A 54,310-nucleotide genomic window follows, 5' to 3' on the forward strand; every position below is an offset into this window, starting at 1 on the left:
CCATGCCAGGCGCGGGTCCGGGAGCCGGGGCGCCGCGCGGGGGGGGCCCCCCGCGGCCGCCCCGCCGGGGGCGGGCCGGGCCGCCCCGCCCCCGCCCGGCGCGGCTCTCCGGCCGGTCAGGCCACCGCCGATTTCAGCGGGACCGCAGGGTCGGCGACCTTGGCCGGATCCACGGACGCGCCCGACTCGATCAGGCGCCGCCCCTGGGCCAGGTCGCGCGGGCGGCCCACCGCGAGGACCGCGACCAGGCGGCCCTCCCGCAGCCAGCACACCGACCAGGTCGCGGCCGCCGGGTCGCCGCGCCACAGCATCGCGTCGGAGTCGCCGTGGTGGCCCGCGTACTGCACGAAGCGGCCGAACTGCTCCGACCAGAAGTACGGGACCGGGTCGTAGGGCTGGTCCCCGGAGCCCGCGGCCAGGATGTCGGCGGCCACCGCCCGAGGCCCCTGGAGGGCGTTGTCCCAGTGGTGCACCAGCAGCCGTGCGCCGTAGCGCCCGGACGGGAACGAAGCGCAGTCCCCCACCGCGTACACCCCGGGCAGGGAGGTGCGCAGGTGCTCGTCCGCGACGACCGCGCCGTCGGGGCCCAGCTCGACCCCCGACCCGGCCAGCCAGCCCGTCGCCGGGCGGGCCCCGATGCCGACGACCACCGCACCCGCCTCCAGTGAGCGCCCGTCCGCCAGCAGCACCCGGCCCGCCTCGACCGAAGCCACCCGCGCGCCGGTCAGCAGCTCGGCGCCCGCCTCCGCGTACCAGCGCCCCATCGGCTCGGCGACCTCGGCCGGCAGCGCGCCCGCCAGGACCCGGTCCGCCGCCTCGACCACCGTCACCGCGCAGCCCGCCTCGCGCGCCGCCGTGGCGAACTCCGCGCCGATCCAGCCCGCGCCGACGACCACCACCGCCGACCCGGCAGCCAGCACGGGGCGGAGCCGGGCCGCGTCGTCCAGGGTGCGCAGCAGGTGCACGCCCGGGACCCCCTCCGCGCCGGGCAGGGTCAGCGGCCGCGCTCCCGTGGCCAGCACGAGGACCCCGTACGGGACCGGGCCCGCCTCGGTGTCGATCTCGTGGTCGGCGGGCCGCAGTCCGGTGACCTCGACCCCGAGCCGGAGCTCGATGCCGAGCCCCTCGAAGTCGACGTCGAAGGCCGAGTCCTCGGCTTTGCCGAGGAGCACCGCCTTGGACAGCGGGGGCCGGTCGTAGGGCTGGTGGGGTTCGGCGCCCAGGAGGGTGACGGGGCCGGTCCAGCCCTGTTCCCGGAGGGCCACCGCGGTCTGGACCCCGGCCATTCCGGCGCCGACGATGACGACGCCGGGCCCGGCGTGTTCGCCGTGTTCGCTGTGTTCCGTCTGCTCGCTCACGCGGCCCACCCTAATCATCTGACGGTCCGTCAGGAATAGGGGGCCGGGATCGCCTCGGGGAGGCAGCCTTACCCCGCCGTCGGGCTCGGCGCTACTCTGGCCACCGAACCTATCGCGGGAGTCCGGGCGCACCGGGCTGAGAGGGAGGCTGGCCGGCCTCCGACCGTCCGAACCTGATCCGGGTCATGCCGGCGAAGGGAGGGGCTGGACGCCCATGCACTCAACCGTGCGCTCATCCACTAAAAGCCGGAGTTCCGGCTACGACGTCCTCGTCATCGGGGGCGGCATCATCGGCCTGGTCACCGCCTGGCGGGCGGCCCGCCTCGGGCTGCGCACCGCCATCGCCGACCCGGCACCCGGCGGCGGAGCCGCCCGGGTCGCGGCCGGCATGCTCGCCGCCGTCACCGAGCTGCACTACGGCGAGGAGACCCTGCTCGGGCTGAACCTCGCCTCCGCCGCCCGCTACCCGGAATTCGCCGCCGAGCTCGCCGAAGCCAGCGGCGGCCTGGACATCGGCTACCGCGCCTGCGGCACCCTCGCCGTCGCCCTCGATGCCGACGACCGCCTCCACCTGCGGGAACTGCACGCCCTCCAGCGCCGCTGCGGCCTGGAGTCGCAGTGGCTGACCGGCCGCGAGTGCCGACGCCTGGAGCCGCTGCTGGCCCCGGGCGTACGCGGCGGCCTGCGCGTGGACGGCGACCACCAGGTGGACCCCCGCCGGCTCGCGGCGGCGCTGCTCGCCGCCTGCGAACGCGCCGGGGTCGACTTCCACCGGGCGGCCGCGTCCCGGCTGCTGACCACCGCCGACCGGGCCACCGGCGCGGTGCTCGACGACGCCGACGCCACGGAGCTGCGCGCCGGCCAGGTGGTGCTGGCGGCGGGCTCGCTCAGCGGCCGGCTGGGCGGCGTACCGCCCGAGGTCGTGGCCCCCGTACGGCCGGTGAAGGGTCAGGTGCTGCGGCTCGCGGTGCCGCCCTCGTACGCGCCGTTCCTGTCGCGGACCGTACGGGCCGTCGTGCGCGGCAGCCACGTCTACCTGGTGCCGCGAGAGAACGGCGAGCTGGTCATCGGCGCCACCAGCGAGGAACTCGGCTGGGACACCACCGTCACCGCGGGCGGGGTCTACGAGCTGCTGCGCGACGCCCACGAGCTGGTCCCCGGCATCACCGAGCTCCCGCTCGTGGAGACCCTGGCCGGACTGCGGCCCGGCTCGCCGGACAACGCCCCGCTGCTCGGCCCGACCGACCTGCCGGGCCTGCACCTGGCCACCGGGCACTACCGCAACGGGGTCCTGCTGACCCCGCTGACCGGGGACGTCATGGCGGAGCTGCTGACCACCGGCGAACTGCCGGAGATCGCCCGCCCCTTCACCCCGCGCCGTTTCGCCCTCACGCGACAGGAGTCGTACGCATGACCATCTCCGTCAACGGCGAACCGCGCGAGATCGCGGCCGGCACCGTGCTCGCCACGGTGGTCGCCACCCTCACCCAGGCCACCAAGGGGGTCGCGGCGGCCCTCAACGAGACGGTGGTCCCGCGCGGCCAGTGGCCGTACACCCGCGTGGAAGACGGCGACCGCGTGGAGATCCTCACCGCGGTCCAGGGAGGCTGAACCAGATGACCGACGACGCTTTCACCCTGGGCGGTAGGACCTTCTCCTCCCGCCTGATCATGGGCACGGGCGGGGCCCCGAGCCTGGACATCCTGGAACGGGCGCTGGTCGCGTCCGGTACGGAACTCACCACGGTCGCGATGCGGCGACTGGACCCCACGGTCCAGGGCTCGGTCCTGTCCGTCCTGAACAAGCTCGGCATCGCGGTCCTACCGAACACGGCGGGCTGCTTCACCGCCGGCGAGGCCGTACTGACGGCCCGGCTGGCGCGCGAGGCGCTCGGCACGGACTGGATCAAGCTGGAGGTCGTAGCGGACGAGCGGACGCTCCTCCCGGACGGGGTGGAACTCCTCGACGCCGCCGAGATCCTGGTGGACGAGGGCTTCACCGTCCTCCCCTACACCAACGACGACCCGGTCCTCGCCCGCAAACTGGAGGACGTGGGCTGCGCGGCGATCATGCCGCTGGGCTCTCCGATCGGCTCCGGGATGGGCATCCGCAACCCGCACAACTTCGAGCTGATGGTGGAGCGGGCGGGCGTCCCGGTCATCCTGGACGCGGGGGCCGGCACGGCCTCGGACGCCGCCCTGGCCATGGAACTGGGCTGCTCGGCGGTCATGCTCGCCTCCGCGGTGACCCGCGCGCAGCTCCCGGTCCTGATGGCCGCGGCCATGCGCGACGCGGTCTCGGCGGGCCGCCTGGCCCACCGCGCCGGCCGAATCCCCCAACGCCGCTTCGCAGAACCCTCCTCCCCGACGGAGGGCCGCGCAGCCCTGGACCCGGAACGCCCGGCGTTCTGAGGGGGCTGTACGGGTTCACACGCGCGCGGGGCCTTCACCCCCTCGACCCCCACCCCGCCCCGGTGGCTGCCCACCCGCCCCCCTCGGGGCCTGAGCGGGACCGCATTGCGCTGCGCGGCGGGGTCGGGGGGATGGCGGGGTCCGGCCCCGCCGGAATCAGAGAAGGACTCTGGGTTTCCCGTCAGTCTCATCGTCCTTCCGCGCCGGGTCGGCCTGTCAAGGGCGCTCCTACGTCGCGTCGCTCCGCGATGGCCTCCGGCCACCCTTGACAGACCGACCCACCACGGAAAAACGAAGACTGGCGGCAAACCCCAAAAGAACGGGCCGGGGGACGAGTTCCAGACCGAGCCAGATCAGAGACACGCGGGCAGGCACCCAGAAAAGACGACCAGACCCACACCCGCCAGCGACGAACAGCCCAGCGGCAGCGTGCGCGCGACAGATCGCTACACGCTCCTCAACGCTCAGCGTCCGACGGCCGTCTGGAGCCGAGGTCTAAAGCCCAGCCCTCAGGAGATCGCGTCCGTCGTGACTTCGTACGTGCGGTCCGTCGGTGTCTAGGGCGTCCAGCAGGCGGATCGCATAGGCCTCCGACATCCGCTCGGTCACCTCCTCGGGCGTGAGCCACTGGACTGCGGTGGCTTCGTCGGTGAGGCGTTCCGTTCCTCCTGAGGGCTTGCAGCGGAAGACCAGGGCCACGACGCCCGCCACGACGTTCTTGTAGACGCCGGTGAGCCGGTCCACCTCGACGTGGATACCGGTTTCCTCCAGGACCTCCCGGCGCACCCCGTCCTCCGGAGTCTCCGCCAGCTCCAGCACTCCGCCCGGCAGCTCCCACGCCCCGTTGTCCGCCCGCCGGATCGCCAACAGCCGACCGTCATCCCGCGCCACTACTCCCGCTACGGACACGGAGTGGCGTGGCGTTGACCGGTTCGGCTGGGCTCTGTTGGTCACAGCAGCTACTTCCGTCGCGTCGTGACGCTCATGTGAGGCTGTCCGTACGCTCTGCCAGTGCGCGGAGTTCGTCTGACGCGGACCGGCCCGCTGCGAGTACGAGGTCTCGCACAACTGCCTGGGCTGCCGCGTGGGTCTGGATCACCTCGGGTGCCAGCTCCTCGGCGCGCAGAAGGCAGTCCAGCGCGTCGGCATACTGGCGGCGTTGCGCGTGGGCTCGGCCCAGATCCATCAGCAGACGCGCCTGCCGCTCGGAGGACAGGCCGTCCATGCGGAGTCCATTGGCGATGTCGAGCGCCTCGCCGGCATCGCCGAGCTCGACTGCGGTCGAGACGGCCTGGATCTCCACGTTCGTGGGACCGAATTCAAGATTGAAGTCGTTACGGTTCTCGCCCAGCAGACTGGCTACCCTTCGGGCGGCGTCGATCTGCTGCCGCGCCGACGCCCGCTCGCCCGAGCGGGCGTGCACGAGTGCCAGCATCAGGTGCAGCGATCCCAGCACCGAGAGGTGCTGAGGCGTGGGCGCGTTGCGTTCGACATGTTGCAGGAGGGCGCTGACCGCCGTGGCGGCAGTGTGCTCGGCCTGGTCGAGCCGCTTCAAACGGACGAAGGCATGGCAGAGGCGGTAGATCCCGGCGAAGACGCCGAGGGTGCTGCCGGAATGCTCCGCCTCGCGGATCGCCCGATCCGCCGCAACCCATGCGGCATCCGCCTCGTTCTGGCGAACGAAAGCCGCAGACAGGGCTTGGTAGACCCTGGCCAGCAGATCGTGCAGTTCAGGTAGGTACTCAGTCGGCGCCGTTCGTACGGCCCGCTCCAGCAGCGGAACCGACGAGCTTATGGCCGCGCTCAATTCGGCGAAATGACCGCCGTGGGTGAGCTCCCAGATCCTGTCTACCGATGCTCGAAAGTCGATAAGGCAATCCGGACTGAAGTCCTGGCGGGGGTTGAGGAGGACATCGAGCGCAGAGTGCCCGGAGAGCACCAGACGAGCCTGATCGAGATCGTTCGTGACCGGTTCGGACGCCGTCTCGACCTCCGCCGGGGCGGGGGCATCCGGCTGCAGCACCTGGAGCGGCACGCCGAGGCCGTCAGCGAGCAGCCGCAGCACATCCAGGCGGTTCACCGGCTGGATGCCCCGTTCGACCTGGGACAGCCAGCTCGCCGTACGGCCGATGGCCGTGGCGAGTTCCCCCTGCGTCATGCTCCTCTGCTTGCGCAGATCAGCCACTCGCGTGCCAAAGGCGCGCCGCTCCTCGGAACTCACTGCTGCGCTGCCACCTTCCCGACGGTCATGTCGAGGAACGTGACCTCGACACCGGCAAGGTACTGCCCCCGTTCAGCGAGGAAGTACTTCGTGTGCGGCTGCGCCTCGTGGACGTCGAACGCGGCGCGGTCCGCGTACAGCTCGTAGAACACCCGCACCAAAGGCTCGCCTTGTGGTACGTGCACCACGTAGGCCAGCGTGCCCGGCTCTGCGCTCTTGATGCCCTCCAGGGTGGTCGCACACAGCTCGTCGAATGCCGTCGCGGCGTCCTGGTCGCGCAGCGAGAAGCGCACGACCAGGCCGAATCCCTCGCTCATACGTGCTCCTTTCGAGTCGCGGCCAGTCTCGCAGATACGCAGTGTTTCTGCGAGTAACAGATTTTCTTGACTCGCAGAATTTCTGCGAGTAGCTTCGTGGTCGAGCTGCTACCCAGTGCAATGTGAGAGCGGCCGCTCCACCTGCTACGCAAAGGAGACGCGCACGTGCGTCAGATCCCCGTAGACACCTCGGCCTCCGAGACAGCGAGCACCTCAGACACACCCTCGGCAGGGGTGACTGCAGCGGTTGAACCCAGCGCTGACCTACTCGACCGGGCATTGGTCGGCTGGGAGCTCTTCCTCAGCACCTTCGAGCAAGCGCCCGATGAGTGAGCGCTACGAGTACGTCCCCCATCAGCTTCTGCGCCGTCGCGTCCGCGACATCGCATCCGGCGCCGAGGGGGAGTTGATGGCCGTGATCAACGAGAACGTCTCGGACTCCGCCGCCCACGAGCGCTGGATGAAGCTGGCCTACATCCGCGACACTTCCGGCCGCGAGTTCACCACCGCGATCCAGAACGTCGAAACGGTCAGCTGGACGACGTGATCGTCGCTCTGGTCGCTGTTTGGTGCGGGCAGCAGCCCATGACGGCCGTCGGACGCTGAGGGATGAGGAGCGTGTAGCGATCTGTCGCGCGCCCGCTGCCGCCGGGCTGCTCACCGCTGCCGAGTGTGGGTCTGGCCGTCTTTCCCGGGCGCCCTGCCCGCGCTTCTCTGATTGGGCTCGGTATGGAACGCATCCCCCGGCCCGTCCTTTTGGGGTTTTCCGGCTGCCTTCGTTTTTCCGTGGCGGGTCGGTCTGTCAAGGGTGGCCGAAGGCCATCGCGAAGCGACGCGAACGTAGTGAGCGCCCTTGACGGGCCGGCCCGACGCGGAAGGACGATGAGGCTGACGGAGAGCCCCAAACCCTCAACGCTTCCGGTCGGCCCGGACCCCGCCGTCCCCCGACCCCGCCGCGCTCGCGGTCGGGTCCCGCCCCGGTTCCGAGGGGGGTGGGTGGGCAGCCACCGGCCAGGGGTGGGGGCTGAGGGGGTGAAGGCCCCGCACGCGCGAGGCCCCGTACGCCCCCACCGTCACAGCTGCGCTGCAACCGCCCCCGGCCCGGGACGGCCCGCCGCCCCGCCCTCGTAGAATCGGCGGGTGGACACGACCCTGGATGATCCCCTTGTCGGGCAGACGCTCGATGGCCGCTACCGCGTGGACGCCCGTATCGCGGCCGGCGGCATGGCCACGGTCTACCGGGCCGTCGACACCCGGCTCGACCGGATCCTCGCGCTGAAGGTGATGCATCCGGCGCTCGCCGCCGACGGTGCCTTCGTCGACCGGTTCATCCGCGAGGCCAAGTCCGTCGCCCGCCTCGCCCACCCCAACGTCGTGGCCGTCTTCGACCAGGGCACGGACGGCCGGTACACGTACCTCGCCATGGAGTACGTCTCCGGCTGCACCCTGCGTGACGCGCTCCGCGAGCGCGGCGCGCTCCAGCCCCGCGCGGCGCTGGACATCCTCGAACCGGTCCTCGCCGCCCTCGGCGCCGCGCACCGGGCCGGCTTCGTGCACCGCGACATGAAGCCCGAGAACGTGCTGATCGGCGACGACGGCCGGGTGAAGGTGGCCGACTTCGGGCTGGTGCGGTCCGTGGACTCCGTCACGCACACCACCGGCTCCGTCCTGGGCACCGTCTCCTACCTCGCCCCCGAGCAGATCGAGAACGGGGTCACCGACACCCGCGTGGACGTCTACGCCTGCGGCATCGTGCTCTACGAGATGCTCACCGGCGCCAAGCCCCACGCGGGAGAGAGCCCCGCGCAGGTGCTCTACCAGCACCTCAACGCTGACGTGCCGCCGCCCTCGGCAGCCGTCCCCGGGCTGCCCGCCGCGCTGGACGAGCTCGTCGCCCACGCCACCGCGCGCAATCCCGAGCTGCGCCCCCACGACGCCGCCGCGCTGCTCGGGCTGGTCCTCGACACCCGCTCGGGGCTGGGCGACGCCGAGCTGGACTCCGTACCGCCGCAGGCGCGGGCCGAGGTGCGGACCTCCGCCGAGGACCGCACCAGTGTGATCGCGCGGCCGGCGGCCGAGCCCGTCTCCCACACCTCCCGGCTCGCGGTCCCGCCGCCTCCGCCCGCGCCCACGCACCGGACGGCGGCCCCGAGGTCGAGCCGCCGCGGGCCGCTGCTCGTCATCGTCGCCGTACTGCTCGCCCTGGGCGTCGGCACCGGCGTCTGGTACATCAGCTCCGGCCAGTTCACCAAGGTCCCGAACCTGCTCGGCAAGACCGAGGAGCAGGCCAGGACCCAGCTGTCGGCGGCCGGTCTCGGGGTGAAGCGGGTCGACCGGAAGTTCAGCAACAGCTTCGACAAGGGGACGGTGATGAACACCGATCCCGCCGGCGGCAAGCGGATACGGGGCAACGGCGCGGTGGTCGTCACCATCTCGCGCGGCCCCGAGACCGTCGCGGTCCCCGATCTGAAGGGCAAGCCGCTGGAGGCGGCGAAGACGGAGCTGACCTCGGCCGGTCTGGCGCCCGGGATCGTCACCCAGGCCTTCAGCCAGGACGTCCCCCAGGGCTCGGTGATCAGCACGGACCCGGCGGCGGACGGCCCGAAGCGCGCCCTCGACACGGCGGTCGCCCTGGTGGTCAGCAAGGGCCGCCCGGTGCCGGTGCCGGGCGTCGCGGGCAAGCCGCTCGACCAGGCCCGGTCGGCCCTGGAGGGCGCCGGACTGAAGGTGGAGACCGCCCCCGAGCAGGTCAACTCCCCCTCCCCCGCCGGTACGGTCGCCAACCAGTCGGTGGCCGCAGGCACCCAGGCCGCCGCCGGGGACACCGTCACCCTCACCGTGTCCAAGGGCCCCCGCCAGATCCCGGTGCCGGACGTCACCGGCCAGGAGGCGGACGCGGCCCGCAAGACCCTGGAGGGGCTGGGCTTCAAAGTGAAGGTCGACAAGCCCTTCCTCTCCTTCAGCAACACCATCGACGCCCAGTCGGTACCCGCCGGCCAGAGCGCCGCCGAGGGCAGCACCATCACCATCAGGACCAAGGGGCTGTAGCACCAAGTGATACGCAATCCAGTGGGCGGGCACGTTCCCGTCGCGGGCGGGCTGGCCTCGGTCGGTCTGACGTACGCCCGCGAGATGGGGGCCGAGGCCGTCCAGGTCTTCGTCGCGAATCCGCGCGGCTGGGCCACCCCGGCCGGCAATCCGGCGCAGGACGAGCTGTTCCGCGCGGCCTGTGCGGCCGAGGAGATCCCGGCGTACGTGCACGCGCCGTACCTGATCAACTTCGGCTCGCACACCGGGGCGACCGTGGAGAAGTCCGTGGAGTCGCTGCGGCACTCGCTGCGCCGGGCCCGCGCGATCGGCGCGCTCGGGGTGGTCGTGCACACCGGCTCGGCGACCGGGGGACGGCCGCGCAAGGAGGCGTACGCGCAGGTCAGGGAGCACATGCTGCCGCTGCTGGACGAGCTGACGCACGAGGACGACCCCTTCCTGCTGCTGGAGTCGACGGCCGGGCAGGGCTCCTCGCTGTGCTCGCGGACCTGGGACTTCGGCCCGTACTTCGACGCGCTCGACCACCACCCGAAGCTCGGGATCTGCCTCGACACCTGCCACATCTTCGCGGCCGGACACGATCTGGCGGCGCCGGGCGGGACCAAGCAGACGCTGGACCTGCTGGTGGACACGGTCGGCGAGGGCCGGCTGAAGCTGGTCCACGCGAACGACTCCAAGGAGGGCGTGGGCGCCCACAAGGACCGGCACGAGAACATCGGGCAGGGTCACATCGGCCGGGACGCCTTCGCCGAACTGTTCACGCATCCGGCGATGGAGGGCGTACCGCTGATCACGGAGACGCCGGGCGGCAAGGAAGGGCACGCGGCGGACGTGGCGCTGCTGAAGGAGCTGCGCGGGCTCGGATGATCCCTTGATCCCTTGAGGAATACCCCCGGGGGGTATACGGTTCTGTCATATCGACAGAGCCGTTACTCGGCGTTCCACGTCAGGGGGTTGTCATGGAGCACGTACACGAGCACCACGATCACGAGCAGCACGAACACCAGCAGCACCACGAACAGCACGAACACCAGCAGCACGCGGACCACGCGCACCACGAGCACCAGCACGAAGGGCACGCGCACGGGGGCCACGGCGGCGGGAAGGTCACCTGGGCCGCCGCCGCACAGGCCACTCTGCACTGCCTGACCGGATGCGCCATCGGCGAGGTGCTCGGCATGATCGTCGGCACCGCACTCGGATGGGGGAACGTACCGACGATGATCCTCGCGATCGTCCTCGCGTTCTTCTTCGGCTACGCCCTCACCCTGCGCGGGATCCGCGCGGCCGGCGTGGACTTCCGTACGGCCATCCGGGTGGCACTGGCGGCGGACACCCTTTCGATCGCCGTCATGGAGCTGATCGACAACGGGGTGATCGTGGTCTGGCCGGGAGCCATGGACGCGACGCTCTCGGAGGCGCTGTTCTGGATCGCGCTGGCCATCTCGCTCGCGCTGGCCTTCGTCGTCACGACCCCGGTCAACAGGTGGATGATCGGCCGCGGCAAGGGTCACGCGGTCGTCCACCAGTACCACCACTGAGGGACCCCGAAGAGGGACCCACAGACCTACAGGCAGGCCACAGACCTACAGCTCCGGGCCGTCCCCCGGCTCCTCCTGGTACGAGTAGCGCTGCTCGCGCCAGGGGTCGCCGATGTTGTGATAGCCGCGCTCCTCCCAGAAGCCGCGGCGGTCGGCGGTCATGTACTCGACGCCCCGGACCCACTTGGGGCCCTTCCACGCGTAGAGGTGCGGCACCACGAGCCGCAGCGGGAAACCGTGCTCCGCGGTGAGCAGTTCACCGCCCTGGTGGGTGGCGAACAGGGCTCGCTCGGAAGCGAAGTCTTCGAGCCGCATGTTGGAGCTGAAGCCGTACTCCGCCCACACCATCACGTGCGTGACCTGCGGGGACGGCGGGGCGATGGCGAGGATCTCGCGGGTGAGCACGCCGCCCCATTCGGCGCCGGTCATGCTGAACTTCGTCACGCAGTGCAGGTCCGCCACGACGGACTCGAACGGCAGGGCCGCGAACTCCTCGTGGTTCCAGCAGTGCTTCTCACCGTCGGCCGTCGCGCCGAAGACGCGGAACTCCCAGCGGTCCGGCTTGAACTTGGGTACGGGCCCGTAATGGGTGACCGGCCAGCCTCGCTGCAACCGCTGCCCCGGGGGAAGCTCCAGCTGCTCTGATCCCGGAGATTCCCGGCTTTCCGGCTGACCCATGACTCCATGGTGACAGACTTGGCGGGGTGGTCATGACCAGCTGCGGACCGAATCGGGCAAGTCACGGTAACTCCCACTAAGGAGGCACTTACTGGACGGCCCCCGGAGGCGGTGCAAGGATGCGCGCAACTGCCCAGTCACATTGCTGACATTGCTTGGAAGGAGCCTCTGCGATGCAGGGCGACCCCGAGGTCCTTGAGTTTCTGAACGAGCAGCTGACCGGCGAGCTTACGGCGATCAACCAGTACTGGCTCCACTACCGGATCCAGGACAACAAGGGCTGGACGAAGCTCGCGAAGTACACCCGTGCCGAGTCCATCGACGAGATGAAGCACGCGGACAAGATCACCGAGCGCATCCTGATGCTCGACGGCCTGCCGAACTACCAGCGCCTCTTCCACGTCCGCGTGGGTCAGACGCTGACCGAGATGTTCCAGTGCGACCGCCAGGTCGAGGTCGAGGCCATCGACCGGCTCAAGCGCGGTATCGAGGTCATGCGCGGCAAGGGCGACGTCACCTCGGCGCGGCTCTTCGAGGAGATCCTGGAGGACGAGGAGCACCACATCGACTACCTCGACACCCAGCTGGAGCTCATCGAGTCCATCGGCGAGCCGCTGTACATCGCGCAGCTGCTGGAACAGCCCGAGAGCTAGGCCGTACGCGAGGGGTCGCGGGCCCTACGCGGCTTCGGCGAGCTCCGCACCCACAGGCAGTACAAGCGGGTCGGCGGCGAGCACGGCGGCCGCGTTGCCCTTCTCCAGCAGCTCACGGCGCGGGCAGGCCCCGCGGCCGAGGAGGCCCTGGATGGTGCGGACGCAGGAACCGCAGTCGGTGCCGGCCTTGGTGGCCGAGGCGATCTGGCGCGGGGTGCAGGCCCCGGCGGCCGCGTGGTCCTTGACCTGCTTGTCGGTGACTCCGAAGCAAGAGCAGACGTACAACGCGGTTCACCTCCCTGACCGGAATGGTTCGGCGAGCCATCCCCTATTCGGTGAGGCTTACCTAACCGTACCCGAAGTTAGGGTGGCCTAAAAGAGGTGGGAACGAGGATGGGGCGCGGATCACATTCGATCCGCGCCCCATCGTCTTGCCGGTCCTACCGCTCTTACCCGCTCCTACTGGTCGCGGTACATCTCGGCGACCAGGAACGCCAGGTCCAGGGACTGGCTGCGGTTCAGGCGCGGGTCGCAGGCCGTCTCGTAGCGCTGGTGCAGGTCGTCGACGAAGATCTCGTCGCCGCCGCCCACGCACTCGGTGACGTCGTCACCGGTGAGCTCGACGTGGATGCCGCCCGGGTGGGTGCCGAGGCCCTTGTGGACCTCGAAGAAGCCCTTGACCTCGTCGAGCACGTCGTCGAAACGGCGCGTCTTGTGGCCGGAGGCCGCCTCGAAGGTGTTGCCGTGCATCGGGTCGGTGACCCAGACGACGTTCGCGCCGGAGGCGGTGACCTTCTCGACCAGCTCGGGGAGCTTGTCGCGGACCTTGTCGGCGCCCATGCGGACGACGAAGGTCAGGCGGCCCGGCTCGCGGTCGGGGTCCAGCCGGTCGATGTACGTCAGGGCCTCGTCCACCGTGGTGGTGGGGCCGAGCTTGACGCCGATCGGGTTGGCGATCTGCGAGCAGAACTCGATGTGCGCGTGGTCCAGCTGGCGGGTGCGCTCACCGATCCAGACCATGTGGCCGGAGGTGTCGTACAGCCGGCCGGTGCGCGAGTCCGTACGGGTGAGGGCGCCCTCGTAGTCGAGCAGCAGCGCCTCGTGGGAGGCGTAGAACTCGACGGCCTTGAACTCGGCCGGGTCGGTGCCACAGGCCTTCATGAAGTTCAGCGCGTTGTCGATCTCCCGCGCGAGCTGCTCGTAGCGCTGCCCGGACGGGGAGTTCTTCACGAAGTCCTGGTTCCAGGCGTGCACCTGGCGCAGGTCGGCGTAACCACCGGTGGTGAAGGCGCGCACCAGGTTCAGCGTCGACGCGGACGCGTGGTACATGCGCTTCAGCCGCTCGGGGTCCGGGATCCGGGCCTCTTCGGTGAAGGCGAAGCCGTTGACGGAGTCGCCGCGGTAGGTCGGCAGGGTGATGCCGTCGCGGGTCTCGGTGTCCTTGGAGCGCGGCTTGGAGTACTGGCCCGCGATGCGGCCGACCTTGACGACCGGCACGGAGGCCGCGTACGTCAGGACGGCGCTCATCTGGAGCAGCGTCTTCAGCTTGGCGCGGATGTGGTCTGCGGATACGGCGTCGAAGGCCTCGGCGCAGTCGCCGCCCTGCAGCAGGAACGCCTCGCCCTTGGCGACGGCTCCCAGACGGGCGCGCAGCTGGTCGCACTCACCCGCGAAAACGAGGGGCGGATACGACTCGAGGTCCGCGACAACAGCGCGCAGGGCCTCGGCATCGGGGTACGAAGGCTGCTGCGCCGCGGGAAGGTCTCGCCAGGTCGCCTTGGAGGCGGGGGCTTGGGTTTCAGCGTTCACGGTCACCTCACACACATTACGGCGTCACACGACGCGTCCGGCCATGGTGACCACTACCTGAGACGGATGTCTCTCCCTGTGTTACTCACCCGTTTACTCCGCCTGGTGGGCTAGGGTTCACCGCATGTACGCGCACACGAACAAGAACTGGTGGTGGACCGCTCCCGGCGGCCCGCCCCTCGTGCGTACCTGAAGACACGAGCCACGCGAAGGCCGCCCCGAGGGGCGGCCTTCCGTGTTTCTCCCGAAGCGCGGGCCGCCCCTCCATCACCCGGAAGGACGCCCCCTCCATGTCTCTGCCCATGGACCCCAGCCGACTGACCGCCCTGTTCGACCGCCTCGGACGTTCCGGCGGATCCGACGGTTCCAGCGGTTCCCACGGATCCACTCCGCCGTTCGCGCTGCTGCGCCGCCGCACGCCCGGCCGCGACCACGACACCGTGGAGGTCCTGACCGGCCCGGTCCACGAGGTCGAGCACCTCGCCGACCTGCCCGTCGGCGAGCGGCCCGCCCTGGCCCTCGTACCCTTCCGGCAGATCCGGGAGCGCGGGTTCGACGTGCGCGACGACGGCACCCCGCTGAGCGTGCTGATCGCCGAAGAGGCGTACGAGGTTCCGCTCGCCGAGGCGCTGGCCGCGCTGCCCGACCACGAGGTGCGGGTCGACGGCGGCGGCTTCGACGTCCCCGACGAGGAGTACGCGGACACCGTCCGGCGGGTCATCGAGGAGGAGATCGGCCGCGGCGAGGGCGCGAACTTCGTCATCCGGCGCACCTACGAGGGCCGGATCGAGGGCTTCGGCCCCACCGACGCGCTCGCGCTGTTCCGGCGGCTGCTGGAGGGCGAGCGGGGGGCGTACTGGACGTACGTGGTCCACACGGGTGACCGGACGCTCGTCGGGGCCAGTCCCGAGGTACACGTTCGGATGACCGGCGGCACGGTCGTCATGAACCCGATCAGCGGCACCTACCGGTATCCGGCCGGCGGGCCGACCGCGAAGTCCCTCCTCTCCTTCCTCGGGGACCGCAAGGAGACCGAGGAACTGTCCATGGTCGTGGACGAGGAGCTCAAGATGATGTGCACCGTCGGGGACATGGGCGGGGTGGTCGTCGGCCCCCGGCTCAAGGAGATGGCGCACCTCGCGCACACCGAGTACGAGCTGCGCGGCCGCTCCTCGCTGGACGTGCGCGAGGTGCTGAGGGAGACGATGTTCGCGGCGACGGTGACCGGCTCCCCGGTGCAGAACGCCTGCCGGGTCATCGAACGGTACGAGACCGGCGGCCGCGCCTATTACGCGGGCGCGCTGGCGCTGCTGGGCGTGGACGCGGCCGGGGCGCAGACCCTGGACTCGCCGATCCTCATCCGCACGGCCGACATCGCGGCGGACGGCGCGCTGCGGGTGCCCGTCGGCGCCACCCTCGTCCGGCACTCCGACCCGGCGGGCGAGGTCGCCGAGACCCACGCGAAGGCGGCGGGCGTCCTCGCGGCGCTGGGCGTCCGCCCGGCGGCGGTGCGGCCCTCCTTCGCCGGGGCCCGGCTGGCCGACGACCCCCGGGTCCAGGCCGCCCTGGCAGCGCGCCGCGAGGACCTGGCGCCGTTCTGGCTCCGGATGCAGGAGCGGCCGGCCGCGGTGACGGGCCACGCGCTGGTGGTGGACGGCGAGGACACCTTCACCTCGATGCTGGGGCACGTGCTGCGGGTGGCCGGGCTGGAGGTGACCGTACTGCGCCATGACGCCCCGGGCCTGCGGGCGGCGGCCCTGGCCTGGGACGGGCCGATCGTGCTGGGCCCCGGCCCGGGGAACCCGGCGGACGCCTCGGACCCGAAGATGGCGCTGCTGCGCGGGCTGACGGCGGAGCTCCTGGCCACGCACCGGGGCGGGCTGCTCGGGGTCTGTCTGAGCCACCAGCTGCTGGCCGCGGAGCTGGGGCTCCCGCTGGTGCGCAAGGCGGAGCCGGCGCAGGGGGCGCAGACGCGGATCCCGCTCTTCGGGACGGAGGAGGTCGTGGGCTTCTACAACACGTACGCGGCCCAGTGCTCGGCGGAGCAGGAGCGGTCCCTGGCCCTGCGGGGCATCGAGGTCTCCCGGGACCCGGCCACGGGCGAGGTCCACGCGCTGCGGTCCCTCGCCGGGGGCTTCGCGGGGGTCCAGTTCCACCCGGAGTCGGTGCTGACGCTGCGGGGTGCGGAGCTGGTGCGCGGGCTGGTCGCCGGGGTGATGGCGGGGGTCTAGCCGGCCTCGACGCCCTTGGCCGCGGTCCGGGCCTTCGCCTCGCGGCGGGCCCGGGCATCTCGGACCGTCTTCCAGAGCATGACCGGGCCGAGCGCGACCAGCGCGCCGAAGGCGACGGCCGGGTGGTCGCCGCCCGTGGCGAGCGTGCCGATCAGCACCGTGCCGAGCGCGTGGTCGAGGGCGTCGAGCCCGGGGCCGGTCCGGTGGCCCGCCCCGGCCCGCCGCATCCGGTTCAGGTACATCAGTGCGAGGAGGAGGTTCAGCGCGGCGAAGGCGAGCAGGGTCCAGCGAACCGCTACGGGTATGTCCACGCGGGTGACTCTAGTGCCGCGTCAGGCAGGGCTCAGGGTGTTTTCCGAGCGGCGCCCCGCCAGGTAGTCCGCGACGTTGGAGACGGTGGTGTCGATGATCTGACCCACCGCGTCGTGGGTGTAGTACGCCTGGTGGGAGGTGACCACCACGTTCGGGAAGGTGATCAGGCGCGCCAGGGTGTCGTCCTCGACGACCACCAGCGACTTGTCCAGGAAGAAGAGCCCGGCCTCCGCCTCGTACACGTCCAGGCCCACGCCCGCGAAGCGGCCCGACCGCAACTCCGTGACCAGCGCGTCCGTGTCCACCAGGCCGCCGCGGCTGGAGTTCACCAGGATCGCGTCGTCCTTCATCGTCTTCAGCGCCTCGGCGCCGATGATGTGGTGCGTGGACTCCAGCAGCGGGACGTGCAGGCTGATCAGGTCCGAGGACGCGAACAGCTCGTCCTTGTCCACGTACTTCATGCCCAGCTCCACGCACGCCGGGTTCTGCGCGACGTCCCAGCCCAGCAGGTTCATCCCGAAGCCGTGCGCGATCCGGGTGAACGCCTCGCCGATCTTGCCGGTGCCGAGCACCCCCACCGTACGGCCGCGCATGTCGCGGCCCATCAGGCCGTTCAGCCGGAAGTCGAAGTCCCGGGTGCGGTTCGAGGCGCGGACGATCCGCCGGTTCACGGCCATGGCCAGGGTCCAGGCGAACTCGGCCACCGAGTACGGGGAGTAGTACGACACCCGGCTGACCGTCAGGCCGAGCTGCCGGGCGACCGGCAGGTCGATGTTGTTGAAGCCGGTGGAGCGCTGGGCGATCATCTTCGTCCCGCCCGCCGCCAGGGTCCGCAGGACCCGCCCGTTCAGGTCGGCGTTGACGCTGGAGGAGACGATCTCGTACCCGGCCGCGATGGGGGCGGTGTCCTCGCTCAGGAAGACGTCCAGGCAGCGCACCTCGTGCTGCCCCGCGAACGCCTTCTCCATGAGCGGCTTCTCGTCTCCCTGCACCCCGAATGCCAGGATTTCCACGTTCGCTCCCGTACTGCACGCAAGATTCGGACCATGGGCCGTTTGTCACCTTACGACCCATGATCCTCGTACGCGCTGAGGCCCAGCCGGGGAACTCAGCCGAAGAACACTCCGGCCTCCTTGTACAGCGCCGGGTCCACCGTCTTGAGCTTCGCCGTCGCCTCCGCGATCGGCACCCGCACGATGTCCGTCCCTTGGAGGGCGACCATCTTGCCGAAGTCCCCGTCGCGCACCGCGTCGATCGCGTGCAGCCCGAACCGGGTCGCCAGCCACCGGTCGAACGCGCTCGGCGTACCTCCCCGCTGGATGTGCCCGAGCACGGTCGTACGGGCTTCCTTGCCGGTCCGCGCCTCGATCTCCTTGGCCAGCCACTCGCCCACGCCCGACAGCCGGACGTGGCCGAAGGAGTCCTGGGTGGCATCCTTCAGCACCATTTCGCCGTCCTTGGGCATCGCACCCTCGGCGATGCACACGATCGGCGCGTAGCTCGCCTTGAACCGCGAGGTCACCCACTCGCACACCTGGTCCACGTCGAAGCGCTGCTCCGGGATGAGGATGACGTTGGCACCGCCCGCCAGCCCCGAGTGCAGGGCGATCCAGCCGGCGTGGCGGCCCATCACCTCCACGACCAGGACCCGCATGTGGGATTCGGCGGTGGTGTGCAGCCGGTCGATGGCCTCGGTGGCGATCCCGACGGCCGTGTCGAAGCCGAAGGTGTAGTCGGTGCCCGACAGGTCGTTGTCGATGGTCTTCGGGACGCCGACGCACGGGATCCCGTACTCCTCGTACAGCTTGGCGGCCACGCCCAGGGTGTCCTCGCCGCCGATCGCGACGAGGGCATCGACCTCGTACTTGGCCAGGTTCTCCTTGATCCGGCGGACGCCGTTCTCCAGCTTGAACGGGTTGGTGCGCGAGGAGCCGAGGATGGTTCCGCCGCGCGGCAGGATCCCGCGGACGGCGGGGATGCCGAGCGGGACGGTGTCCCCTTCGACCGCGCCGCGCCAGCCGTCCTTGAACCCGATGAACTCGTACTGGTACTCCTGCACGCCCTTGCGCACGACGCTGCGGATGACCGCGTTGAGACCTGGGCAGTCGCCGCCGCCCGTCAGCACTCCGACCTTCATGGAACATCCCTTCGCCACGGGGCCCGCTGAGGCCGCAGGGCCCGCATGACCGTCACGCTAGTGGTGACTCAGGTCACAGCAAGGGCCATGGAGGGGTCAATTCCGCTGGAATCAAGGGGAGTTGCCGTACGACCGTTCACTCGTACGAGGAACGGCCCACGACTCGAATGTCCTCACACCTCGTCGAGGCCGCGCTCGATCGCGTACCGGACGAGCTCCACCCGGTTGTGCAGCTGGAGCTTGCCCAGGGTGTTCTGCACGTGGTTCTGCACCGTGCGGTGGGAGATGACCAGCCGCTCCGCGATCTGCTTGTACGAGAGCCCCTTGGCCACCAGCCGCAGCACCTCGGTCTCCCGGTCGGTCAGCTGCGGGGCCTGCCGCTCGTCGGCGGCGGCCGGCGCCGGGTCGGTGGCCAGGCGCCGGTACTCGCCCAGGACCAGGCCGGCCAGGCCCGGGGTGAAGACGGGGTCGCCGGCCGCCGTGCGGCGCACGGCGTCTATGAGCTCCTGGGCGCCCGCGGACTTCAGCAGGTAGCCGGTGGCGCCGGACTTCACCGCCTCCAGGACGTCGGCGTGCTCGCCGCTCGCGGAGAGGACCAGGACCCGCAGCGCCGGGTTGGCGCCGACCAGTTCCTTGCAGACCTGGACCCCGGGCATGCCGGGCAGGTTGAGGTCGAGGACCAGCACGTGCGGGGTCGTCGCGCGGGCCCGGCGCACCGCCTCCGGACCGTCCCCGGCGGTGGCCACCAGGTCGAATCCGGCGGCGGCCAGGTCGCGGGCGACCGCGTCCCGCCACATCGGGTGGTCGTCGACGACCATGACCTTGATGTCGCCGATGTCGCCCGTGGTACCGCTCGTGCCGGTGGCGCTCTGCTCGTTCAATGGGTGCTCCCCCTAGGTACTTTCAGTTCCACTTCGGTGCCCTGCCCCGGGACGGACACCAGCTCGGCGCTGCCGCCGAGGTCGCGCAGCCGGCCCCGGATGGACAGGGCCACGCCCATCCGGCCCTCGCCCTCCGCCTGGTCGAGCCGGCCGGCCGGGATTCCCGGGCCGTCGTCCCGGACGGTCACGATCACCTCGTCGCCCCAGTCCTCGACCAGGATCCAGGCGCTGGCCCCGTCGCCCGCGTGCTTGCGCACGTTGTCCAGCGCGGCCCCGACCGCCGCGGCCAGCTCCTTCGCCGCGGGCACCGGCAGCGGCACCGGGGTGCCCGGCTCGGCGAAGCTCACCCGGGAGCCGGCGTGCGGGGCCAGGAGGGTCCGCAGGTCCAGCTCGGCCTCGTCGGTGCCCGGCTCCTCCACCTCGTACGAGTCCACGAGCGCGCCCAGGGACTCGTCTCGGGAGATCCGGGAGGGGCGCATCAGCCCGCTGGAGACCAGGGTGCGCAGCGCGACCTCCTGGTCCCCCGCCATCCGGCCCAGCTCGGCGGCCTCGCCGCCCAGTTCGGTGCCGCGCCGCTGGACCATGGCCAGGACCTGGAGGACCCCGTCGTGGATGTCGCGGGCGAGGCGTTCGCGCTCGCGGGTGGCGGCCTCGATCTCCAGGGCGCGGGCGAGCGTGGCCTCACTGGCGCGGGCCACCTCGACGACGTAGCCGATGGCGATGGAGGAGACCCAGACCAGCAGCACGTTGTGCAGGGTGTCCCGGGCGGGCTCGCCGCGCTGGACCAGATTGGCGGCGGCCACGAAGCTGGAGGCGAAACAGGCCCAGCGCCAGCCGCCCTTGAGGGCGAAGGCGAGGACCGAGCCTCCGGTCCAGATGGTGGGGAGGGTGGGGCCGCCGGCCATGATCCGCGCGTGGCTGTCGGCGAGCGGGGTCAGCAGGATCCCGACGCAGGCGACCGTCAGGTCGGCGCACAGGAACCGCTTCGTACAGCTGACGGCGTTGGCCACCTTGGGGAGGGTGACCAGGGTCCAGACGACGAGGACGGCGAGGTAGGAGACCGCGACCCACGGCCGGTCGAAGGCCTTGTACGCGGAGGCGAACAGCCCCACCGCGTAGACCACGGTGAGCAGCCGATAGGCCGTCAGGGCCCGCCACAGCGGCTGCTCGACCGACATGCGTACGACGCGCTCGCGCTTCGCCATCTCCCCCACCCCGTGCGGGCGGTCCCGCCCGCGTACCGCTACTTGCCGGTGTCCGCGCCCTTGTCGGCCTGCTCGGCCTTCTCCGCCTTCTCGCTCTTGGCGGCGGCCTTCTCCGCGTCCGCGATCTGGCGCTTGGCGGCCGTGGCGTAGATGTCCACGTACTCCTGGCCGGACAGCTTCATGATCTCGTACATGACCTCGTCGGTCACCGAGCGCAGGATGAACCGGTCCCCGTCCATGCCGTGGTACCGGCTGAAGTCCAGCGGCTTGCCGATCCTGATGCCCGGACGCATCAGCTTCGGAACCACCTTGCCGGGCGGCTGGATCTTCTCCGTGTCGATCATCGCCACGGGGATCACGGGTGCGCCGGTGGCCAGCGCCACCCGGGCCAGACCGCCGGGCTTGCCGCGGTACAGGCGGCCGTCGGGTGAACGCGTCCCCTCGGGGTAAATACCGAACAGCTCTCCGCGTTCGATGACGTCGATGCCGCTCTTGATCGCGGCTTCGCCCGCCCCGCGCGCGCCGGAACGGTCCACCGGGAGCTGGCCGACGCCCTTGAAGAAGGCGGCGGTCAGCTTGCCCTTGACTCCCGGGGAGGTGAAGTACTCCGCCTTCGCGATGAAGGTGACCTTCCGGTCCAGCACGGCCGGAAGGAAGAAGGAGTCGGAGAAGGACAAGTGGTTGCTCGCGAGGATCGCCGGCCCCTCCGCGGGAATGTTTTCGAGGCCCTCCACCCACGGCCTGAAGGCGAGCTTCAGTGAACCGCCGATGGAGAACTTCATTGCGCCGTAGATCAACTCGAAAGCCTTCCTGTGTCTGTCGAACAGACCATATCCCGTGGCCGTCCCCGGAGCGGCCCGACGACCCTGGTCGGTGCCACCCCCGTCGCGTACGGTGAAGTAACACAGCGCTACGCACCCCCACCCCCCTTGAAGGAGATCCTGGTGCCCGTCCTCCCTGGAGCCGAGCCGTTCCGCCACGAGGGCGGAAAGGTCGGCGTCCTGCTCTGCCATGGCTTCACCGGTTCCCCGCAGTCGATGCGCCCCTGGGCCGACCATCTGGCCGCGCGGGGGCTGACGGTGTCGCTCCCCCTGCTGCCCGGGCACGGAACGCGCTGGCAGGACATGCAGCTCACGGGCTGGCAGGACTGGTACGCGGAGGTGGACCGCGCGCTGCGGGAGCTGCTCGACACCTGCGAGCAGGTGTTCGTCTTCGGGCTGTCGATGGGCGGCGCGCTGACCCTGCGGCTGGCGGCGAAGCACGGGGACTCGATTCAAGGGATCGTCCTCGTCAACCCGGTCAACAAGGTGCACGACCCGCTGGCCGTAGCCCTTCCGGTGGTCAAGCACTTCATCCGCTCGACGCCGGGCATCGCGAGCGACATCGCCAAGCCGGGCTCGGACGAGGTCGGCTACGACCGGATCCCGACCCGGGCCGCGCACTCCCTGCGGAAGTTCCTGCAGATGCTGGACACCGAGCTGCCGCAGGTGACGCAGCCGCTGCTGCTCCTGCACAGCCCGCAGGACCACGTCGTACGGCCGGCCGACTCGGCACGGATCCTGGCGCGGGTGTCCTCCACCGATGTCACCGAGACCCTGCTGGAACAGAGTTACCACGTCGCGACGTTGGACCATGACGCGGAGCGGATCTTCGCGGACAGTTATGCGTTCGTCGGACGACTGGCGGAGAGCGTGGGCAGGGAGGGGGCGGCCAGCGGTGGCTGAGCACGAGGAGTCCTCGGGGGGTGTCCCCCCGCTGGACGAGGAAGCGGCGTGGGCGGCGATCGTCGCCGGCTACGGCCAGGAGCCGGCGGACCCGCCGGGCGCGCGGCCCTTCAGACCGATCGAGAACCTCCTCCTGCCGGAGGAGGACGTCAAGCCCGAGCGTCCGCCGTCCCCGGAACCTCCGCCGGCGGCGGCGCTGGGCAGCTCGGTGGTGTTCGCCCCGGGCGTGGGCACGGCGGGCCCGGGCCCCCGGGACCACTCCCTGACGGACCCGGAGGACTCCCCGGAGGCTGCGGCCGCCGCCGCGAAGGACGAGGGCCACTTCGTCCCGCCGGAGCCGGAGCTGCCGGAGGCGGACACGACGTCCAAGTTCGCCTGGCTGGCGGTGGTGGGCGGGCCGGTCCTGCTGCTCCTGGCGGTGCTGCTCCAGTGGGACATGACCTGGTGGCTGACGACGCTCGGCGTCGGCGGGTTCCTGGGCGGGTTCGCGACGCTGGTCGCCCGGATGGCGACCGGTGACGACGACGATGACGACCCGGGTCGCGGAGCCGTGGTCTGACCTGGGGCTCCGCCCCAGACCCCGCTCCTCAAACGCCGGAGGGGCTGGATTTTCCAGCCCCGCCGGCGTTTGAGGCGCGGGGGTCCGGGGGCTGGCCCCCGGCAGCGGCGCCGCACCAGGGGCTACCGCGCAGCGGGGAGGCGGAGGGCGGCCAGGACCGGGAGGTGGTCCGTCGCCGAGGCGAGGTCCGCGGCGGAGACGCCCGCCAGCCCCGCAGGGACACCGCAGGCCAGCACCTCCACCCCCCGCGTCGCGAAGACGGCGTCGATCCGCCGATCAGGGGCCCCCGCCGGGAAGGTCCGCTCGCCGCCCCACGGGGCCACCGACCAGCAGTCCTGGAGGGTTCCGGCGAGGCGGGCGAAGGCCGGGCCTCCCGGGGTCTCGTTCACGTCACCGGCCGCGATCGCGTACGGCACGTCCATCGAGGCGACCCGGTCCAGGAGGAGCTCCGCCTGGGCCCCGCGTTCGGCCCTGTCCAGCGACAGGTGGGTGCTGACGACACCGACCCGGGCCCCGGCGAAGCGGACCACGGCCGTCGCGAAGCCCCGCCGGTGGTGCCCCGGGGTCAGGGGCAGCAGCACGTCCTCCGTCCGCTCCACGAAGGCTCGTAGGGAGCACAGGAGCAGTGGACCGGCTGCCGTCGCGCCCCCGCTCAGCACCACCAGTTCGGACTTGGCCGCCAACCGCGCCGCGTGCTTGCGCCAGCGGAAGAACCGCGGCGCTTCCTGGACGAACACCAGGTCGGGGCCGCACGCGCGGATCACCCGGGCCAGCGCGTCCTCGTCGTCGCGCAGCGAGCGGACGTTGTAGCTGAGCACCCGGATCACGGCCGAACCGTCGGCTTCGGTGCGGGAGTTCGGCAGCTCGGCGAGTTCCATACCCGGCAACATAACGAGACTGCCCGCCGTACCCCAGGGGGCGCGGCGGGCAGTCTGCCGATACGGGTGGGGCGTCAGCCCTGACGGGCCAGGTCCGCCGCGCCGACCAGACCGGCCTTGCCGCCGAGCTGCGCCGCGAGGACCTGCGCGTGGGGCCGCCACGCGCCGCCGATCAGCCAGCGCTTGAAGGACTTGCGGATCGGGTCGAGGACCAGGTCGCCCTCGTCCGAGACGCCGCCGCCGACGATGAACGCCGAGGGGTCGAAGAGCGAGGCCAGGTCCGCGAGGCCGGCGCCCGCCCAGCGGGCGAGCTCGCGGAAGGAGTCCACGGCCACCAGGTCGCCCTGCCGGGCCGCTTCGCTGATGTGCTTGCCTTCGATGCCTTCGGGCGTGCCGTCGCCGAGCGCGAGCAGGATCGTCGCGTTCTCGGGGGTGGCGTTGGCGCGCTGCTTCGCGTAGCGGACGAGCGCGCGCCCGGAGGCGTACTGCTCCCAGCAGCCCTGGCTGCCGCAGCCGCACAGCAGGCCGTCCGGGACGACCCGGATGTGGCCGAACTCGGCGGCGACGCCGAAGCGTCCGCGCCGGAGCTTGTTGCCGATGATGATGCCGCCGCCCAGGCCCGTGCCGAGCGTGATGCAGATGACGTCCTCGTGGCCCTGTCCGGCGCCGAAGCGGTACTCGCCCCAGGCCGCGCAGTTGGCGTCGTTCTCGACGACCACGGGCAGGCCGATGCGCTGCTCGACCTTGTCCTTGAGCGGCTCGTGGCGCCAGTTGATGTTCGGCGCGAAGAGTACGGTCGCGCGCTTGTCGTCCACGTATCCGGCGGCCCCGATGCCGACGGCGTCGATGGTGTGGCTGCTGCTTACCTCGGACACGGCGGCGCAGATCGCGTCCGTCACTCCGTCCGCGGTCGGCGGGGTGGGCACCTTGTACGTCTCAAGGATGGTGCCGTCTTCGTCGACCACGCCGGCCGCGATCTTCGTGCCGCCGATGTCGACGCCGATGGTGAGTCCCATTAGTCCCTCGGTTTCCGGTCAAACCCCGCCGCTGTCAACCGTACCCGAGTGGTGAAGAGGATCAGTCGAGATCGATCCGCTCCGTGGAGCCGCCGGCCTCCGTGCTCCCGCCCTCGTTGCGGGGCCCGGCGCTCCGCTCGTCGGCGCGCTCGTCGCGCGTCCAGCGGCGCTCGTGGCCCTCGACCGCCGAACGGTAGGCCGCTAGCAGCTCCGAGCCGGCCGCCGCGAGGTGGTCGAAGACCTCCGGATTGCGCTCGATGACGGGCTTGGCGGCGGTCTTCGCCTGGTTGACGAACTGCCGTACGGCGCCCTGGGCGGCGCCGGTGATCAGCGGGTTGTTCATCGAGGACACCTTGTCGGCGACGGCCTCGAACAGCTTGAGGAGCTCCTCGGCGGCGGTGCCGGTGCCCGCGTCGGCGCCCGCGCCCCGCTCCCGGCGCCGCTCCTTCTCCGCGGCAAGGTCCTCGGCGCAGGCCTTGGCCCAGGCGTCGTCGTCGGTGGGGCGGTCGGTGGCCTCGCTCATGGCGGACTCTCCTGCGGCGGCTGCTGGGCGTGCGGTACGGGCTACCTTCGACGTTACCCGAACGGCGGTACGCCCCCCAGGGCCGTCTACGTCGTCAGGGCGTGCGGGGCCACAGTCCCGGGTCCGGGGTGAAGCGGATGCGGAGCTCGCCGTCGGCGAGGGCCGCGCCGGAGACGGTGCAGCGGCGCAGCGCGGCGGGCAGCGGAACGATCCTGCGGTACGGGCCCACCGTGAGCAGCAGCTCGTCGCCGCGCCGGACCAGGTCGAGCTCGCTCTTCTCGGCGCGGGGCAGAGGTACGCACCAGACGAGCACCCCGTCCTCGGCGAGCCGATCCTCGACGGCCCAGGCCGGGCGCGGGCCGCGCGGCACCGGGGCGAAGCCCTCCGTGCCGGCCAGTTCGGCCAGGTCCTCCGGGCCCTGCGGATCCCGGCCCAGGTGGGGCAGGGAGACCGAGGGGGGCGGGGAGGCCGAGGAGGCCTCGTGCTTCGTCCACCGGTCCCCGAAGGCGCGCTGCTGGGCCGCGAGCCCGGCGAGCCAGGGGTCGGCGGAGTCCTGGGGCACCGTCCGGTTCAGGACCAGGTCGGTGATGCCGAGCTGGTGCAGGGCCAGCCCGAGCACCCCGGACCGCAGGGCCCGGTCGGCGGCCGGTCCCGGCTCGGCGACCAGCCGGACCCGGGTGGTGGGGGCCTCCACGACGGCCTGGACGGCCGCCAGCTCCTCGTCCCACCGGGCGGCGGCCTCGTACAGCCACTGCGCGGGCATCGGTACCCCGGCGAGCTGGGCCAGTACGGGGCGCAGGGCGCGGGCCGCCTGGCGCTCGGCGGGGAGCAGCCGGGCGAGGTAGCGGCGCAGCTGCGCGGGGAGGGCCAGGGTGGTGATGGTCTGGTGCAGCGGGGGCATGTCGACGACCACGAGGTCGGTGGCGGGCTCGGCGGCGGCCCGCCGCAGGGCGCGGAGCAGCGCGAACTGTTCGGCGCCGGGGAGTTCGGTGAGCTCGTCGGCGCCGAGTGGGCGGGCCCCGAGCATCCCGAGGAGGGCGGAGCCGCGCTCCTGGAGGGCGACGAGCTCCTGGCGGAACTCCTGGCCGGAGTCGACGCGGGCCACCCGTACCCCGCCGCCCGGCTCGGCCACCGGATCCCCGGGATCGCCGGGATCCCCGGCGCGGAGCAGCAGTACGCGGTGCCCTTCGCGGGCGGCGGCGAGCGCGGAGGCCGCCGCTACGGTGGTCCGCCCTGCCCCTCCGGGGCCGGTGACGAGCAGGGTGTACATGCGGGGGACGGCTCCTGGTGCTGTGGCGGGGTCAGGCGGAAGCGGGGGCTTCCACCCGCTTCTTCAGGCCGGCCAGTGCCCGGTCGATGATGACCTTCTCCGCCTTGCGCTTGATCATCCCGAGCATCGGGATCTTGACGTCCACCGTCAGCTGGTACGTGACCTCGGTCTTCGTCCCGCCCGCCAGCGGTGCCAGCCGGTACGAGCCGTCCAGCTGCCGCAGCATCTGGGACTTGTCCAGCGTCCAGCTGACCTCGTCGCCGCCCTTCCAGGCGTACGCCAGCGTGTGGTCGTCCTTGATCGCGCCCGCGTCCAGCAGCAGCCGGACCTTTTCCGCGCGGCCTTCGGCGTCGGTGGCCAGCACCTCGGCCTCCTTCACCTCGCCGGTCCACTCGGGATAGCGGGCGAAGTCGGCGATCACGGCCATGACGTCGGCCGGGGACGCCTCGATCGTGATGCTAGAGCTGGTGTGTTCCGCCATCGCGGTCGCTCCTCCGGGGAGAAATTCGAGGAAGTGTGCGGACGGCCGGGGCCGCCGCGTGAAGGCTATCGCGCGCGCGGACCTCACCACTCCAGGGCCCACGGCCTTCCGGTCGCCGCGAAGTGGCCCACGTTCACGCACTCCGTGGCGCCGATCCGCATCCGCCGGGCCAGCGGCTGGTGGACGTGGCCGAAGAGCGCGTACCGGGGCCGGGTCCGCCGGATGGCCGCGAGCAGGGCTCCGCTCCCCCGTTCGAACCGGCGCGCCACCGTGTCGTAGCAGAGTTCCGGAACCTCGGGCGGAATGTGCGAGCACAGGACGTCGACCTCGCCCAGCGCCTCCACCTTGGCCGCGTACTCCTCCTCGGACACCTCGTAGGGCGTGCGCATCGGCGTCGGCAGCCCGCCGCCGACGAAGCCGAAGACCCGGCCGCCGATCTCCGCCCGCTGTCCGTCGAGGACCGTCAGGCCGGGGCCGGCGTACTCGGGCCACAGGCCCGGGACGTCGACGTTGCCGTAGGTGGCGTACGTCGGCCGGGGGAAGGCGGCGAACATCTCTGCGTACTGGCGGCGGACCGCGCCCTCGATCAGCCGCTCCCGGTCCAGCCCGTCCCACAGCCTGCGGCCGAATTCGCGGGCCTCGTCGAAACGGCGCGCGGTGCGCAGTTCGACGATGCGGTGGGCGTTCTCCACGCCGAAGAGATCGGGGAAGATGCCGCGCGAGTGGTCGGCGTAGTCGAGGAAGAGGACCAGGTCACCGAGGCAGATCAGCGCGTCGGCGCCCTCTCCGGCACGGGCGAGGGCCTCGGCGTTCCCGTGGACGTCGCTGACCACGTGCACCCGCGTACCGCTACGGCGCTCCGTGCCCACCCTGGCCTGACTACCACTCCGCGTGCCACCCATGGAGCCACCCTATGGGCGAGCGGCCACCGCGGGTAGGGAATCCGGAGCAGCGGCCGGACCTGCGGTTACTTCCGAGTCGCAAACGGGGTCGACTACTGTCGGCAGGGCACGGCCGCGGTATGTGACTCACGGAACAATCGGCCGGTTCCCTCTATCCGGAACCCACTACCGGTGGGTAACGTCCGGTCGGTCCACATGGTGGCGATGGCGCCCAGAGGAGCAGCAGTCTTGCGCGAGTTCAGCCTTCCGGCCCTGTACGAGGTCCCGTCGGACGGGAACCTGACGGATCTCATCCGCCGCAACGCCGCTCAGCATCCCGACACCGCCGTCATGGCCCGCAAGGTCGCCGGCCAGTGGCAGGACGTCAGCGCGACGCAGTTTCTCGCCGAGGTGCGGGCCGCCGCCAAGGGCCTGATCGCGGCCGGCATCCAGCCCGGCGACCGGGTCGCCCTGATCTCCCGCACCCGCTACGAGTGGGTCCTGGTCGACTTCGCGATCTGGAGCGCGGGCGCCGTCACCGTCCCCGTGTACGAGACCAGCTCCGCCGAGCAGATCCAGTGGATCCTCGGCGACTCCGGCGCCGTCGCCGTCGTCACCGAGTCCCCCGCGCACACCGCCACCGTGACCGCGCTGCGCGACCGGCTGCCGGAGCTGCGCGAGGTCTGGGAGATCGAGCAGGGCGCGCTGGAGACGCTGGCCGCCGCCGGCGCCGGGATCTCCGACGCCGAGGTCGACGCGCGCAGCTCGCTGGCGTGCGCCGACGACCCGGCCACCATCGTCTACACCTCCGGCACCACCGGCCGCCCCAAGGGCTGCGTACTGACCCACCGCAGCTTCTTCGCCGAGTGCGGCAACATCGTGGAGCGCCTCAGCCCGCTCTTCCGGACCGGCGAGTGCTCCGTACTGCTCTTCCTGCCGGCCGCGCACGTCTTCGGACGCCTGGTGGAGGTGGCGGCCGTACTGGCGCCGATCCGGCTGGGCTGCGTACCGGACATCAAGAACCTCACCGACGAGCTGCAGTCCTTCAAGCCGACGCTGATCCTCGGCGTGCCGCGCGTGTTCGAGAAGGTCTACAACTCGGCGCGCGCCAAGGCGCAGGCCGACGGCAAGGGCAAGATCTTCGACGCGGCGGCCGAGACGGCGATCGCGTACAGCCGCGCGCTGGACCTCCCGGGCGGTCCGCCCCTCGGGCTCAAGCTCAAGCACAAGCTGTTCACGAAGCTGGTCTACAGCAAGCTCCACACGGTCCTCGGTGGGCGCGGCGAGTACGCGATCTCCGGCGGCGCCCCGCTGGGCGAGCGGCTCGGCCACTTCTTCCGCGGCATCGGCTTCACGGTGCTGGAGGGCTACGGGCTGACCGAGTCCTGCGCGGCCACGGCCTTCAACCCGTGGGACAAGACGAAGATCGGCACGGTCGGCCAGCCGCTCCCCGGCTCCGTGGTGCGCATCGCCGACGACGGCGAGGTGCTGCTGCACGGCGAGCACATCTTCAAGGAGTACTGGAACAACCCGTCGGCCACCGCCGACGCGCTGACCGACGGCTGGTTCCACACCGGCGACGTCGGCACGCTCGACGAGGACGGCTACCTCGCGATCACCGGGCGCAAGAAGGAGCTCATCGTCACGGCGGGCGGCAAGAACGTGGCCCCCGCGGTGATCGAGGACCGGATCCGGGCGCACGCCCTGGTCGCGGAGTGCATGGTGGTCGGCGACGCGCGGCCGTTCGTGGCCGCGCTGGTCACCATCGACGAGGAGTTCCTGGGCCGCTGGGCCGCGGAGCACGGCAAGCCGGCCGGTGTGACGGCCGCCGAGCTGCGTGAGGACGCGGACCTCATCGCCGCCGTCCAGAAGGCGGTGGACGACGGCAACGCGGCGGTCTCCAAGGCGGAATCGGTGCGGAAATTCCGCATTCTGCCCTCCCAGTTCACGGAGGAGTCCGGGCACATCACGCCTTCGCTGAAGCTCAAGCGGAATGTGGTGGCGAAGGACTTCGCGGACGAGATCGAAGCGCTCTACCGGGGCTAGTACGGGCCGGAAGGGTCAGCGCGGGTCCTCGGCGAGGACTCTGGCCATGTTCCGTTCCGCGAGGGCGGTGATGGTCACGAAGGGGTTCACGCCGAGCGATCCGGGGATCAGCGAGCTGTCGGTGACGTAGAGGCCCTGGTAGCCCTTGACGCGGCCGAAGTCGTCGGTCGCGTCCCCCAGGACGCAGCCGCCCAGCGGGTGGTAGGTGAAGTTGTCGGCGAAGTTCTTGTTGTCGCCGAAGAGGTCGTAGCGGTAGATCGTGAAGTTGGCCCGGTTGATGCGGTCGAAGAGGCACTTGGCCGCGTTGACGGACGGGGTGTTCTGGTCCCGGGTCCACTGGAGCCTCGCCGAGTCGCTGGCCGCGTCGTACGTGAAGTGCCCGCGCTCCGGGTTCTTGGTGATGGCCAGGTACATCGAGATCCAGTGCTCGATCCCCATCGGGAGCGGGGCGATCTCCGCGAAGACCGGGTTCGAGGCGTTGTCCCAGTCGTCGATGCCCATGGCGGGCATGGTGGCCTGATTGGCGCCGACCGTGTCCCACAGGTGGTTGGCGCGGGCGGTCATGACGTTGCCGTTGTGGCCCCAGCCGAGGCCGACCTTGTCGTTGAGGGCGGGCAGCGTGCCGGTCTCGCGGGCGCGCAGCAGGATCTCGGTGGTGCCGAGGCTGCCGGCGCCGAGGAAGAGCTGTCGGCAGCCGAGTTCGCGGACCTGGGTGACGCGGCCGGTGGTGTCGCTGGTCTGGACGGTCAGTACGTAGCCTCCGGCCGGGTCCTGCCGTACGCCGACCACGCGCTGCATGGTCTCGATGGTGACGTTGCCGGTGCCGAGGGCGGCGGCGAGGTAGGTCTTGTCGACGCTCTTCTTGCCGTGGTTGTTGCCGTAGATGACCTCGCCCGCGAGCGCGGACTTGGTGGCGGTGCCGGCGGCCTCGCGCTTCATGTACTCGAAGTCGTAGACGTTGGGGACGAAGGTGGTCTTCAGGCCGGTGTTCTGGGCGTGCTTGCGGGAGACGCGGGCGAAGCGGTACCACTCCGTGGACTCGAACCAGGCCGGGTCGATGTCGTTGACGCCGAGCATGGCGCGGGCCCTGGGGTAGTAGGTCCCGTACATCTCGTCGGCGTCCACGCGCGGCAGCACCTCGGTGAAGTACGAGCGCTTCGGCGTGGGCGACATGCCGCCGTTGACGAGGGAGCCGCCGCCGACCCCGCGTCCCACGTACACGGACATGTCCCCGTAGTTCACCCGGTCCAGGACCCCGGGGTACGGGCTGATGTTGCGGTTGACCACGTCCAGCCAGAGGAACTGGGCGAGCGGGGCCTCGGTGCGGGTGCGGTACCACATGGAGCGCTGGTCGGGAGCGGAGGTGGACGGGAAGATCTTCCCGTCGGACCCCGGGGTGTCCCAGAGCCGGCCCATCTCCAGGACCACGGTGCGCACCCCGGCCTGGCCGAGGCGGAGGGCGGCCACGGCGGACCCGTAGCCGGAGCCGACGACGATGGCCGGGGCGTACGTCGCGGCCGCCGGCTCGGCGGCGGCCGCGGACTGCAGGCCGATCCGGGTGAAGCCGAGGGCGGCGGCCGTCTGGAGGGCGCCGAGCCCGAGGACGTGACGGCGCGTCAGGTTTGGTGTCATGGCCGCATCATGAGCGGATTCCGCCCAACCGGCCATAACCCGCACTGACACGCTTCTGAGTAACAGTCAGACATGGCTCGACCGTAGGCGGACTCCGCCCGCGCCCGCCCGGTTTGCTCGACTCTGCCCGCGATCGGCCCGTCGGCAGCGATAATCCGCCCTCTGCGGGGAAGGGGACCCCGGCAGGCGGGTCCGGGCGACGGGACCGGCCGGCAGGCCCGGCCCGTGCGCTACAGGAGCTCGCGCAGGCGCTGTGCGAGGAGGTCCCAGCGCCACTTCTCCTCGACCCAGGCGCGGCCCCGCTCGCCCATGCGCGCGCGCAGGGCCGGATCCCGGAGCAGGGCCACGATGCGGTCCGCCGCGTCGGCGGGGGCGCCGCCCGGGACCACCCAGCCCGTCTCCCCGTCCAGTACCGCGTCCGGGGCTCCGCCGGAGTCGCCCGCGACCACCGGCAGGCCCGTCGCGGAGGCTTCGAGGTAGACGATGCCCAGGCCTTCGACGTCCAGGCCGCCGCGCCGGGTCCGGCAGGGCATCGCGAAGACGTCCCCGGCGCCGTAGTGGGCGGGGAGCTCCGACCAGGGGACGGCGCCCGTGAAGACCACGGAGTCCGCGACCCCGGTCGCGACGGCCAGCGCCCGCAGGTCCGCTTCGTAGGGTCCGCCGCCGACGATCAGCAGCACCGCGTCCGGCAGCGCCGCCAGGATCCCCGGCATCGCCTCGATCAGCGTGTCCTGGCCCTTGCGCGGGACCAGCCGCGATACGCACACCACGACCGGGCGGTCCGCCAGGCCCAGCCGGGCGCGGACCTCGGCGCCGCCCGATCCCGGGTGGAAGGTCTTCTCGTCCACCCCGGGCGGGAGCTGCGTCATCCGCCCCGCCGCCTGCTCCGTCAGGGCCGAGGCGATCCGCGAACGCGTGTACTCCCCCAGGTAGGTCAGCGTGTCCGTGCCCTCGCCGATCCGCCGCAGCAGCTGCCGCGCGGCCGGCAGCTGCGCCCAGCCCGCCTCGTGCCCGTGCGTGGTGGCCACGATCCGCTTCGCCCCGGCCCGGCGCAGCGCGGGGCCCATCAGGCCCAGCGGGGCCGCCGCCCCGAACCACACCGACTCGCAGCCGTGTTCGCGCAGCAGGCCCACGGCCCGCCGGGTCACCCTCGGAGTCGGCAGGAGCATCGTCGTACGGTCGCGCACGACCTGGAACGGCTGCTCCGCGTCGAAGGCGGCGGTGGCCGCGCGGCCCTCGGCGGAGTGCTTCCAGGTGGAGGCGTAGACGACGACCCGCTCGGGGTCGAGCCGCAGCGCCATGTTGTGCAGGAAGGCCTGGATGCCCCCGGGGCGCGGCGGGAAGTCGTTGGTCACGATCAGCGTCTTGTGCATCGTCAGCCGACCCTACCGGACCGGATCCAGCCCCTCCGGCGTTTGAGGAGCGGGGGTCCGGGGGCTGGCCCCCGGCAACGGACCCGCGCGGGTCAGCGGAACTCGCGCCGCAGCTCCTCCTGCCAGGCCCGGGTCAGCCCGGCGGGGTCCGTCCCGAGGGTCTCGGCCGTCGCCGAGGGGAGGGACTCCCGTCCGGCGGTCTCGTACAGCGAGACCAGCGCCGCCTCGCCCCACCGGCTCGCGATGAGCCGGCAGGCCAGCCAGGAGCCCTCGTACGCCCGCGCCAGCGCCTCCGCGTCCCCGCCGAAGGCGAAGGCCGCGTCGTCGGGGAGCCCGGCCGGCAGGTCGCCCCGGCGCACCGCCCGGCCGGTCGCCGGTGCGACCTCGGCCGCGCTGCGGCCGCTGCCCCGGTACGCCGCCCAGTCCGCGAAGCCCTCGGAGAGCCAGAGCGGGGTCTTCGCGGTGGTCGCCGCGCGGGTGGCGACGTGGGTGGTCTCGTGGGTCAGGATGACCTGACGGCCCTCCGCCGAGAGCTGCCCGTACCCCTCCGGGTTGATCACGACCCGGTCGGCGGGGGCCGGGCCCGCTCCGGTCCGCCCGGTGGTGACGGCGCCCAGGCCGCGGTACTCGTCGGCCGGGCGGCCCAGCAGCGCCGCCATCGCGTCCAGCGAGCCGGGGACCAGGACCACCACCCGGCCCGCCCAGGGCCTCGGCCAGGCGGCGCTCGCGGCCGGGACGGCCTTGTCGGCCTCGGCGGCGATCACGGAGAGGGAATCGGAGCTCTGGCCGGCACCGCCGAGCACCAGCGCGTGCACGCCCCGCTCGACGGTCACCGGGCCCTGGTCCCACAGCTGCGGCGGGGCGCCGGGCGCGGGCCGGTCGGCCACCACGGTCCAGGAGCCGCCGGGGCCTCCGGGGCCGCCGGAGCCGTCCTGCCGGGCCAGTTCCAGCTCGCGGGCCGATCCGGCGGGGGCCGCGTCGTAGCCGGTGAGCCGGTAGCGCAGCTCCGCGCGCGCGAAGGCCCGTACGCCGTCCTCCCGGACCGAGGAGACCTCGTACGACCAGTCCTCCAGCGGGATCGCCCCGAGCCGCTCGGGCGGGGCCGCCGACCAGGCGGCGACGGCCCGGCGGACGGCCCGCTCGGCCGCGGAGCCGGCCGGGACGGAAGCGGAACCCGAAGCGGAAGCAGAGGTGGAGGCTGAGCCCGCGCCGGGGGCGCAGCCCGCGAGCGGTACGCACAGCAGCAGCGCCAGCGGCGGCAGTACGCGCAGGAGGGGGTGGCGGGAACGGACCGGGCCCGGGAACATCACCCGATCGTACGCAGCCCGCCCCTCAGGGCCGGGTCACCGAGGACACCGGCATCATTCCGACCGGGTCGTAGCGCACCCGCGCACCCGGGTACGGGGCGTGCACCACCTGGCCGTTGCCCACGTACATCCCGACGTGGCTGGCGTCCGAGCGGTACGTCACCAGGTCGCCCGGCCGCGCCTCGGAGAGCGGCACCTGACGGCCGGCGTACCGCTGCGCCTGCGAGGTCCGCGGCAGCGCGACTCCCGCCTGCCGGTACGACCACACCATCAGCCCGGAGCAGTCGAAACCGGAGGGCCCGGTGGAACCCCAGACGTACGGCCGTCCGACGGCGGAGCGGGCCGCCATCACGGCGGTCGCGGCGCGGCCCGAGGAGGGGCCGAGCGAGGTGGACAGGTCCGGCTCGGGCAGGGCGTCGGGGCGGCCGCCGGAGCGCGAGGCGCGTTCGAAGTCGGCGCGCTCCTGCGTGGGCATGGCGTTCAGCAGCCGGCGGGCGGCGGCGAGCTTCGCGGTGACGGCACGCTTCTCCTTCGCCACGTCGGCGCGCAGGGCGTCGAGTTCGGCGAGCTTGCGGGAGGCCTCCTCCCGCTCCTGGCCCAGCCGGCGCTGCTCGGAGCGGAGTTCGTCGAGCTGCCTGGCCTGACGGCCGGTCAGTCGGTCGAGGGTGGCGGCCTTGGCGAGGTACTCGTCGGGGTTCTCGGAGAACATCAGCTCGACGGAGGGATCGATGCCGCCCGCCCGGTACTGGGCTCCGGCGTAGGTCCCGAGGATCCCGCGCATGGTGTTGATGCGGTCCTGGCCGCGGGCCACCGCGTCCTGGACCCGCTCGACCTCGGCCCGGAGCCGGCCGGCCCTCTCGCCCGCCTGGTTGAAGCGCTCGGTGGCCTGCTCGGCCTCCTCGAAGAGCCGGTCGACCTGGGCACGGGTGCCGGCCGGGGGCTCGTGCGGGAGGCCGGGGGCCGCGTTCGCGGGTGCGCCCGTCATGGCGACCGCGGCGCTCGCCGCCGCGGCGGTGAGGACGGTGACCTTCGTGTTCCGGTCGAGCATGCTGGGCCCGGACCGGCGATGGGACGCCACGTGAAACCGCTCCCTTCCGCTGCGCGGGACCGGGTCCGCCCACCGTGGACGGCCGTGTGCCGGGGTTCCGCGCTGGCAGACAGTAGCCGCGCCACCGGGCACCGGCCAACGACCTCCGGCGGGCACACACAGTGACGCCCCGCCGGAGACGCAGGTCACCGGCGGGGCGTGTGGTCAGAGCGGGGGCGCGGAATTCGCCCGGATGGGCGGTGTGCGGCGCGCCCCGTAGGTCCCGCGAGGGCGGCCGGGGCCTGAGCCGCGGCCGGGTCCGGGTCCGTCAGCCGACGCGGACGCCGAACTGGAACGGCATGTTGCCCATGGCTTCGTACTTGACGCCGCCGCGCGGGTTCGAGGCGTGCAGCACCATCCCGTTGCCGGCGTACAGGCCGACGTGGTGCAGGTCGTCGTAGAAGAACACGAGGTCGCCCGGCTGGAGCTGGCTCTTGCCGATCCGGGTGCCGTCGTTGACCTGGGTGAAGGTGACGCGCGATATCGAGACGCCCGCCTGCGCGTACGCCCACTGGGTCAGACCCGAGCAGTCGAAGGAGTCCGGGCCGGTGTGGCCGGAGATGTACGCATCGCCCAGCCTCGTCTGGGCGGCGGCGAGGGCGGCACCGGCGCGACCGGAGGCCTTCACGTTGCCCAGGTCCACGCGGTCGCCCGCGCCGCGGCTGGCGCGGGTTTCCTCGTCCTTGATCTGCGACCGCTCCTGCGCCGTCAGGGTGTTGAGGAGCGCCTGGGCCTCGGCGAGCTTGTCGGAGGAGTCCTTCTTCTTCGCGGCGAGTTCCTTGCGGGTGGCGTCGAGGTCGCTGAGCTTGCCCGCGGCTTCCTGGCGCTGCTGCGCGAGGCTGCGCTGCTTGGCCTGGATCTTCTCGACCGCGTCGACCTGCTTGCCGCTCAACTGCTCCAGCGTGGAGGCCTTGTCGAGGTAGCTGTCCGGGTCGGCCGAGAGGAACAGCGCGAGGGACGGGTCGATGCCGCCGGTGCGGTACTGGGCGCTGGCCATCGAGCCGAGCGTGCCGCGCAGGGCGTTGAGCTCCTGCTGGCCGCGCGCGGCATCGTCCTGGAGCTGCCCGATTTCCTTTTCGAGCTTGTCCTGGCGTTCCTTGGCCGAGTTGAACTTCTCGGTGGCCTGCTCCGACTCTTCGTAGAGCGCGTCGACCTTGCTCTTGACCTCGTCCTTGCTCGGCTGGGCCGGGGCGGCGTTGGCGGCCTGGCTGGTGAGGGCGACAGCCGCGGCGGCGGTGGCGGTGAGGACGGTCACGCGCATGCGGGTCGGCTGCTTGGGTCGACGGTGGGACGCCACGAAGGCGAGCTCCTTCTTCCTGGAGCCGCCGAAGAACGCAGACTCGGCGACACCTTCGCCATCACCCCGAATGAGTGAACTACCGCACGAAGGTTTGACCTGACCCTAGTGACCCTTCTGTGATCAGTTCAAATCCTGCCGGGGAAAAACTCGCTCCGCGACCAGGCTTTTTACCTTCAGTGCACGCTCTGTGCAGACCACTTGACGGTACGTTCCCTCGAACCCCTGCCAATTCCGGCATTCGGCCCAGCAGTTACGAAACTCGCGAAAGCCGCTTCAGCAGCAAGGCGGACGTCACCGGCCGGGCTCCGGCCTTGGCCACCCCGTCGGCGACCTCGCGGTCCGTGGAGACCACGACCACCGGGCGGCCCGGCGGCTCGGCACGCACCAGCTGGCGGATCAGCTCGTCCGCCGTCACCCCGGCCTTCGAGAACAGCACCCGCACCCCGCGCGGCGGCGCGAGCAGCACCGGGGCCGCCAGCTCCGCCCCGTCGAAGACACAGGTCATCTCGGCACCCGTCTGCGCGGCGAGCATCGACAGCCCGCCCAGCAGCCGCAGCCGCTGCTTCTCCAGCGGCATCGTCGGATAGCCGGTCTTGGTGACGTTGTAGCCGTCGACCACCAGATGCGCCTGAGGCAGCGCCAGCAACTGGTCCAGCAGCGCCGGGTCGGTCTCCGACAGGGCGCGCGCCGCGATGTCCTTCGGGGTCATCCGGCCCGGCTCCACCGCCTCCACCGTGTCGGCGGGCCGCGTGGAGACCGGCGGCAGCGCGAGCTCCCGGCGCAGCCCGGCCGCGGCGTCCAGCACGGTGTCCAGCAGCAGTCGCAGCCGCATGTCCTCGATGCTGCGCCCCTCGCGGGTGGCCCGGCGCGAGGTCTCCAGCGCCGACTCCACCTCCGCCAGGCGGGACTTGAGCCGCCGGGTCTCGCTCTCGGCGGCGGCCACCTGTGCGGCGGCCTCGCCGCGGATCCCGTCGACCTCGGCGTTGATCTTGCGCAGGGCGGCGTCGCCCCGCTTGACGTCGCTGAGGGCGCTGCGCAGCTTGCGCTGAAGCGATTCCGCTTCCTTGCGGGCCGCCTCCAGCTCCACCCGCACCTGGTCACCGCCGGCGCGCTGCAGTTCCCGTACGTGGGCCAGCTCCTCGCGGAGCCGGTCCATCTCCCTACGGGTCTCCTCGCCGACGCGCTCGGCGTCGGCGCGCTGCGCCTCCTCGCCCGCGGCGGCCACCAGCTTGGCCCAGCCGGCCGGCCTCAGGACGTACGCGGCCGCCGCCACGTCCAGCGGATCGGCGGCGGCGGGCGGAGCCCCGGACTCCAGCGCCCCGGCCAGGTCGGCCTGCGCCTCGCGGAGCTTCTCGGCGACCCGGCCCCGGAAGACGGCGTCCGTCTCGACGGCCGTCGCCATGGCGTTGCCCGCGAACTTGGCACGCCGGGTCGGGGTGAAACGGGCGTACTGGCGCAGCTGCGCCGGGAGGTCCGCGACCGTCAGACCGCCGAAGGCGTCCGAGACGAGCGCGACGACCCGGCGCCGCACGCCTTCCGGCAGCGGGCGGTCGAGCACCTCGGCGGCGTCGCCGGCCGCGTCGGCCGCCTCAGCGCCGCTTTCTGGCTCCACAATCCGTCACCCCTACCGTCATTGACCTGTTGGCCGGGCTCCGTCAGGAGTCCGCGCCCGGCCTGTCCACGAGCTCGATCTGGTCCACCGCGTTGCACCAGCGACAGCGGACCGACTCGATGGTCTCATTGACCACCTCGCGCTCCTCGACCTTGGGCTCCCCGGCGAGGTCCAGGTGGACGTACTCCACGACCTTCGACGAACGGGTGACGTCGAAACGCGTGAGGTTGCCGCACAGGGTGCAGCGCCACCGGGTGGTGTCGGTCGGCAGGGGAACCGTCATCAGGCCGCTCTCTCCTTCTATGTCTTACACGTCGTCGCGCACACGGGCCTGCGCACGCGGGCATGCGTGCGCGGACGTGCGTAGCTCGTAACCCTACGGCCTGCCGCACCCTCGGGTGGGGCGGGCTGGGTCATGCTCGGTCGCATGATCGTAAAGTGGCAGGCCCTGCGCGAGGCCGCCCGGGGCCCGGTGGTCACCCGCGCACTGATCGCCGCCTGCTGCGCGGTGTTCGTCCTGAGCCCGGCGTCGGGGCTCGATCCGGTCTACGGGACGGGCGACCAGCTGCTGGCGAACGGGACCGCGTACTTCCGGCGCTGGGGCGTGGTCCCGGACGAACTCTTCACGGGCGGACTGCTGAGCAGCGGCGGCCGGCCACTGCTCACTCCCCTGACGGCCCTGTTCGTACACGGCAGCTGGCTGCACCTGCTGGGCAACATGCTCTTCCTCTACGTCTTCGGGAAGATGACGGAGCAGCGCATGGGCCGGGCGGGGTTCCTCTGCTTCTACGTGGCCACGGGCTACCTGGCCCTGGCGGCGTACGCGGCGGCCAACGCCTCCTCGGACCAGACCCTGGTCGGCGCCTCCGGCGCGATCTCGGCCGTCCTCGGTGCCTTCATGTGCCTGTTCCCCAAGGCCCGGGTGACGAGCCTGTTCCCGTTCCTGTTCTTCCTGCCGCTGCGGTTCCCGGCGTGGATCGTCCTGATGTTCTGGTTCGCCCTCCAGTGGCTGGCCGCGCACCGGGCCCAAAGCGGCCCGGGGGTCGCCTATCTGGCCCACGTGGTGGGCTTCTCGGCGGGCTTCCTCTACGCGTGGGTCCGCTACCGGCGGGGGACTAGAGTGGGCCGACCAGTGACTGCCGGCGAGGGAGAAGGCCAACCGTGATCACCGCGATCGTGCTCATCAAGACCAGCGTGGACCGGATCCCCGAGATCGCCGAGGCCATCGCGGCGCTGGAGAACGTCAGCGAGGTCTACTCCGTCACCGGCACGTACGACCTGATCGCCCTGGTCCGCGTGGCCCGCCACGAGGCCCTGGCGGACGTCATCCCGGGCCGCATCAGCAAGATCCCGGGCGTCGAGGCCACGGACACCCACGTGGCGTTCCGCACGTACTCCCAGCACGACCTGGAAGCGGCCTTCGCCATCGGCCTGGACGCGTAGCTCCCGCCGGGGCGGCCGTCGCGGCCGCCCCCGTCCCGGCTCAGACTGCCGGGACGCAGCGGCCCTCTTCGGTGCGGTACTGCCACTTGGCGCCGTCCGTGACGAGCTCCTTGACCGCGCGGACGAACCGGTCGACGTGCTCGTCGGGGGTGCCGGCGCCGAAGCTGACGCGGATCGCGTTCAGGGAGCGCTCGCCCGGGGCGGCCTCCGGGGCGCCGCATTCGCCCTGGGCCTGCGGCTCGCTGCCGAGCAGGGTGCGGACCAGCGGGTGGGCGCAGAAGAGGCCGTCGCGGACGCCGATGCCGTACTCGGCGGAGAGCGCGGCCGCGAAGTGGGAACTGTTCCAGCCGTCGACCACGAAGGAGATGACGCCGACCCGCGGGGCGTCGTCGCCGAAGAGGGACAGGACGCGGACCGCCGGGACCTCGGCCAGGCCCTCGCGGACCTTGGCGATGAGGTGCCGCTCCCGGGCTACCAGGTTCTCGAACCCGGCTTCGTTCAGCGCCTTGCAGGCGGAGGCGATGGAGTAGACGCCGATGACGTTCGGGGAGCCGGCCTCGTGGCGGGCGGCCGTGGTGTGCCACTCGACGTCGACGCCGCCGTCCTCGCGGCGGGCCACCTTGCGGGAGGCGCCGCCACCGGCCAGGTACGGCTCCGCCTGCTGGAGCCAGTCCGCGCGGCCGGCGAGCACGCCCGAGCCGAAGGGCGCGTAGAGCTTGTGTCCGGAGAACGCCACCCAGTCCACGTCCAGTTCCTGCACGGAGACGGGGTGGTGCGGCGCCAGCTGGGCGGCGTCGAGGACGATGCGGGCGCCGTGGGCGTGCGCGGCGGCGGCGAGTTCCTTGACGGGCCACAGCTCGCCGGTGACGTTGGAGGCGCCGGTGACGCAGACCAGCGCCGGGCCGTAGGGGTCGCGGTCGGCCAGCGCCCGCTCCAGGGTCTCCACGGCCTGGGCCGGGGTGCGGGGCGCGTTGAGGTACGTGACCTGCGCGTCGACCCAGGGCAGGAGCGAGGCGTGGTGCTCGGTCTCGAAGACGAAGACCTGGCAGTCGGCCGGCAGCACGGCGGCGAGCAGGTTCAGGGAGTCCGTGGTGGACCGGGTGAAGATCACCTGGTCGGAGGCGCGGCAGTCGAGGAACTCGGCGACCGTGACGCGGCTCTGCTCGAACAGGTCCGTGGAGAGCTGCGAGAGGTACCCGGCGCCGCGGTGGACGCTGCCGTAGTACGGGGCGTACGCGGCCACGTCGTCCCAGACGCGCTGCAGGGCCGGGGCGCTGGCCGCGTAGTCGAGGGCGGCGTAGGTGACCTCGCCGCCGGTGACGAGCGGGACGGTGACGTCACGGCCGAGAACCGGCAGCGGCTCGGCACAGGCGGGGACGTCGGCGGGGCAGTCGATGGTGACGGCAGCGGCGACGGCGGTGGCGTTCGGGGTTGCGGACATGGCGGTATCTCCCGGCAGGCAGGTCTGAATGGCTTCTGTGTGCCCGTACGGGGGTACGACGCTGCGGCCGTCCGGGGTACGGGAAGTGCCTCGGAAGTTCCGGGTACGCGGAAGCGACCCTGTTCCGAGGGTTGAAGAAGGGGCGGAAGCGCCCTATCGCATTCGCTTGCTCACGGAAAAAGCTCCTCGATCGAGACCAGGATCCCTGGTGTCGAGGGATCCGCGCTTGCCGTAGACCTCACTGCCTACGACCTGGTCATCACCCGGGGCACCCCGCCACGGAAGGAGGGTTGCCGGACAGCGAGCCGGGGCCAAAACGCTGTCACTCGTGACCTGGGGAGCATCCTGCCACAAGATCCCCCGCACGCAAGACCCCGGTCCACATGGCGGACCGGGGTCGTGGCCGAAAAGGATCAGCCGGGGACGAGCCGGGGATCAGCCGTCGCGCTACGCGTTGCTGGCCGCCACCCACCGCTCCAGCGCGGCCCTGGCCGCGCCCGAGTCGATCGACAGCGCCGCGCGGGCGATGCCCTCGCTCAGCTGCTCCTCCAGCGTGCCCGTGCCCGGGTCCAGGGCCACCAGGGCCGCCGCCGAGTTCAGCAGGACCGCGTCGCGCACCGGGCCCGTCTCGCCGGCCAGCAGGCGGCGGGCGACTTCCGCGTTGTACGGGGGTTCCCCGCCGGTCAGGGCGGAGACGTCGACCAGGTCGATGCCGACGTCGCGCGGGTCGAAGGACTGCTCCTCGGCCTTGCCGTCCCGGACCCACCACACCCGCGAGGTCGCCGTCGTGGTCAGCTCGTCCAGGCCGTCGTCGCCCCGGAAGACCAGCGCGGAGGAGCCCCGTTCGGCGAGGACGCCCGCGATGATCGGGGCCATCCGGGGGTCGGCCACACCGGTCGCCTGGGCGCGCACCCGGGCCGGGTTGGTCAGCGGGCCCAGGGCGTTGAAGAAGGTCCGGATGCCCAGTTCCTTGCGGGCCCCGGCCACGTGGCGCAGCGCCGGATGGAACTTCACGGCGAAGCAGAAGGTGATGCCCGCCTCCTCGGCGACCTCCACCACCCGCTCGCGGCTCAGGTCGAGGTTGACCCCGAGCTCCTTGAGGACGTCCGAGGCCCCGCTCGCGGAAGAGGCTGCCCGGTTGCCGTGCTTGACCACCTTGGCACCCGTACCGGCCACCACGACCGCCGACATCGTCGAGATGTTGACCGTCTTCGCGCCGTCGCCGCCGGTGCCGACGATGTCCACCGTCCGGCCCGGCACCTCGATCAGGTTGGCGTGTGCGTACATGGCCCGGACCAGGCCGTTGATCTCCGCGACCGTCTCTCCCTTGGCCCGCAGCGCGACCGCGAAGCCGGCGATCTGGGCGTCGGTGGCCTCTCCGCGCATGATCCGGTCCATGGCCCAGGCCGTGTCGTCGGCGCTGAGGTCCCGGCCGGTCAGGAGGGCGTCGAGAACTCCCGGCCAGCCACGGGCCGCCATGCTGTCGCCGCCTGCCGGGGTCACCAGGTTCATGGTCCGCTCCTGCTACTGGTCGGCCGTCCGAGGACGGGGCCCACGTCGAGTGGGAAGGGCTCCAGCCTATCCAGCCCCGGAGACGGCAAAGAGCCCCGTCCCAGACACTGGACGGGGCTCCCGCTGTGGCGACACCAGGACTGACCGAAATCAGTCCCTCAAGCGATCTGACAAACAGACGACAAGCAGTGGCGCAGGGGATCAGTGGTGGCCGTGGCCGCTCTGGATCTCCTTGTATTCCTCCACCGAGGGCTTCGGAATCTGGTTGTTCTCTCCGTAGTAGCCCTTGCTGAGCTTCGCGCGGAGCTTCTCGGTGCGCGACACCTTGCGCTCGACACCGTTCTCGTCGACCGTCGGGCCGATCTCGGCCGGCTGGTACTGGTCGTACGAGGTGAGCGTGTGGAGCTTGCCCTGCGAGAGCGGCTCGTGGATCTCGACGAACTCACCGTGCGGCAGGCGCTTGATGATGCCGGTCTCGCGACCGTGCAGCACCTTGTCCCGGTCCCGGCGCTGGAGGCCGAGGCAGATCCGCTTGGTGACGATGAACGCGATGACCGGGCCGACGAAGAACGCGATCCGGGCGAACCAGGTGATCGAGTTGATCGACAGGTGGAAGTACTGCGCGAACATGTCGTTTCCACCGGCGATCAGCAGGACGACGTACCAGGTCAGCCATGCCACACCGAAGCCCGTACGGGTCGGGACGTTGCGCGGGCGGTCCAGGATGTGGTGCTCGCGCTTGTCCCCGGTGACCCAGGACTCGATGAACGGGTAGACCGCGATCACGACCAGGACCATCGGGAAGATCATCAGCGGGACGAACACACCCAGGACGAGGGTGTGGCCCCACAGGTTGATCTCCCAGCCGGGCATGGCACGGATCAGACCCTCGGAGAAGCCCATGTACCAGTCGGGCTGCGCACCGGTGGACACGTGGTCCGGGCGGTACGGGCCGAGCGCCCAGATCGGGTTGATCGAGGCGATCGCCGCGATGGCCGCGATGACACCGAAGACCAGGAAGAAGAAGCCTCCGGCCTTGGCCATGTAGACCGGGAGCAGCGGCATGCCGACGACGTTCTTCTCCGTCTTGCCGGGGCCCGCGAACTGGGTGTGCTTGTGGTAGAAGACCAGGATCAGGTGGGCCACCAGCAGGCCCATCATGATGCCGGGCAGCAGCAGGATGTGGACCGAGTAGAACCGGGAGACGAAGTCACCGCCGGGGAACTCGCCGCCGAAGAGGAAGAACGACAGGTACGTGCCGACGACCGGCACGGACAGCATCGCGCCCTCCATGAAGCGGACACCCGTGCCCGAGAGCAGGTCGTCCGGCAGGGAGTAACCGGTGAAACCGGTGAACATGCCGAGGACCAGCAGCAGGAAGCCGAAGATCCAGTTGACCTCGCGCGGCTTGCGGAAGGCGCCCGTGAAGAAGACGCGCATCATGTGCACGAGCATCGCCGCGACGAAGATCAGCGCCGACCAGTGGTGGATCTGCCGGATGAGCAGACCGCCGCGGACCTCGAAGCTGATGTTGAGCGTCGAGGCGAAGGCCTCGGACATCTGGACGCCCTGCATCGGCACGTAGGAGCCGTGGTAGACGACCTCGTTCATGCTCGGGTGGAAGAACAGCGTCAGGTACACACCCGTGAGGATGAGGATGATGAAGCTGTAGAGGCAGATCTCACCGAGCATGAAGGACCAGTGGTCCGGGAAGATCTTGCGCATGTTGGCCTTGGCGAGGCTGTAGATGCCCAGCCGGCCGTCGGCCCAGTCGGCTACGCGTTCGCCGGCCGGTGCTTTGCGCTCTTGAGTGTCGGTCGCAGTGCTCATCCGCGCTCCCAGAATGCAGGACCGACGGGCTCTTCGAAGTCGCCGAGCGCCTCGAGGAAACCTTCGTCATTGACGCCGATCCGCAGCTGCGGGAGCGCGTGACCAGCCGGGCCGAAGATGACTCGGGCGCCGTCGGAGAGGTCGAAGGTGGACTGGTGGCACGGGCAGAGCACGTGGTGCGTCTGCTGCTCGTACAGGCTGATCGGGCAGCCGACGTGGGTGCAGATCTTGGAGTAGGCCACGATTCCCTCGTGGGACCACTCCAGCTCCCGCTTGTCCTTGATGTCTTCCGGCTTGATGCGGACGATCATCAGGGCGGCCTTGGCGATCTGCGTCTGGAAGTCGTGCTGGTCCTCTTCCAGGCCTTCGGGCCTGGCGAAGGTCAGCGAACCGACGAGGAGGTCCTCGGGACGCAGCGGCTGGTTCGTGTTGTCGTTGACCAGCAGCTTGCCCTTGGCCCAGATCGTCTTGCGCAGCTTGTCCTCGGGCATCGGGCCCAGGTCCTTCAGGATCACGACGGCGGAGAGCGGCAGCAGGGCCAGCGCACCGAACATCGTGTTGCGGATCAGCGGGCGGCGGCCGATGGCCGACTCGCGCGCGCCGTCCGCGAAGTCCTGCATGACCTGCGCCTTGACCTCGGCCGGGGCCGCGATCTCGTGACGCTCGGCGGCGACCTCGACGTCGGACATCAGGGTGCGGGCCCAGTGGACCGCGCCCGCGCCGATGCAGAAGAGCGCCGTGCCGAGGGTCATGCCCAGGGCGAAGTTGAGAGCGCTCACCTTCCCGATGGGGAAGATGAAGACGATCTTGTCGACCGGAATGGACACGAACGAGGCGATGAACCCCACCGTGGCCAGCATCGACAGGGTGAACAGCATGGCCACCGTGCGCTCGGACCGCTTGGCGGCCCGCTCGTCGATGTCCTGGATGCGGGGCCGGTGAACCGGCAGGCCCGGGTCGGCGAACGGGTCGTCCGCCACTGCCACGCCACCGTGGTGCGCGTCGCCCTGCTCGCTCGGCAGGTGCTTCTCTTCGGGAATGTCTTGGCTACTCATGACTTCTTGGCCTTAGCGGTGTGGGCCGCGACCCAGACGGCGACAGCGATCAGCGCACCCAGACCGAAGATCCAGCCGAAGAGACCCTCGGAGACGGGGCCGAGGCCACCGAGCTTGAGCCCACCGGGGCTGGTCGACTTCTCGCCGTTCACGTTCTGGAGGTACGCGATGATGTCCTTCTTCTGCTTCTCCGGCATGGTGCTGTCCGGGAAGGAGGGCATGTTCTGCGGGCCGGTGAGCATGGCCTCGTAGATGTGCTTCGGCTCGACGCCCTCGAGGTTGGGGGCGTACTTGCCGTTCGTCAGCGCGCCGCCCTCGCCGGTGAAGTTGTGACACTGCGCGCAGTTGTTGCGGAACAGCTCACCACCAGCGGCGATGTCGGCACCGGCCGGGTCGTACTGCTTCTCGGTCGGCGTGATCGGACCGGCACCGAGGGACGCGATGTACGCGGCCAGCTGGTCGGTCTGCGCCTGGTTGTAAATGACGGGCTTCTTCGGCACCTGGGCGCCGGGCTGCTGGGCGGGCATGCGGCCCGTGCTCACCTGGAAGTCGACGGCCGCGGAGCCGACGCCGACCAGGCTGGGGCCGTCAGAGGAACCCTGACCGCCGGTTCCGTGGCAGCTTGCGCAGCCGACGGCGTAGAGCTTCTTGCCCTCCTCGATGGCGAGGGACTGGGCGGTTTCGTCGGCCTTCGCATTGCCCGTGGGCGCGAAGACGGCGTACAGCCCCCCAGTGGCCGCCAGCGCGAAGAGTAGAACGACGACCGCCGCCAGCGGATGGCGTCGTCGTGCGGAGAGCTTTTTCACGGATTACCCCGGTGTCAGGATCTTCTGCGTCGGTGTTTCTGGATGGAGTGCCGGGCTCGGGCCCGGCGACGTGTTCGCTACTTGATCAGGTAGATCGTCGCGAAGAGGCCGATCCAGACGACATCGACGAAGTGCCAGTAGTAGGACACGACGATGGCCGACGTGGCCTGTTCGTGGGTGAACCTCTTGGCCGCGTACGTCCGGCCGAGGACCAGCAGGAAGGCGATGAGACCGCCCGTCACGTGCAGACCGTGGAATCCGGTGGTCAGGTAGAAGACCGATCCGTACGGGTCCGACGAGAGGGAGATGCCCTCGTGCTTGACCAGCTCGGTGTACTCGAACACCTGCCCGCCAATGAAGATCGCACCCATGACGAACGTGATGATGAACCACGTCCTGAGCTTCTTCACGTCACCGCGCTCGGCTGCGAATACGCCGAGCTGGCAGGTGAGCGAAGACAGCACCAGGATCGTGGTGTTCGTCGCCGAGAAGGGCAGGTTCAGGTTTGAAGCCTGTTCCGCCCAATGCTCGGGACCCATCACGGATCGCAGGGTGAAGTACATCGCGAAGAGGGCCGCGAAGAACATCAGCTCGGAACTCAACCAGATGATGGTTCCCACGCTGACGAGGTTCGGCCTGTTGACCGTCGGGTGCGCGTGCCCGGTATCTACTGTCGTTGCTGTCGCCACGACCGACATTATGTCGGTCCCTTATCCCGCCCTCACCCCGGGGGGTGCCGTTCGGAGTGTCAGGGCCGTGTGCAAGGCCCGAACGGCCCATCAGATGGGCCCGCGGATCCGTGATCACGAGCCTGTCCGAACCGATGTTGACACCGGGTCGGACGGAGTAGCATCCCGCGCAACATCAGCGTTTTTCACGGACACGTGGAGGAACGAAATGCGGGCGACTGCGCGGGTTCTGGTCTACAGCGACGACGCGGGCACCCGGGAGCAGGTGCGGCTGGCGGCCGGTCGCAGGCCGGCCGCGGACCTGCCGCCGGTGGAGTTCCTGGAGTGCGCCACGCTCCCGGCCGTCCTGAGCCAACTGGACGCGGGTGGCATCGATGTGTGCGTGTTGGACGGCGAGGCGGTCCCGGCCGGGGGCATGGGCGTCTGCCGGCAGATCAAGGACGAGATCTTCCGGTGCCCGCCCGTACTGCTCCTGATGGGCCGTCCGCAGGACGCCTGGCTCGCCACGTGGAGCCGCGCGGACGCCGCCGTCACCCTTCCGGTGGATCCGGTGGACTTCGCGCAGGCCCTGGCGGGTCTCCTGCGCGCACGGCTCTCCCCGGCGGCCTGACCTGCCGGTAGGGGCCGCGGATCCGCCCGCGGGCCCCGTACGGGCCCTCCGGGCCGAACAACGGCCCGTACGGACGCATACCGGGGCACGGGGACCCGTACGGACTCCCGTGCCCCGGCAGGGGCGCTACGAGCTCTCCCGCCCCGGTGGTTACACCTGCGGGCGCAGCCGGTCCTTGTCGACGGGGCTGCGGCCTTCCTGGGTGCCCTTGAGGAGGGCGCTGCCCTCGCGCCAGTCCTTCCAGTCCATGTTCCAGTCGCCGTAGCCGTTCCCGAAGGTGTCCATGTCGTCGCCGATGCTGTTGATGACCTTGACGATGTCGCCCTCGGTGATGTTCTCGTAGAACCAGGCGGCGTTGCCCGTGCTCATGCCGGTGCAGCCGTGGCTGACGTTCTCGTAGCCCTGGGAGCCGACGGACCACGGCGCGGCGTGGACGTATTCACCACTCCAGGTGACGCGAGTCGCGTAGTAGACGGGCAGGTTGTAGTACTCGCTGCCGCCGATGCCGACCGTGTCTCCGCGCATCTGGACGTAGTACTGCTTGCCGAGGACCACCTTGACGCCGTTGCGGGTGGAGAAGCCCGGCTTTCCGGTGGTCACCGGAATGGTGTTGATCACTTCTCCGTTGCGCTTGAACGTGAGGTAGTGCGAGGAGGCGTCCGTGGTGACCTCGACCCGGTCCCCGATCTCCAGCTTGAGCGGCTTGCTGGCGGCCCCGTGGAGGTCCTCGGAGATCTTGACGCCCTCCAGGTTGCTGTGGACGGACACGGTGGTGTTGGCGGGCCAGTAGTCCTTGGGCCGGTAGTGGAGCTTCTTGTCGTCCACCCAGTACCAGGCGCCCTCGACCTCCGGCGGGGCCTCGACGACCAGCCCCCGCTCGATGAGCGCGCGGGCGGCCTTGTCCTTCACGGGTTCGTTGAGTTCGGCCGTGAGGGGCTGTCCGACGCCGTACTTGCCCTCCTCCGGGCCGAATTCGACCTTGAGGACCTTCTTGGCCGGGGTGGTCTCGAAGGACATCGTGCGCTGGCCCGGGGCACCGTGTTCGTCCTCGGTGCTCACGCTCACGTTGTAGCGGACGCCGGCGGCCATCGGGACGGTGCTGTGCCAGCGGTTCCCCGAGGCGGACAGCTCGCCCGCCAGGCGGCGGCCGTGGGTGTCCACGGCGCTCACGTCGGTGATCCGGCCGCCGCTCTTGGCGGTGACCTCAAGGGGCCGTTCGGGGTCGACGGGACGGCTGCCGGAGGCCTGGTTGAAGGCGACTTGATCGCCCGCGTCGTAGGGGCGGGCAGACAGCGGGTTTTTGTCACCGGACCCGCATGCGGTGGCGCCGGCCCCGAGGGACGCGACCAGCAGGGAGCAGCCGATTACCGTCCAAAGACGCGGTGAGTGGTTCATGGAGCCAACGCTATGAAGATATGACTATTACGGCGCGCGGGGTGACTGCAAACGAGGGGCCCGGACTCCTCCGTTAGAGGTGTCCGGGCCCCAAGTCTCAGGCTGCGTGCGCCACCGTTCGCGGCGGCGCGGGTGCGACTACTGGTTCTGGTTCTCGCCGCGGTAGTACTCGTAGACCCAGCCCCACAGGCCGACGATGATGACCGGCGCCGAGAAGTACATGAGCCACCAGCCGAAGATGACGCCCATGAACGCGAGCGCGCCACCGATGGCCAGCGAGAGCGGCTGCCAGCTGTGCGGGGAGAAGAATCCCAGCTCGCCGGCCTCGTCCGCGACGTCGGCCTCCAGGTTGTCCTGGGCCATCTCGTCCACGCGCTTGGCCGTGAAGGCCAGGTAGTAGCCGATCATGACGCTCAGGCCGAAGGCCAGGAAGAGCGCGGTGGTACCGACGGGCTCCTTCGACCACACGCCGTACACGACGGCCATGATCAGGATGAAGAAGGAGAGCCAGAGGAACATCTTGCCCTGGATCTTCACTTGCCGGCCTCCTTGCCGCCGGTGACTGCCTTGGTACCGGCCTCGTGGTCCGTGAGGTGGTCGAGGGCCGCGATCTCCGGGTGGTGCAGGTCGAACGCCGGGGACTCGGAACGGATCCGCGGCAGGGTGAGGAAGTTGTGCCGCGGCGGCGGGCAGGAGGTCGCCCACTCCAGCGAACGGCCGTAACCCCACGGGTCGTCGACCTCGACCTTCTTGCCGTACTTCGCCGTCTTCCAGACGTTGTACATGAAGGGCAGCATCGACAGGCCCAGCAGGAACGAGCTGATCGTGGAGATCGTGTTCAGCGTGGTGAAGCCGTCGGCCGCGAGGTAGTCCGCGTAACGACGCGGCATGCCCTCGACACCCAGCCAGTGCTGCACCAGGAACGTGCCGTGGAAGCCGACGAACAGCGTCCAGAAGGTGATCTTGCCGAGTCGCTCGTCCAGCATCTTGCCCGTGAACTTCGGCCACCAGAAGTGGAAGCCGGAGAACATCGCGAAGACCACGGTGCCGAAGATGACGTAGTGGAAGTGCGCGACGACGAAGTACGAGTCGGAGACGTGGAAGTCCATCGGGGGCGAGGCCAGGATGACGCCGGTCAGACCACCGAAGGTGAAGGTGATCAGGAAGCCGACGGCCCAGAGCATCGGGGTCTCGAAGGACAGCGAGCCCTTCCACATGGTGCCGATCCAGTTGAAGAACTTCACACCGGTCGGTACCGCGATCAGGAAGGTCATGAAGGAGAAGAACGGCAGCAGCACACCGCCGGTGACGTACATGTGGTGGGCCCACACCGTCACCGAGAGGCCGGCGATCGAGATCGTCGCGGCGATCAGGCCGATGTAACCGAACATCGGCTTGCGCGAGAAGACCGGGATCACTTCGGAAATGATTCCGAAGAACGGCAGCGCGATGATGTACACCTCTGGATGCCCGAAGAACCAGAAGAGGTGTTGCCACAGTAGGGCGCCGCCGTTTGCCGCATCGAACACATGCGCACCGAACTTCCGGTCGGCCTCCAGCGCGAAGAGCGCGGCGGCCAGCACCGGGAAGGCGAGCAGGACCAGAACACCGGTCAGCAGCACGTTCCAGGTGAAGATCGGCATGCGGAACATCGTCATGCCGGGCGCGCGCATGCAGATGATCGTGGTGATGAAGTTGACCGAACCGAGGATCGTGCCGAAGCCGGAGAAGGCCAGACCCATGATCCACATGTCGGCGCCGATGCCCGGCGAGCGGACGGCGTCCGACAGCGGGGAGTAGGCGAACCAGCCGAAGTCGGCGGCACCCGAGGGGGTGACGAAGCCGGCCACCGCGATGGTCGAGCCGAAGAGGTACAGCCAGTACGCGAACATGTTCAGCCGCGGGAACGCCACGTCGGGCGCGCCGATCTGCAGCGGCATGATCCAGTTGGCGAAGCCGGCGAACAGCGGGGTGGCGAACATCAGCAGCATGATCGTGCCATGCATGGTGAAGGCCTGGTTGAACTGCTCGTTCGACATGATCTGCGTGCCCGGACGGGCCAGCTCGGCGCGCATGAGGAGCGCCATGATCCCGCCGATGATGAAGAACACGAACGACGTGACCAGGTACATCGTGCCGATGGTCTTGTGGTCGGTCGTGGTCATCCACTTCACGACCACATTGCCCGGCTGCTTGCGCCGCACCGGCAGCTCGTTCTCATACGAGTCGGCGGCGGCACCCTGGGATTCGTTGAGGATGCTCACAGTTTGTTCACTTCCGCATTCCGGGCCGGGTCGGTCTGCTTGATGCCGGCCGGGAGGTAGCCGGTCTGACCCTTCTCCGCGAGCTCCTTCAGGTGCGCCTTGTAGGCCTCCGGGGAGACCACCTTGACGTTGAAGAGCATCCGGGAGTGGTCGACGCCGCAGAGCTCGGCGCACTTGCCCATGAAGGTGCCTTCTTGGGTCGGAGTGACCTCGAAGACGTTGGTGTGGCCCGGGATGACGTCCTGCTTGAACAGGAAGGGGACCACCCAGAAGGAGTGGATGACGTCGTTCGACGACAGGATGAAGCGGACCTTCTCACCCTTGGGCAGCCACAGGGTCGGACCCGGGTTGTTGGTGTCCGGGTTCCGGTCTCCGGGAACGCCCTTGGTGTAGACGCCTTCGGCGCCCGCCGGGAAGTCCTTGGTGTAGCGGTCCGGGATGGCGGAGAGCTCCTTCGGAACCTCGCCCGCCTTCGGGGTCGCCGCGTCGCCGTCGACGTTCTCGACGTAGTTGAAGCCCCAGCTCCACTGGTAGCCGATCACGTTGATCGTGTGCGCCGGCTTGGCGGAGAGGGAGAGCAGCTTCGATTCATCGCGCGCGGTGAAGTAGAACAGCACCGAGACGATGATGAGCGGGACCACGGTGTACAGCGCCTCGATGGGCATGTTGTACCGGGTCTGCGCGGGGACCTCGATCTTCGTCCGGCTGCGCCGGTGGAAGATGACGCTCCACATGATCAGGCCCCACACCAGGATGCCTGTGATGAGCGCGGCCGCCCAGGAGCCCTGCCAGAGGGAGAGGATGCGCGGCGCCTCCTCGGTGACCGGAGTGGGCATTCCGAGGCGGGGGAAGCTTTTCCAGTTGTACGAGCAACCAGTGGCGGTCGCCAGAACCGCGCCCGCAGTCAGCGCCTGCAGCAGCTTCCGCCGCATCGGGCGCCGCGGCGAGCGGTCGGAGCCGTAGGGACTCACGTAGCGCCTTCCCGAGAGTCTCGGCCCGCGCGGCCGGCCGCGGCCGTATTCGGGTCGGTCGCCGGCCCTGACGCAGGCAGGGGTTTGGATGTTTATGCGGACCAAACCCTACTGGACGCTATTTGGGGTCGCGCGGGGAGGGTGCCCAACGCGCCGTTACTGACCCCGAAGGGATGGATCCGCCGTACGGGGGACGGCCCAACCGGCCCCGAATGGCCGCTTCCGGACGACATCTGACGGCCCCTGACCTCGGCCGGACGCCACGCCCGGGCGGCGGCCGGTTAGCGTGACCGGATGCCGTACTTCGACACCGCGTCCGCCGCCCCGCTGCACCCCGTGGCCCGGCAGGCGCTCCAGGCCTCCCTTGACGAGGGCTGGGCCGACCCGGCCCGGCTGTACCGCGAAGGGCGGCGGGCCAGGCTGCTGCTGGACGCGGCGCGGGAGGCCGCGGCGGAGTCGGTGGGATGCCGTCCCGACGAGCTCGCGTTCACTCCTTCGGGGACGCACGCGGTTCACTCGGGCATGGCGGGGGTTCTCGCGGGGCGCCGGCGCGTCGGCGGGCATCTGGTCGTATCAGCGGTAGAACACAGTTCCGTACTGCACGCGGCGGAGGCCCACGCGGCGCGCGGCGGCACGGTGAGCGAGGTCCCGGTGGACCGGCTCGGCCGCGTCTCCCCCTCCGGCTACGGGGACTTCGTGCGCCCGGACACCGCGCTGGCCTGCCTCCAGTCGGCCAACCACGAGGTGGGCACGGTCCAGCCGGTGGCGGACGTCGCCGAGGTCTGCGGCGCGGCCGGCGTGCCGCTGCTCGTGGACGCGGCCCAGTCGCTGGGCTGGGGACCGGTCCCTGCGGGCTGGTCCGTGTTGTGCGCGAGCGCCCACAAATGGGGCGGCCCACCCGGAGTCGGCCTGCTGGCGGTCCGCAAGGGGGTCCGCTTCTCCCCCCAACACCCGTCCGACGAGAGGGAGTCGGGCCGCTCCCCCGGCTTCGCCAACCTTCCGGCGATCGTCGCCGCGGCCGCCTCCCTGCGGGCGGTGCGCGCCGAAGCCGAGGCGGAGGGCGCCCGGCTGCGGACCCTGGTCGACCGGCTGCGGCGGCGGGTGGCCCGGCTCGTCCCGGACGTGGAGGTGGTGGGCCACCCCGACCTGCGCCTCCCCCACCTGGTCACCTTCTCCTGCCTCTACGTCGACGGCGAGACCCTGCTCCACGAGTTGGACCGCGCGGACTACTCCGTCTCCTCGGGCTCCTCGTGCACCAGCTCGACGCTGACTCCGTCCCATGTGCTGCGCGCGATGGGGGTGCTGTCGGAGGGAAACGTACGGGTCTCCCTGCCGACGGGCACTTCGGCCGCGGAGGTCAACGGGTTCCTGGAGCTTCTGCCGGGCGTGGTGGCGGGGGTCCGGGAGCGGCTCGGGGTCGCGGAGCCGGGGTCGTCCCCCGACCCGGAGGCGGAATCCCTGGAGCTGGACACCCTCGGCATGCGGTGCCCGCAGCCGGTCATCGAACTGGGGCGGGCGATCGGGCGGGTGCCGGTGGGGGGCACGGTGACCGTCGTGTCGGACGACGAAGTCGCGCGGCTGGACATCCCGGCGTGGTGCGTGATGCGGGGGCAGGTGTACGTGGGCGAAGCCCCTCGCCCGGAGGGTGTCGCGTACACGGTCCGGCGGGTGGTCTGACCGGGGTGTGGGCCCTGCGGGGGCTGTCCCCTACCCGCCCTTCCACCGTTCCCTGGGCTCCGCCCAGACCCTCCCCCAGCTACCGCTGGGGGTGCCCCCTGCCTCAAACGCCGGCGGGGCTGGATT

52 protein-coding genes and 2 riboswitches are annotated in these 54,310 nt (G+C 70.9%); of the genes, 16 read left to right on the forward strand and 36 right to left on the reverse strand.

The annotated features are described in order from the left end of the window. Window positions 1–116 precede the first annotated feature (116 nt). Window positions 117–1,358 carry an NAD(P)/FAD-dependent oxidoreductase gene (locus ACFXDJ_RS12390; RefSeq protein ID WP_384652132.1) on the reverse strand — a complete coding sequence of 414 codons (1,242 nt, stop codon included), beginning with the start codon at window positions 1,356–1,358 and terminating at the stop codon, window positions 117–119. A 104-nt stretch (window positions 1,359–1,462) separates the two neighbouring features. Next, a riboswitch (TPP riboswitch) is annotated at window positions 1,463–1,575 on the forward strand. Here ACFXDJ_RS12390 and thiO point away from each other — a divergent pair. The 3 genes from thiO (at window position 1,573) to ACFXDJ_RS12405 (ending at window position 3,769) form a co-directional block, all read left to right on the forward strand. Next, the gene (thiO, locus tag ACFXDJ_RS12395) at window positions 1,573–2,772 is read left to right on the forward strand and encodes a glycine oxidase ThiO (RefSeq protein ID WP_384652134.1); all 1,200 of its coding nucleotides are present in this window, start codon (window positions 1,573–1,575) and stop codon (window positions 2,770–2,772) included. It overlaps the preceding riboswitch by 3 nt. Further along, the gene (gene thiS / locus ACFXDJ_RS12400) at window positions 2,769–2,969 is read left to right on the forward strand and encodes a sulfur carrier protein ThiS (protein ID WP_384652136.1); all 201 of its coding nucleotides are present in this window, start codon (window positions 2,769–2,771) and stop codon (window positions 2,967–2,969) included. The genes thiO and thiS overlap by 4 nt, the downstream gene beginning before the upstream one ends. Before the next feature lie 5 nt (window positions 2,970–2,974). Then, window positions 2,975–3,769, forward strand: a complete 795-nt coding sequence (locus tag ACFXDJ_RS12405) for a thiazole synthase (protein WP_384652138.1) — start codon at window positions 2,975–2,977, stop codon at window positions 3,767–3,769. A gap of 495 nt (window positions 3,770–4,264) precedes the next feature. Here the strand turns inward: ACFXDJ_RS12405 and ACFXDJ_RS12410 are convergent, their stop codons facing one another. The 3 genes from ACFXDJ_RS12410 to ACFXDJ_RS12420 all read right to left on the reverse strand — a co-directional run bounded on the left by ACFXDJ_RS12410 (window position 4,265) and on the right by ACFXDJ_RS12420 (window position 6,307). Further along, window positions 4,265–4,678: an NUDIX hydrolase gene (locus ACFXDJ_RS12410; RefSeq protein ID WP_384652167.1), complete on the reverse strand. Its 414-nt coding sequence runs from the start codon at window positions 4,676–4,678 to the stop codon at window positions 4,265–4,267. Between the two features lie 73 nt (window positions 4,679–4,751). Beyond that, complete coding sequence (locus tag ACFXDJ_RS12415; RefSeq protein ID WP_384848976.1) at window positions 4,752–5,990, reverse strand: helix-turn-helix domain-containing protein; 1,239 nt, start codon at window positions 5,988–5,990, stop codon at window positions 4,752–4,754. Next, the gene (locus ACFXDJ_RS12420) at window positions 5,987–6,307 is read right to left on the reverse strand and encodes a putative quinol monooxygenase (protein WP_384652142.1); all 321 of its coding nucleotides are present in this window, start codon (window positions 6,305–6,307) and stop codon (window positions 5,987–5,989) included. The genes ACFXDJ_RS12415 and ACFXDJ_RS12420 overlap by 4 nt, the downstream gene beginning before the upstream one ends. 325 nt (window positions 6,308–6,632) lie before the next feature. Here ACFXDJ_RS12420 and ACFXDJ_RS12425 point away from each other — a divergent pair, with 325 nt between their 5' ends. The 4 genes from ACFXDJ_RS12425 (at window position 6,633) to ACFXDJ_RS12440 (ending at window position 10,896) form a co-directional block, all read left to right on the forward strand. Further along, complete coding sequence (locus ACFXDJ_RS12425; protein ID WP_384652144.1) at window positions 6,633–6,854, forward strand: hypothetical protein; 222 nt, start codon at window positions 6,633–6,635, stop codon at window positions 6,852–6,854. Window positions 6,855–7,447: 593 nt separating this feature from the next. Continuing rightward, a complete protein-coding gene (gene pknB / locus ACFXDJ_RS12430) occupies window positions 7,448–9,355 on the forward strand; it encodes a Stk1 family PASTA domain-containing Ser/Thr kinase (RefSeq protein WP_384652146.1) in 1,908 nt (635 codons plus the stop codon). A 9-nt stretch (window positions 9,356–9,364) separates the two neighbouring features. Beyond that, the gene (locus ACFXDJ_RS12435; RefSeq protein WP_384652171.1) at window positions 9,365–10,222 is read left to right on the forward strand and encodes a deoxyribonuclease IV; all 858 of its coding nucleotides are present in this window, start codon (window positions 9,365–9,367) and stop codon (window positions 10,220–10,222) included. A 92-nt stretch (window positions 10,223–10,314) separates the two neighbouring features. Further along, on the forward strand, window positions 10,315–10,896 hold the full coding sequence (locus ACFXDJ_RS12440) for a DUF4396 domain-containing protein (RefSeq protein ID WP_384652148.1): 582 nt from the start codon (window positions 10,315–10,317) through the stop codon (window positions 10,894–10,896). A 45-nt stretch (window positions 10,897–10,941) separates the two neighbouring features. Here the strand turns inward: ACFXDJ_RS12440 and ACFXDJ_RS12445 are convergent, their stop codons facing one another. After that, on the reverse strand, window positions 10,942–11,574 hold the full coding sequence (locus ACFXDJ_RS12445) for a sulfite oxidase-like oxidoreductase (protein ID WP_384652149.1): 633 nt from the start codon (window positions 11,572–11,574) through the stop codon (window positions 10,942–10,944). A gap of 173 nt (window positions 11,575–11,747) precedes the next feature. Here ACFXDJ_RS12445 and bfr point away from each other — a divergent pair, with 173 nt between their 5' ends. Further along, window positions 11,748–12,227, forward strand: coding sequence for a bacterioferritin (bfr, locus tag ACFXDJ_RS12450; RefSeq protein WP_330296010.1), 480 nt, complete (start codon window positions 11,748–11,750; stop codon window positions 12,225–12,227). 24 nt (window positions 12,228–12,251) lie between these two features. Here the strand turns inward: bfr and ACFXDJ_RS12455 are convergent, their stop codons facing one another. Beyond that, complete coding sequence (locus tag ACFXDJ_RS12455; protein ID WP_384652151.1) at window positions 12,252–12,512, reverse strand: bacterioferritin-associated ferredoxin; 261 nt, start codon at window positions 12,510–12,512, stop codon at window positions 12,252–12,254. A 174-nt stretch (window positions 12,513–12,686) separates the two neighbouring features. Next, complete coding sequence (locus tag ACFXDJ_RS12460; RefSeq protein WP_384652153.1) at window positions 12,687–14,051, reverse strand: class II 3-deoxy-7-phosphoheptulonate synthase; 1,365 nt, start codon at window positions 14,049–14,051, stop codon at window positions 12,687–12,689. 275 nt (window positions 14,052–14,326) lie between these two features. On the opposite strand from ACFXDJ_RS12460, the gene ACFXDJ_RS12465 reads away from it, so the two are divergent. Next, window positions 14,327–16,267: an anthranilate synthase family protein gene (locus ACFXDJ_RS12465; RefSeq protein ID WP_384652155.1), complete on the forward strand. Its 1,941-nt coding sequence runs from the start codon at window positions 14,327–14,329 to the stop codon at window positions 16,265–16,267. Here ACFXDJ_RS12465 and ACFXDJ_RS12470 read toward each other — a convergent pair. The 6 genes from ACFXDJ_RS12470 to ACFXDJ_RS12495 form a co-directional block, all read right to left on the reverse strand. Next, window positions 16,264–16,578, reverse strand: a complete 315-nt coding sequence (locus ACFXDJ_RS12470; RefSeq protein WP_384652157.1) for a hypothetical protein — start codon at window positions 16,576–16,578, stop codon at window positions 16,264–16,266. The genes ACFXDJ_RS12465 and ACFXDJ_RS12470 overlap by 4 nt on opposite strands. A 21-nt stretch (window positions 16,579–16,599) precedes the next feature. Then, on the reverse strand, window positions 16,600–17,592 hold the full coding sequence (locus tag ACFXDJ_RS12475) for a 2-hydroxyacid dehydrogenase (RefSeq protein WP_384652159.1): 993 nt from the start codon (window positions 17,590–17,592) through the stop codon (window positions 16,600–16,602). Between the two features lie 95 nt (window positions 17,593–17,687). After that, window positions 17,688–18,716 (reverse strand): 6-phosphofructokinase, encoded by a 1,029-nt coding sequence (locus tag ACFXDJ_RS12480; protein WP_384652161.1) that lies wholly within the window; start codon window positions 18,714–18,716, stop codon window positions 17,688–17,690. Between the two features lie 173 nt (window positions 18,717–18,889). Continuing rightward, complete coding sequence (locus ACFXDJ_RS12485; RefSeq protein WP_384652173.1) at window positions 18,890–19,534, reverse strand: response regulator; 645 nt, start codon at window positions 19,532–19,534, stop codon at window positions 18,890–18,892. A 59-nt stretch (window positions 19,535–19,593) separates the two neighbouring features. Further along, window positions 19,594–20,802 carry a MacS family sensor histidine kinase gene (macS, locus tag ACFXDJ_RS12490; RefSeq protein WP_384652163.1) on the reverse strand — a complete coding sequence of 403 codons (1,209 nt, stop codon included), beginning with the start codon at window positions 20,800–20,802 and terminating at the stop codon, window positions 19,594–19,596. Window positions 20,803–20,840: 38 nt separating this feature from the next. Continuing rightward, window positions 20,841–21,584: a lysophospholipid acyltransferase family protein gene (locus ACFXDJ_RS12495; protein ID WP_384652175.1), complete on the reverse strand. Its 744-nt coding sequence runs from the start codon at window positions 21,582–21,584 to the stop codon at window positions 20,841–20,843. A gap of 162 nt (window positions 21,585–21,746) precedes the next feature. Here ACFXDJ_RS12495 and ACFXDJ_RS12500 point away from each other — a divergent pair, with 162 nt between their 5' ends. Beyond that, window positions 21,747–22,526 (forward strand): alpha/beta hydrolase, encoded by a 780-nt coding sequence (locus tag ACFXDJ_RS12500; protein WP_384652165.1) that lies wholly within the window; start codon window positions 21,747–21,749, stop codon window positions 22,524–22,526. Next, window positions 22,519–23,085 carry a hypothetical protein gene (locus ACFXDJ_RS12505; protein WP_384848979.1) on the forward strand — a complete coding sequence of 189 codons (567 nt, stop codon included), beginning with the start codon at window positions 22,519–22,521 and terminating at the stop codon, window positions 23,083–23,085. The genes ACFXDJ_RS12500 and ACFXDJ_RS12505 overlap by 8 nt, the downstream gene beginning before the upstream one ends. A gap of 122 nt (window positions 23,086–23,207) precedes the next feature. Here the strand turns inward: ACFXDJ_RS12505 and ACFXDJ_RS12510 are convergent, their stop codons facing one another. The 6 genes from ACFXDJ_RS12510 to ACFXDJ_RS12535 all read right to left on the reverse strand — a co-directional run bounded on the left by ACFXDJ_RS12510 (window position 23,208) and on the right by ACFXDJ_RS12535 (window position 28,155). Then, entirely contained in the window at window positions 23,208–23,963 is a 756-nt protein-coding gene (locus tag ACFXDJ_RS12510) for an endonuclease/exonuclease/phosphatase family protein (RefSeq protein ID WP_384661367.1), read from the reverse strand. A 74-nt stretch (window positions 23,964–24,037) separates the two neighbouring features. Further along, window positions 24,038–24,979 carry an ROK family glucokinase gene (locus ACFXDJ_RS12515; protein ID WP_384661364.1) on the reverse strand — a complete coding sequence of 314 codons (942 nt, stop codon included), beginning with the start codon at window positions 24,977–24,979 and terminating at the stop codon, window positions 24,038–24,040. Window positions 24,980–25,040: 61 nt separating this feature from the next. Then, window positions 25,041–25,502 (reverse strand): DUF5304 domain-containing protein, encoded by a 462-nt coding sequence (locus ACFXDJ_RS12520; protein ID WP_384661361.1) that lies wholly within the window; start codon window positions 25,500–25,502, stop codon window positions 25,041–25,043. A gap of 94 nt (window positions 25,503–25,596) precedes the next feature. Then, a complete protein-coding gene (locus tag ACFXDJ_RS12525) occupies window positions 25,597–26,772 on the reverse strand; it encodes an ArsA family ATPase (RefSeq protein WP_384661359.1) in 1,176 nt (391 codons plus the stop codon). Between the two features lie 31 nt (window positions 26,773–26,803). Continuing rightward, window positions 26,804–27,253, reverse strand: coding sequence for an SRPBCC family protein (locus ACFXDJ_RS12530; protein ID WP_384661356.1), 450 nt, complete (start codon window positions 27,251–27,253; stop codon window positions 26,804–26,806). An 83-nt stretch (window positions 27,254–27,336) separates the two neighbouring features. Continuing rightward, complete coding sequence (locus ACFXDJ_RS12535) at window positions 27,337–28,155, reverse strand: metallophosphoesterase (protein ID WP_384661353.1); 819 nt, start codon at window positions 28,153–28,155, stop codon at window positions 27,337–27,339. A 228-nt stretch (window positions 28,156–28,383) separates the two neighbouring features. Here ACFXDJ_RS12535 and ACFXDJ_RS12540 point away from each other — a divergent pair, with 228 nt between their 5' ends. Beyond that, window positions 28,384–30,180 (forward strand): AMP-dependent synthetase/ligase, encoded by a 1,797-nt coding sequence (locus ACFXDJ_RS12540; protein ID WP_384661351.1) that lies wholly within the window; start codon window positions 28,384–28,386, stop codon window positions 30,178–30,180. A 15-nt stretch (window positions 30,181–30,195) separates the two neighbouring features. Here ACFXDJ_RS12540 and ACFXDJ_RS12545 read toward each other — a convergent pair whose 3' ends face one another. From ACFXDJ_RS12545 to ACFXDJ_RS12575, 7 genes are all read right to left on the reverse strand, one after another. After that, window positions 30,196–31,812 carry a GMC oxidoreductase gene (locus ACFXDJ_RS12545; RefSeq protein WP_384848982.1) on the reverse strand — a complete coding sequence of 539 codons (1,617 nt, stop codon included), beginning with the start codon at window positions 31,810–31,812 and terminating at the stop codon, window positions 30,196–30,198. Between the two features lie 230 nt (window positions 31,813–32,042). After that, window positions 32,043–33,185 carry a glycosyltransferase family 4 protein gene (locus ACFXDJ_RS12550; RefSeq protein WP_384848985.1) on the reverse strand — a complete coding sequence of 381 codons (1,143 nt, stop codon included), beginning with the start codon at window positions 33,183–33,185 and terminating at the stop codon, window positions 32,043–32,045. Between the two features lie 92 nt (window positions 33,186–33,277). Then, window positions 33,278–34,492 carry a hypothetical protein gene (locus tag ACFXDJ_RS12555; RefSeq protein ID WP_384848989.1) on the reverse strand — a complete coding sequence of 405 codons (1,215 nt, stop codon included), beginning with the start codon at window positions 34,490–34,492 and terminating at the stop codon, window positions 33,278–33,280. A gap of 25 nt (window positions 34,493–34,517) precedes the next feature. Then, the gene (locus tag ACFXDJ_RS12560; RefSeq protein WP_384654036.1) at window positions 34,518–35,570 is read right to left on the reverse strand and encodes an NlpC/P60 family protein; all 1,053 of its coding nucleotides are present in this window, start codon (window positions 35,568–35,570) and stop codon (window positions 34,518–34,520) included. A 277-nt stretch (window positions 35,571–35,847) separates the two neighbouring features. After that, window positions 35,848–36,876 (reverse strand): NlpC/P60 family protein, encoded by a 1,029-nt coding sequence (locus ACFXDJ_RS12565; RefSeq protein WP_384654034.1) that lies wholly within the window; start codon window positions 36,874–36,876, stop codon window positions 35,848–35,850. Between the two features lie 253 nt (window positions 36,877–37,129). Beyond that, entirely contained in the window at window positions 37,130–38,494 is a 1,365-nt protein-coding gene (locus ACFXDJ_RS12570; protein ID WP_384849035.1) for an NYN domain-containing protein, read from the reverse strand. 40 nt (window positions 38,495–38,534) lie between these two features. Continuing rightward, window positions 38,535–38,774 (reverse strand): hypothetical protein, encoded by a 240-nt coding sequence (locus tag ACFXDJ_RS12575; protein ID WP_008738811.1) that lies wholly within the window; start codon window positions 38,772–38,774, stop codon window positions 38,535–38,537. Between the two features lie 144 nt (window positions 38,775–38,918). Here ACFXDJ_RS12575 and ACFXDJ_RS12580 point away from each other — a divergent pair, with 144 nt between their 5' ends. After that, window positions 38,919–39,656 carry a rhomboid family intramembrane serine protease gene (locus tag ACFXDJ_RS12580; RefSeq protein WP_384657954.1) on the forward strand — a complete coding sequence of 246 codons (738 nt, stop codon included), beginning with the start codon at window positions 38,919–38,921 and terminating at the stop codon, window positions 39,654–39,656. Next, window positions 39,653–39,934: an Lrp/AsnC ligand binding domain-containing protein gene (locus ACFXDJ_RS12585; protein ID WP_215027823.1), complete on the forward strand. Its 282-nt coding sequence runs from the start codon at window positions 39,653–39,655 to the stop codon at window positions 39,932–39,934. Before ACFXDJ_RS12580 ends, ACFXDJ_RS12585 begins: the two co-directional genes overlap by 4 nt. A 40-nt stretch (window positions 39,935–39,974) precedes the next feature. Here the strand turns inward: ACFXDJ_RS12585 and ACFXDJ_RS12590 are convergent, their stop codons facing one another. The 6 genes from ACFXDJ_RS12590 to ACFXDJ_RS12615 form a co-directional block, all read right to left on the reverse strand. Next, window positions 39,975–41,375 (reverse strand): aminotransferase class V-fold PLP-dependent enzyme, encoded by a 1,401-nt coding sequence (locus tag ACFXDJ_RS12590; RefSeq protein WP_384657958.1) that lies wholly within the window; start codon window positions 41,373–41,375, stop codon window positions 39,975–39,977. Between the two features lie 217 nt (window positions 41,376–41,592). Beyond that, window positions 41,593–41,709, reverse strand: a riboswitch (SAM riboswitch). Window positions 41,710–41,822: 113 nt separating this feature from the next. Beyond that, entirely contained in the window at window positions 41,823–42,887 is a 1,065-nt protein-coding gene (gene trpD / locus ACFXDJ_RS12595) for an anthranilate phosphoribosyltransferase (protein WP_384657961.1), read from the reverse strand. A 201-nt stretch (window positions 42,888–43,088) separates the two neighbouring features. Then, window positions 43,089–44,717 (reverse strand): cytochrome bc complex cytochrome b subunit, encoded by a 1,629-nt coding sequence (locus ACFXDJ_RS12600; protein WP_384657963.1) that lies wholly within the window; start codon window positions 44,715–44,717, stop codon window positions 43,089–43,091. Further along, complete coding sequence (locus ACFXDJ_RS12605; protein ID WP_384657965.1) at window positions 44,714–45,772, reverse strand: Rieske 2Fe-2S domain-containing protein; 1,059 nt, start codon at window positions 45,770–45,772, stop codon at window positions 44,714–44,716. The genes ACFXDJ_RS12600 and ACFXDJ_RS12605 overlap by 4 nt, the downstream gene beginning before the upstream one ends. Next, window positions 45,769–46,578 (reverse strand): c-type cytochrome, encoded by an 810-nt coding sequence (locus tag ACFXDJ_RS12610; protein WP_384657968.1) that lies wholly within the window; start codon window positions 46,576–46,578, stop codon window positions 45,769–45,771. Before ACFXDJ_RS12610 ends, ACFXDJ_RS12605 begins: the two co-directional genes overlap by 4 nt. Before the next feature lie 77 nt (window positions 46,579–46,655). Beyond that, a complete protein-coding gene (locus ACFXDJ_RS12615; RefSeq protein ID WP_330296040.1) occupies window positions 46,656–47,276 on the reverse strand; it encodes a heme-copper oxidase subunit III in 621 nt (206 codons plus the stop codon). Window positions 47,277–47,475: 199 nt separating this feature from the next. Between ACFXDJ_RS12615 and ACFXDJ_RS12620 the strand changes: the two genes are divergently transcribed. Then, window positions 47,476–47,877 (forward strand): hypothetical protein, encoded by a 402-nt coding sequence (locus tag ACFXDJ_RS12620; RefSeq protein ID WP_384657971.1) that lies wholly within the window; start codon window positions 47,476–47,478, stop codon window positions 47,875–47,877. A gap of 150 nt (window positions 47,878–48,027) precedes the next feature. Here ACFXDJ_RS12620 and ACFXDJ_RS12625 read toward each other — a convergent pair whose 3' ends face one another. The 4 genes from ACFXDJ_RS12625 to coxB form a co-directional block, all read right to left on the reverse strand. Continuing rightward, window positions 48,028–49,272 carry an Ig-like domain-containing protein gene (locus ACFXDJ_RS12625; RefSeq protein WP_384657974.1) on the reverse strand — a complete coding sequence of 415 codons (1,245 nt, stop codon included), beginning with the start codon at window positions 49,270–49,272 and terminating at the stop codon, window positions 48,028–48,030. 138 nt (window positions 49,273–49,410) lie between these two features. Further along, the gene (locus ACFXDJ_RS12630) at window positions 49,411–49,809 is read right to left on the reverse strand and encodes a cytochrome c oxidase subunit 4 (RefSeq protein WP_384657977.1); all 399 of its coding nucleotides are present in this window, start codon (window positions 49,807–49,809) and stop codon (window positions 49,411–49,413) included. Beyond that, entirely contained in the window at window positions 49,806–51,536 is a 1,731-nt protein-coding gene (gene ctaD, locus ACFXDJ_RS12635; RefSeq protein ID WP_384657979.1) for a cytochrome c oxidase subunit I, read from the reverse strand. Before ctaD ends, ACFXDJ_RS12630 begins: the two co-directional genes overlap by 4 nt. Beyond that, a complete protein-coding gene (gene coxB, locus ACFXDJ_RS12640; protein WP_384657982.1) occupies window positions 51,533–52,507 on the reverse strand; it encodes a cytochrome c oxidase subunit II in 975 nt (324 codons plus the stop codon). The genes ctaD and coxB overlap by 4 nt, the downstream gene beginning before the upstream one ends. Before the next feature lie 294 nt (window positions 52,508–52,801). Between coxB and ACFXDJ_RS12645 the strand changes: the two genes are divergently transcribed. Beyond that, window positions 52,802–54,184: a cysteine desulfurase/sulfurtransferase TusA family protein gene (locus ACFXDJ_RS12645; protein WP_384657986.1), complete on the forward strand. Its 1,383-nt coding sequence runs from the start codon at window positions 52,802–52,804 to the stop codon at window positions 54,182–54,184. The last annotated feature ends 126 nt before the right edge of the window (window positions 54,185–54,310 follow it).

Origin of the sequence: Streptomyces sp. NPDC059443 (assembly GCF_042750105.1) — a bacterium.
Lineage (GTDB): Bacteria > Actinomycetota > Actinomycetes > Streptomycetales > Streptomycetaceae > Streptomyces.

Bases quoted from the DNA above. Each gene is read 5' to 3' on its own strand.
- ACFXDJ_RS12520 (WP_384661361.1), bottom strand. From the start codon at position 25,502: ATGAGCGAGGCCACCGACCGCCCCACCGACGACGACGCCTGGGCCAAG.
- ACFXDJ_RS12590 (WP_384657958.1), bottom strand. From the start codon at position 41,375: ATGTCCGCAACCCCGAACGCCACCGCCGTCGCCGCTGCCGTCACCATC.
- ACFXDJ_RS12485 (WP_384652173.1), bottom strand. From the start codon at position 19,534: ATGGTCGTCGACGACCACCCGATGTGGCGGGACGCGGTCGCCCGCGAC.
- ACFXDJ_RS12530 (WP_384661356.1), bottom strand. From the start codon at position 27,253: ATGGCGGAACACACCAGCTCTAGCATCACGATCGAGGCGTCCCCGGCC.
- ACFXDJ_RS12605 (WP_384657965.1), bottom strand. From the start codon at position 45,772: ATGAGTAGCCAAGACATTCCCGAAGAGAAGCACCTGCCGAGCGAGCAG.
- ACFXDJ_RS12480 (WP_384652161.1), bottom strand. From the start codon at position 18,716: ATGAAGGTCGGAGTGCTGACGGGCGGCGGCGACTGCCCAGGTCTCAAC.
- thiS (WP_384652136.1), top strand. From the start codon at position 2,769: ATGACCATCTCCGTCAACGGCGAACCGCGCGAGATCGCGGCCGGCACC.
- ACFXDJ_RS12420 (WP_384652142.1), bottom strand. From the start codon at position 6,307: ATGAGCGAGGGATTCGGCCTGGTCGTGCGCTTCTCGCTGCGCGACCAG.
- ACFXDJ_RS12555 (WP_384848989.1), bottom strand. From the start codon at position 34,492: ATGTTCCCGGGCCCGGTCCGTTCCCGCCACCCCCTCCTGCGCGTACTG.
- trpD (WP_384657961.1), bottom strand. From the start codon at position 42,887: ATGAACCTGGTGACCCCGGCAGGCGGCGACAGCATGGCGGCCCGTGGC.
- ACFXDJ_RS12425 (WP_384652144.1), top strand. From the start codon at position 6,633: ATGAGTGAGCGCTACGAGTACGTCCCCCATCAGCTTCTGCGCCGTCGC.
- ACFXDJ_RS12600 (WP_384657963.1), bottom strand. From the start codon at position 44,717: ATGAGCACTGCGACCGACACTCAAGAGCGCAAAGCACCGGCCGGCGAA.
- ACFXDJ_RS12615 (WP_330296040.1), bottom strand. From the start codon at position 47,276: ATGTCGGTCGTGGCGACAGCAACGACAGTAGATACCGGGCACGCGCAC.
- ACFXDJ_RS12580 (WP_384657954.1), top strand. From the start codon at position 38,919: ATGATCGTAAAGTGGCAGGCCCTGCGCGAGGCCGCCCGGGGCCCGGTG.
- ACFXDJ_RS12405 (WP_384652138.1), top strand. From the start codon at position 2,975: ATGACCGACGACGCTTTCACCCTGGGCGGTAGGACCTTCTCCTCCCGC.
- macS (WP_384652163.1), bottom strand. From the start codon at position 20,802: ATGGCGAAGCGCGAGCGCGTCGTACGCATGTCGGTCGAGCAGCCGCTG.
- ACFXDJ_RS12445 (WP_384652149.1), bottom strand. From the start codon at position 11,574: ATGGGTCAGCCGGAAAGCCGGGAATCTCCGGGATCAGAGCAGCTGGAG.
- ACFXDJ_RS12620 (WP_384657971.1), top strand. From the start codon at position 47,476: ATGCGGGCGACTGCGCGGGTTCTGGTCTACAGCGACGACGCGGGCACC.
- ACFXDJ_RS12625 (WP_384657974.1), bottom strand. From the start codon at position 49,272: ATGAACCACTCACCGCGTCTTTGGACGGTAATCGGCTGCTCCCTGCTG.
- ACFXDJ_RS12465 (WP_384652155.1), top strand. From the start codon at position 14,327: ATGTCTCTGCCCATGGACCCCAGCCGACTGACCGCCCTGTTCGACCGC.
- ACFXDJ_RS12545 (WP_384848982.1), bottom strand. From the start codon at position 31,812: ATGACACCAAACCTGACGCGCCGTCACGTCCTCGGGCTCGGCGCCCTC.
- ACFXDJ_RS12525 (WP_384661359.1), bottom strand. From the start codon at position 26,772: ATGTACACCCTGCTCGTCACCGGCCCCGGAGGGGCAGGGCGGACCACC.
- ACFXDJ_RS12440 (WP_384652148.1), top strand. From the start codon at position 10,315: ATGGAGCACGTACACGAGCACCACGATCACGAGCAGCACGAACACCAG.
- ACFXDJ_RS12645 (WP_384657986.1), top strand. From the start codon at position 52,802: ATGCCGTACTTCGACACCGCGTCCGCCGCCCCGCTGCACCCCGTGGCC.
- ACFXDJ_RS12510 (WP_384661367.1), bottom strand. From the start codon at position 23,963: ATGGAACTCGCCGAGCTGCCGAACTCCCGCACCGAAGCCGACGGTTCG.
- ACFXDJ_RS12535 (WP_384661353.1), bottom strand. From the start codon at position 28,155: ATGGGTGGCACGCGGAGTGGTAGTCAGGCCAGGGTGGGCACGGAGCGC.
- ACFXDJ_RS12550 (WP_384848985.1), bottom strand. From the start codon at position 33,185: ATGCACAAGACGCTGATCGTGACCAACGACTTCCCGCCGCGCCCCGGG.
- thiO (WP_384652134.1), top strand. From the start codon at position 1,573: ATGCACTCAACCGTGCGCTCATCCACTAAAAGCCGGAGTTCCGGCTAC.
- ACFXDJ_RS12495 (WP_384652175.1), bottom strand. From the start codon at position 21,584: ATGAAGTTCTCCATCGGCGGTTCACTGAAGCTCGCCTTCAGGCCGTGG.
- ACFXDJ_RS12575 (WP_008738811.1), bottom strand. From the start codon at position 38,774: ATGACGGTTCCCCTGCCGACCGACACCACCCGGTGGCGCTGCACCCTG.
- bfr (WP_330296010.1), top strand. From the start codon at position 11,748: ATGCAGGGCGACCCCGAGGTCCTTGAGTTTCTGAACGAGCAGCTGACC.
- ACFXDJ_RS12515 (WP_384661364.1), bottom strand. From the start codon at position 24,979: ATGGGACTCACCATCGGCGTCGACATCGGCGGCACGAAGATCGCGGCC.